At 34.3% G+C, this 57,671-nt stretch carries 46 protein-coding genes and 2 pseudogenes (1 of these 48 running past the window's edge); 28 read left to right on the forward strand and 20 right to left on the reverse strand.

Translation table 11 applies throughout. The features are described from left to right. Nucleotides 1-414 precede the first annotated feature (414 nt). Together A9G32_RS02695 and A9G32_RS02700 are read right to left on the reverse strand one after the other, a co-directional pair. Nucleotides 415-978 carry a hypothetical protein gene (locus A9G32_RS02695; RefSeq protein WP_065640637.1) on the reverse strand — a complete coding sequence of 188 codons (564 nt, stop codon included), beginning with the start codon at nucleotides 976-978 and terminating at the stop codon, nucleotides 415-417. 457 nt (nucleotides 979-1,435) lie between these two features. After that, nucleotides 1,436-1,678 (reverse strand): hypothetical protein, encoded by a 243-nt coding sequence (locus A9G32_RS02700; RefSeq protein WP_065590689.1) that lies wholly within the window; start codon nucleotides 1,676-1,678, stop codon nucleotides 1,436-1,438. Nucleotides 1,679-1,932: 254 nt separating this feature from the next. Between A9G32_RS02700 and A9G32_RS02705 the strand changes: the two genes are divergently transcribed. Next, nucleotides 1,933-2,436 carry a CbrC family protein gene (locus tag A9G32_RS02705; RefSeq protein WP_065590690.1) on the forward strand — a complete coding sequence of 168 codons (504 nt, stop codon included), beginning with the start codon at nucleotides 1,933-1,935 and terminating at the stop codon, nucleotides 2,434-2,436. Nucleotides 2,437-2,544: 108 nt separating this feature from the next. Further along, a complete protein-coding gene (locus A9G32_RS02710; protein WP_065590691.1) occupies nucleotides 2,545-2,829 on the forward strand; it encodes a hypothetical protein in 285 nt (94 codons plus the stop codon). Nucleotides 2,830-2,970: 141 nt separating this feature from the next. Here A9G32_RS02710 and A9G32_RS02715 read toward each other — a convergent pair whose 3' ends face one another. Beyond that, the gene (locus A9G32_RS02715; RefSeq protein ID WP_065590692.1) at nucleotides 2,971-3,897 is read right to left on the reverse strand and encodes an L-lactate dehydrogenase; all 927 of its coding nucleotides are present in this window, start codon (nucleotides 3,895-3,897) and stop codon (nucleotides 2,971-2,973) included. A gap of 205 nt (nucleotides 3,898-4,102) precedes the next feature. Here A9G32_RS02715 and A9G32_RS02720 point away from each other — a divergent pair, with 205 nt between their 5' ends. From A9G32_RS02720 to A9G32_RS02740, 5 genes are all read left to right on the forward strand, one after another. Further along, nucleotides 4,103-6,109 carry an autotransporter outer membrane beta-barrel domain-containing protein gene (locus A9G32_RS02720; RefSeq protein WP_065590693.1) on the forward strand — a complete coding sequence of 669 codons (2,007 nt, stop codon included), beginning with the start codon at nucleotides 4,103-4,105 and terminating at the stop codon, nucleotides 6,107-6,109. Nucleotides 6,110-6,589: 480 nt separating this feature from the next. Continuing rightward, the gene (locus A9G32_RS02725) at nucleotides 6,590-7,435 is read left to right on the forward strand and encodes a metal ABC transporter substrate-binding protein (RefSeq protein WP_065590710.1); all 846 of its coding nucleotides are present in this window, start codon (nucleotides 6,590-6,592) and stop codon (nucleotides 7,433-7,435) included. After that, nucleotides 7,435-8,325 carry a manganese/iron ABC transporter ATP-binding protein gene (locus A9G32_RS02730; RefSeq protein ID WP_065590694.1) on the forward strand — a complete coding sequence of 297 codons (891 nt, stop codon included), beginning with the start codon at nucleotides 7,435-7,437 and terminating at the stop codon, nucleotides 8,323-8,325. The genes A9G32_RS02725 and A9G32_RS02730 overlap by 1 nt, the downstream gene beginning before the upstream one ends. 6 nt (nucleotides 8,326-8,331) lie before the next feature. Then, nucleotides 8,332-9,198: a metal ABC transporter permease gene (locus A9G32_RS02735; protein ID WP_065560161.1), complete on the forward strand. Its 867-nt coding sequence runs from the start codon at nucleotides 8,332-8,334 to the stop codon at nucleotides 9,196-9,198. After that, a complete protein-coding gene (locus A9G32_RS02740) occupies nucleotides 9,195-10,031 on the forward strand; it encodes a metal ABC transporter permease (protein ID WP_065590695.1) in 837 nt (278 codons plus the stop codon). Before A9G32_RS02735 ends, A9G32_RS02740 begins: the two co-directional genes overlap by 4 nt. A gap of 116 nt (nucleotides 10,032-10,147) precedes the next feature. Here the strand turns inward: A9G32_RS02740 and dnaB are convergent, their stop codons facing one another. The 3 genes from dnaB to A9G32_RS02755 are packed head-to-tail and all read right to left on the reverse strand — an operon-like array spanning nucleotide 10,148 to nucleotide 13,423. Beyond that, the gene (gene dnaB, locus A9G32_RS02745) at nucleotides 10,148-11,572 is read right to left on the reverse strand and encodes a replicative DNA helicase (protein WP_034909856.1); all 1,425 of its coding nucleotides are present in this window, start codon (nucleotides 11,570-11,572) and stop codon (nucleotides 10,148-10,150) included. A gap of 53 nt (nucleotides 11,573-11,625) precedes the next feature. Next, the gene (gene truA, locus A9G32_RS02750) at nucleotides 11,626-12,417 is read right to left on the reverse strand and encodes a tRNA pseudouridine(38-40) synthase TruA (protein ID WP_065590696.1); all 792 of its coding nucleotides are present in this window, start codon (nucleotides 12,415-12,417) and stop codon (nucleotides 11,626-11,628) included. After that, nucleotides 12,404-13,423, reverse strand: coding sequence for an aspartate-semialdehyde dehydrogenase (locus tag A9G32_RS02755; RefSeq protein WP_065590697.1), 1,020 nt, complete (start codon nucleotides 13,421-13,423; stop codon nucleotides 12,404-12,406). Before A9G32_RS02755 ends, truA begins: the two co-directional genes overlap by 14 nt. A gap of 177 nt (nucleotides 13,424-13,600) precedes the next feature. On the opposite strand from A9G32_RS02755, the gene A9G32_RS02760 reads away from it, so the two are divergent. Beyond that, a complete protein-coding gene (locus tag A9G32_RS02760) occupies nucleotides 13,601-14,647 on the forward strand; it encodes a LacI family DNA-binding transcriptional regulator (RefSeq protein WP_065590698.1) in 1,047 nt (348 codons plus the stop codon). 541 nt (nucleotides 14,648-15,188) lie between these two features. On the opposite strand, the gene guaB is transcribed toward A9G32_RS02760, so the two are convergent. The 3 genes from guaB to ubiG form a co-directional block, all read right to left on the reverse strand. After that, nucleotides 15,189-16,655: an IMP dehydrogenase gene (gene guaB / locus A9G32_RS02765; protein ID WP_065590699.1), complete on the reverse strand. Its 1,467-nt coding sequence runs from the start codon at nucleotides 16,653-16,655 to the stop codon at nucleotides 15,189-15,191. A gap of 212 nt (nucleotides 16,656-16,867) precedes the next feature. Further along, on the reverse strand, nucleotides 16,868-18,208 hold the full coding sequence (gntT, locus tag A9G32_RS02770; protein ID WP_335339985.1) for a gluconate transporter: 1,341 nt from the start codon (nucleotides 18,206-18,208) through the stop codon (nucleotides 16,868-16,870). A 94-nt stretch (nucleotides 18,209-18,302) separates the two neighbouring features. Next, on the reverse strand, nucleotides 18,303-19,013 hold the full coding sequence (gene ubiG / locus A9G32_RS02775) for a bifunctional 2-polyprenyl-6-hydroxyphenol methylase/3-demethylubiquinol 3-O-methyltransferase UbiG (protein ID WP_065590701.1): 711 nt from the start codon (nucleotides 19,011-19,013) through the stop codon (nucleotides 18,303-18,305). 528 nt (nucleotides 19,014-19,541) lie between these two features. Between ubiG and A9G32_RS02780 the strand changes: the two genes are divergently transcribed. The 8 genes and pseudogenes from A9G32_RS02780 (at nucleotide 19,542) to A9G32_RS02815 (ending at nucleotide 30,631) form a co-directional block, all read left to right on the forward strand. After that, the gene (locus A9G32_RS02780) at nucleotides 19,542-20,903 is read left to right on the forward strand and encodes a sodium-dependent transporter (RefSeq protein ID WP_218055812.1); all 1,362 of its coding nucleotides are present in this window, start codon (nucleotides 19,542-19,544) and stop codon (nucleotides 20,901-20,903) included. A gap of 311 nt (nucleotides 20,904-21,214) precedes the next feature. Then, nucleotides 21,215-23,089, forward strand: a complete 1,875-nt coding sequence (gene htpG / locus A9G32_RS02785; RefSeq protein ID WP_065590702.1) for a molecular chaperone HtpG — start codon at nucleotides 21,215-21,217, stop codon at nucleotides 23,087-23,089. A 173-nt stretch (nucleotides 23,090-23,262) separates the two neighbouring features. Further along, nucleotides 23,263-24,103: pseudogene (gene licT, locus A9G32_RS13525) on the forward strand (BglG family transcription antiterminator LicT). A gap of 188 nt (nucleotides 24,104-24,291) precedes the next feature. Further along, nucleotides 24,292-26,172, forward strand: coding sequence for a beta-glucoside-specific PTS transporter subunit IIABC (locus A9G32_RS02795; RefSeq protein WP_065590703.1), 1,881 nt, complete (start codon nucleotides 24,292-24,294; stop codon nucleotides 26,170-26,172). A gap of 3 nt (nucleotides 26,173-26,175) precedes the next feature. Continuing rightward, nucleotides 26,176-27,570 carry a glycoside hydrolase family 1 protein gene (locus tag A9G32_RS02800; RefSeq protein ID WP_065590704.1) on the forward strand — a complete coding sequence of 465 codons (1,395 nt, stop codon included), beginning with the start codon at nucleotides 26,176-26,178 and terminating at the stop codon, nucleotides 27,568-27,570. Between the two features lie 269 nt (nucleotides 27,571-27,839). Next, nucleotides 27,840-29,171 (forward strand): OprD family outer membrane porin, encoded by a 1,332-nt coding sequence (locus tag A9G32_RS02805; RefSeq protein ID WP_065590705.1) that lies wholly within the window; start codon nucleotides 27,840-27,842, stop codon nucleotides 29,169-29,171. A 13-nt stretch (nucleotides 29,172-29,184) separates the two neighbouring features. After that, nucleotides 29,185-29,949 carry a histidine phosphatase family protein gene (locus tag A9G32_RS02810; RefSeq protein WP_065590712.1) on the forward strand — a complete coding sequence of 255 codons (765 nt, stop codon included), beginning with the start codon at nucleotides 29,185-29,187 and terminating at the stop codon, nucleotides 29,947-29,949. A 142-nt stretch (nucleotides 29,950-30,091) separates the two neighbouring features. Continuing rightward, nucleotides 30,092-30,631 (forward strand): methylated-DNA--[protein]-cysteine S-methyltransferase, encoded by a 540-nt coding sequence (locus tag A9G32_RS02815; RefSeq protein WP_065590706.1) that lies wholly within the window; start codon nucleotides 30,092-30,094, stop codon nucleotides 30,629-30,631. 298 nt (nucleotides 30,632-30,929) lie between these two features. Here A9G32_RS02815 and A9G32_RS02820 read toward each other — a convergent pair whose 3' ends face one another. Then, entirely contained in the window at nucleotides 30,930-32,147 is a 1,218-nt protein-coding gene (locus A9G32_RS02820) for a hypothetical protein (RefSeq protein WP_065590707.1), read from the reverse strand. A 588-nt stretch (nucleotides 32,148-32,735) separates the two neighbouring features. On the opposite strand from A9G32_RS02820, the gene A9G32_RS02825 reads away from it, so the two are divergent. From A9G32_RS02825 to A9G32_RS02835, 3 genes are all read left to right on the forward strand, one after another. Beyond that, nucleotides 32,736-33,398, forward strand: coding sequence for a hypothetical protein (locus tag A9G32_RS02825; RefSeq protein ID WP_065590708.1), 663 nt, complete (start codon nucleotides 32,736-32,738; stop codon nucleotides 33,396-33,398). 212 nt (nucleotides 33,399-33,610) lie between these two features. Next, nucleotides 33,611-33,862 (forward strand): hypothetical protein, encoded by a 252-nt coding sequence (locus A9G32_RS02830; RefSeq protein WP_141672763.1) that lies wholly within the window; start codon nucleotides 33,611-33,613, stop codon nucleotides 33,860-33,862. A 268-nt stretch (nucleotides 33,863-34,130) separates the two neighbouring features. After that, entirely contained in the window at nucleotides 34,131-34,892 is a 762-nt protein-coding gene (locus A9G32_RS02835; protein WP_065639555.1) for an IS5 family transposase, read from the forward strand. A 50-nt stretch (nucleotides 34,893-34,942) separates the two neighbouring features. Here the strand turns inward: A9G32_RS02835 and A9G32_RS02840 are convergent. The 7 genes and pseudogenes from A9G32_RS02840 to bamE form a co-directional block, all read right to left on the reverse strand. Further along, nucleotides 34,943-36,093, reverse strand: a pseudogene (locus A9G32_RS02840) (IS3 family transposase). A gap of 659 nt (nucleotides 36,094-36,752) precedes the next feature. Next, nucleotides 36,753-37,244, reverse strand: a complete 492-nt coding sequence (locus A9G32_RS02850) for a hypothetical protein (RefSeq protein ID WP_141672644.1) — start codon at nucleotides 37,242-37,244, stop codon at nucleotides 36,753-36,755. A gap of 232 nt (nucleotides 37,245-37,476) precedes the next feature. Further along, nucleotides 37,477-38,391, reverse strand: a complete 915-nt coding sequence (locus tag A9G32_RS02855) for a lysine exporter LysO family protein (protein WP_065589158.1) — start codon at nucleotides 38,389-38,391, stop codon at nucleotides 37,477-37,479. Nucleotides 38,392-38,472: 81 nt separating this feature from the next. Beyond that, complete coding sequence (locus tag A9G32_RS02860) at nucleotides 38,473-39,417, reverse strand: VirK/YbjX family protein (protein ID WP_065589159.1); 945 nt, start codon at nucleotides 39,415-39,417, stop codon at nucleotides 38,473-38,475. A 227-nt stretch (nucleotides 39,418-39,644) separates the two neighbouring features. Next, nucleotides 39,645-40,946 (reverse strand): phosphopyruvate hydratase, encoded by a 1,302-nt coding sequence (gene eno / locus A9G32_RS02865; RefSeq protein ID WP_065589160.1) that lies wholly within the window; start codon nucleotides 40,944-40,946, stop codon nucleotides 39,645-39,647. A 53-nt stretch (nucleotides 40,947-40,999) separates the two neighbouring features. Next, on the reverse strand, nucleotides 41,000-42,631 hold the full coding sequence (gene pyrG / locus A9G32_RS02870) for a glutamine hydrolyzing CTP synthase (RefSeq protein ID WP_065589161.1): 1,632 nt from the start codon (nucleotides 42,629-42,631) through the stop codon (nucleotides 41,000-41,002). 459 nt (nucleotides 42,632-43,090) lie between these two features. Further along, a complete protein-coding gene (bamE, locus tag A9G32_RS02875) occupies nucleotides 43,091-43,507 on the reverse strand; it encodes an outer membrane protein assembly factor BamE (RefSeq protein WP_065574933.1) in 417 nt (138 codons plus the stop codon). A 206-nt stretch (nucleotides 43,508-43,713) separates the two neighbouring features. On the opposite strand from bamE, the gene A9G32_RS02880 reads away from it, so the two are divergent. Then, a complete protein-coding gene (locus A9G32_RS02880) occupies nucleotides 43,714-44,325 on the forward strand; it encodes an FKBP-type peptidyl-prolyl cis-trans isomerase (protein ID WP_065589162.1) in 612 nt (203 codons plus the stop codon). 41 nt (nucleotides 44,326-44,366) lie between these two features. Here A9G32_RS02880 and A9G32_RS02885 read toward each other — a convergent pair whose 3' ends face one another. Next, nucleotides 44,367-45,563: an MFS transporter gene (locus A9G32_RS02885; protein WP_065589163.1), complete on the reverse strand. Its 1,197-nt coding sequence runs from the start codon at nucleotides 45,561-45,563 to the stop codon at nucleotides 44,367-44,369. A gap of 135 nt (nucleotides 45,564-45,698) precedes the next feature. On the opposite strand from A9G32_RS02885, the gene dapB reads away from it, so the two are divergent. From dapB to tamB, 5 genes are all read left to right on the forward strand, one after another. Further along, entirely contained in the window at nucleotides 45,699-46,520 is an 822-nt protein-coding gene (gene dapB / locus A9G32_RS02890) for a 4-hydroxy-tetrahydrodipicolinate reductase (RefSeq protein ID WP_065574935.1), read from the forward strand. A gap of 7 nt (nucleotides 46,521-46,527) precedes the next feature. After that, nucleotides 46,528-47,025 carry a tRNA adenosine(34) deaminase TadA gene (gene tadA / locus A9G32_RS02895; protein ID WP_065574936.1) on the forward strand — a complete coding sequence of 166 codons (498 nt, stop codon included), beginning with the start codon at nucleotides 46,528-46,530 and terminating at the stop codon, nucleotides 47,023-47,025. A 132-nt stretch (nucleotides 47,026-47,157) separates the two neighbouring features. Next, nucleotides 47,158-47,697 (forward strand): hypoxanthine phosphoribosyltransferase, encoded by a 540-nt coding sequence (gene hpt / locus A9G32_RS02900; RefSeq protein ID WP_065589164.1) that lies wholly within the window; start codon nucleotides 47,158-47,160, stop codon nucleotides 47,695-47,697. 56 nt (nucleotides 47,698-47,753) lie between these two features. Further along, a complete protein-coding gene (tamA, locus tag A9G32_RS02905; RefSeq protein ID WP_065589165.1) occupies nucleotides 47,754-49,430 on the forward strand; it encodes an autotransporter assembly complex protein TamA in 1,677 nt (558 codons plus the stop codon). A 1-nt stretch (nucleotide 49,431) separates the two neighbouring features. Further along, nucleotides 49,432-53,247: an autotransporter assembly complex protein TamB gene (tamB, locus tag A9G32_RS02910; protein WP_065589166.1), complete on the forward strand. Its 3,816-nt coding sequence runs from the start codon at nucleotides 49,432-49,434 to the stop codon at nucleotides 53,245-53,247. 211 nt (nucleotides 53,248-53,458) lie between these two features. Here tamB and A9G32_RS02915 read toward each other — a convergent pair whose 3' ends face one another. Together A9G32_RS02915 and mnmD are read right to left on the reverse strand one after the other, a co-directional pair. Then, entirely contained in the window at nucleotides 53,459-54,388 is a 930-nt protein-coding gene (locus A9G32_RS02915; RefSeq protein WP_065589167.1) for a hypothetical protein, read from the reverse strand. 172 nt (nucleotides 54,389-54,560) lie between these two features. Next, nucleotides 54,561-55,268: a tRNA (5-methylaminomethyl-2-thiouridine)(34)-methyltransferase MnmD gene (mnmD, locus tag A9G32_RS02920; protein WP_065589168.1), complete on the reverse strand. Its 708-nt coding sequence runs from the start codon at nucleotides 55,266-55,268 to the stop codon at nucleotides 54,561-54,563. An 86-nt stretch (nucleotides 55,269-55,354) separates the two neighbouring features. On the opposite strand from mnmD, the gene A9G32_RS02925 reads away from it, so the two are divergent. The 3 genes from A9G32_RS02925 to rfaD all read left to right on the forward strand — a co-directional run. Next, nucleotides 55,355-56,086, forward strand: coding sequence for a 1-acylglycerol-3-phosphate O-acyltransferase (locus A9G32_RS02925; protein WP_065589169.1), 732 nt, complete (start codon nucleotides 55,355-55,357; stop codon nucleotides 56,084-56,086). Between the two features lie 3 nt (nucleotides 56,087-56,089). After that, nucleotides 56,090-56,869 (forward strand): methyltransferase domain-containing protein, encoded by a 780-nt coding sequence (locus A9G32_RS02930; protein ID WP_065589170.1) that lies wholly within the window; start codon nucleotides 56,090-56,092, stop codon nucleotides 56,867-56,869. 100 nt (nucleotides 56,870-56,969) lie between these two features. Beyond that, nucleotides 56,970-57,671, forward strand: partial view of an ADP-glyceromanno-heptose 6-epimerase gene (gene rfaD, locus A9G32_RS02935; RefSeq protein WP_065589171.1) — the 5' portion only. The gene runs 225 nt beyond the window's last position; the window shows 702 of its 927 coding nt (coding positions 1-702); its start codon is at nucleotides 56,970-56,972; its stop codon lies off the right edge, out of view.

Consider the following 57,671-nt stretch of genomic DNA (forward strand, 5'->3'; position numbering starts at 1 on the left):
GGCGGCGGCGGTTCTGGTAATGGTGGTAATGGGCTAGATGAAAGTATTATTGCATCACTACGATTAACCCCAAATGAATAACTACTATAAAAGGCACTACATAAAATAAAAAAAAGCAAACATATATTGCAAAATAAAATACGTTCAGCAGTTAAATGGTTTGGATACTTCATTTTATTTCCTTTATCAAATAATATTTTATTTTTATAAGTTTCTAGCATTACTAATAAATTCCCACGCCAACAAACATATAATTTGTTAAATAAATTATTTAAACTTATCCGACACCCTAAGCATTGAAGGCTAAAGGTTGAAGAACAACGCAAACAACTGATAGATTGGCATAGTGTTTATTGCTGACAACATCACCAAAATATGTGTTTACTGCTAATTTATTGCGCCAAAATGGGGCACTCACTTGTTCATCAACATCGCCCTCCTATTCCTTTGTGCCACTAACTCCTTCAGATTCAATGAACTAAATAATGTCGCTGTCGTCATGTTAATATCAGCAAAACTTTGGTTTACCTCGGGTAACTTAATCTGGATTGTCGATAATGAAAGGCGGCTTTGTGGTGTGAATTTTCGACTGTTTGATAAATTAATACCTAATAAGTCATCTGTTGCTGTCACTTTAATGACGAGGTCATCAAAGGCTAAATAGGATGCTCTACCTTGAATGCTATCTGCTGTCGTGGTCGATAATGCCTGTGATTTTAATGAACACAGCAATAACAACAATGCCAATGGGATTTTTAGCAATAATTTTGTGAGAAATTTCGGTAATAATTTAGATAATTTAGATAATTTAGATAATTTAGATAATTTAGATAATTTAGATAATTTAGATAATTTAGAAGATATAAATAAGTTTTGCGCAAGAACTCGTCGAATAGGATTATTTGATAAATTTAAGACATAAGTTTGCCAGTGCTTGTGCCTTGTGCCTTGTGCCTTGTGCCTAAAATGGTACTGCATTTTGCTCCACCTGTCAAGTAATATTTTGTTTTATTTCGATTTTTTATAATTATTCGCTTATTTAATAAGCTTACCTTTCTAAAACGGTTAAAGTATAACCGTTTTAGAAATAGTTGGCTAGTTTTTTGACGGATTTTTTGTAAAGAAATGTAAAGATGAAAACGATTCGGTTTTATAGATAGGTGAATTTTATAATAAAAATATGGTGTTACCTTTAGGACTTTTTGACTTTTACGTAATGATTAATATTGCTGATAACATCTAAAACACAAACACGCCCAACAGCCCAGTTTGGCGTGCTAGCTTTACTTCGTTATCGGCATATTTTGACGCTCTAATAAGGCAAACTTATTAATGTTGTGGTGCTATAAGCGTGTTTTTTGCTCTAAAATTGCTCAGGTAGACTATTGATTTTATTGAATTTTTTTATTTTATATTTTTAAATGAAATCAAACATTTATAGATTAGCACTTTTGTTATTATGACTACTTAATTCCACTTTATAAGGTGCATTACATATCGTTAATACATCACTACAGCCTATTGCTTGGTTATTTTTATCTATAATACTCAACATCAAATTCTCAAATGTCGTAACTCCACTTTGTCCGTCTCCATCATCATCTCCCCAATAGTTATAACGTGTGACTAAGGAACTTATACTCACTAAGTTACTTGATATTAATGTAGAAACCATCATGCCTATATCTGCAAAACTTTGCTCACCCACTGGTAACTTAATCGGGTTTGTCGCACTTGAAGTGTTGGTTAATAGTGTGATTTTTGTTACAGCTATTTTTTGTATTTTAACTTAGTATATGTTTTAGACTTAACTTTCAAGAATTACTATTCAACTATCAACTTACTGATGACAGTAATCTGGCATTTAATTATTTTGTATCGAACCCACTTGGGTTATATAATCTTAATTTTATTATAATAAAGGAGTCTGTGATGTGCTTACCTATGTTTAAATATCACCCAAATGCATATCAACTCGATATTTTTGTTAATGAAAAGGGAATTTGTTCCGTTTGTAATCAAAAACGAACAATAAAATATAATTTGGTACCTTATTGTGTTGAAGATCCTGATTATATCTGCCCATGGTGTATTGCCGATGGTTCGGCTGCAGAAAAATATCAAGGTCAATTCAACGATAATTATGGTGTAGAAGATGTGCCATCCGAAATGTTAGACGAAATAGTATTAAAAACCCCGAGTTATTCATCATGGCAACAGGAAGTTTGGTTATCGCATTGTAACGAACCTTGTGCTTTTATTGGTTATGTTGGAGCCAAAGAAATTGAACCCTATTTTGATGAAATCTTAGATGATATCCAAGACTATCCCGAAGAATTGATAAAATCGTCTTTATCGAAAGACGGGACGTTCGTTGGCTATTTGTTTGAGTGTGTGCAATGTGCTAAAAAAAGGTTGCATGTTGATTGTGATTGATTTTAATAACTCTATACAGAGTATAGATTTAATATGCTAAATTAAAATAAGAAATAATAGTGTGCAATATCTCACTGATAAAAGGAAATAACTAGGAAAAATGCAACCATGATAAAAATACCATTGTTATTAACTATATTGTTGTTTAGTTGGTTTAATACTAATTATACGTTCGCCAATACTCAAACTGCATCATCTCAATATAAAAAGCAGTTTGCTAACGTTGCTGATGTTGCCGCTTTTAATGATTATATTGCTTGCTATCCCGTATCGGAACATCTTAATACATATAAAAAAATCGCCAGCCATATCAGAGATACTCATTACCATTTTTTAAGTGATGCTAACTATAATCAACTTGAAAACCAACTTAAAATCATCTTAGAAGATTAGCAGTTATATTTCAAAACTATTTCTTTTTCTTCCATGATCGTTATAAAAACCTTGTTCGTGGCGTATTGTGTATGCAATGACGCCATAAATAGATAACGCTAGGTTAGCGCACTATTCAAGCAATAGCGAAAATAATTTGCGCTACGGTAATTTGATATGATCAATATACCCTTTTACAATATTTACACTTTTTTCAAAGAGTTTTTTTTCATTTTCGTTAAAGTCGAGCTTGATCACTTTTTTAATACCATGTTGGTCTAAAATAGCAGGAACACCAATTGCAACATTTTTATAGCCATATTCGCCGTCTAAAATACAACTAAGCGCTAATGCTCGGTGGCTATTAGTGAATATATGTTGGCAAATTTCGGTGATAGTGCTAGCTATGCCATATTCGGTGCAATGCTTACGGTTAGCAATTTCAAAGCCCATTTTTCGAGCTTGCGTGCCAATTTGTTCAAAATCAATTTTGTTTTTTTCTAAATCATTAAGATTAATTCCATAAACCGATGAATGCGACCAAACAGGGAATTGTGAATCACCATGCTCACCTACAATAAAGGCATCAATGCTTTGTGGACCAATATCCATTTTTTCACCCAATAATCGACGCAAACGTACCGTATCAAGCCATACTCCTGTACCAATCACTCGATGACGAGGCAAGCCAGATAGTTTCCAGACTTGATATGTAATTGCATCGCAAGGATTGGTGGCAATTAAAAATATGCCTTTAAAACCATTGTTCATCATATCAGGCACTATGTTGGCAATGATTTTAGAGGTTCCTGCAAGCTCTTCTGCACGGCTTTTTTGGGCTATGCCTGATGTGACGGTGATAATGGCTATGTCAATGTCTGAACAATCAGTCGATTCACGCAGGCTAACTTTGACCATGTTTTGCCGATAAGCCGCCGCATCTAATAAATCTTGTGCATGTCCATAGGCTAATTCTTTATTAAGATCAACAAGTGCAATTTCTTCGCAAATACCTCGATTTACTAATGTATAAGCCGTTGTTGATCCCACATTACCCACGCCGATAATCATCACTTTTCGCAGTTTCATACTTATCCTCCCCTATTTTATTTGGATTAAAAAGGAACCATTTGCTTTCCCTTATACTCTCGTTAATTAAAGATTCAAGTCAAAATGACTAATTAATGCTATTGCTAAAAGTCTACAAGGTAACAATTCCATCAAGGTTAATTATTGAACAGCAATTGTTTTATTGTTAAACTAACATCAATTATAGATGAAAGGAAATTATTAGATGAAAAATAAAATAATTCTAGGATTAACTCTAGCCACACCATTAGCAGTAAATGCACTTGAATTACAAGGAACTCAAACCTACACTGATGAAATTAATGTCCCTGTTACTCACAATTTAAATAAAGTTAATGGCGAAATCACATCAGGTATCCGTATATTAGATAATAGTAATACTATTTTTGAAAAAAATGTCACGATCAATATCCAAAGAGAAGCTAATCGCATAGAAGATGGCGTAACAATTTCAGGGATAGATTCTTTTCCTTCAACTCGTTCTACATCTTCCACCATTTTTAATGGTGATCTTACAATTCATATGCAAGGACATAATTCTGATGCAATTTCTTTACTTGGAAATTCAACCATCATCGTTAATGGAAAAACAACATTAAGCGTTAGCGATCGTGAATGGTCTGATGCTATTTTTATCTCTGATGGAAATTTAACATTAAATGGCGAATCAGTTATTAATGGTAATATTCTTTCTATTGAAAATGGGGTGCTGAAAATTAATAATAAATCAATAATTAATGGTGATATCGATGCAAGTTTTGGTGGAACAATTATATTAGATTTAGCTTCTGGTTCCAAAATTGTAGGTCGAGTGTCAGGATTTGGCGATCCAGATGATCCTGATGAGGGTAATACTGATACCACTGGAGTTATAAAAATGAATCTTGCCAAAGGCGCTTCTTGGGAAATAACCGATGAAGATTCTTATCTTACCGAACTATCAGGGCAAGGTTCGATAAAATTTGTTAATGATAATTCTAATGGTAATTATGGAGAGTTAACCATTGAGAATTTAAAAGGTGAATCAAGTTTTTATTTACGTACCGACATTGCTGCTGAAAAAAGCGATAAAATTATTATTTCAAAATCAGCTGATGCAAACCGCCCTATATCAGCAGAAGGAACTCATACCCTAAATTTAACAAATAATGGAGCGTCTAATACCACAGGTAAAGAAAAATTGACGTTAGTTAAAATTGATGACAATGCAACAAGTACTGCAGAGTTTAAAATCAATCATGATGTTGAACTTGGTGGTTATCAATATTCTTTAAATAAAGAAGGGAAAGATTATGTGTTAACTGCTCATCCTATTACCTCATCGGCAATGGCTAGCGCTGGATTCCTTAATAGTAATTATTTAATGAGCTATGTTGAAACCCAAACACTGTTAAAACGCCTTGGCGACATGCGAACAAGTGGGCAGTTTGGTAATGTTTGGTTACGCGGTTTTTCGGGTAAGTTAGATTCATTTTCTGGTGGTAAATTAAGTAAATTTGATATGAGCTACCATGGTTTCCAATTTGGTGCAGATAAACAGCTATCTGAAGATTCACCTTTTGTAGTCGGTGCTTTTGTTGGGCAGACTTATGGTGATCCAAATTATCATAAAGGTGATGGCTCTTTAAAATCATTTAATACGGGTCTCTACGCAACGTATTTAACCAATGATGGATTTTATGTTGATGGCGTTGCTAAATATGCTCGCCAAAAAAATCACTTCAAGGTTAAAGATACTGCCAGTAATCACGTTCAAGGAACAGGTCATACCAATGGACTTGGTTTATCTTTAGAATTAGGCCAAAAATACAAATTAAATAATTTTTATATTGAACCACAATCTCAATTATCTTATAGCCATCAAAACGCTACATCAATTAATGCGACTAACGGGCTTAAAGTAAAATTAGGTAATTATAATTCGTTAATTGGTCGAGCATCCGCATTATTTGGATATGAAATCGATTCTGACAACAATAATATTAATATCTATGCTAAAACAGGGATTGTTAGAGAATTTAATGGTGATACTTACTATAAATTAAATGCGAGTAAAGAAAATCATTCATTCAAAGGCAATTGGTGGAATAATGGAGTTGGTATAAGTGCACAACTTAATCAACAGCATAATATTTATTTAGATCTAGAAAGTTCGCCAGGTAACCGATTTGATTTATTACAAGTCAACGGAGGTTATCGTTTTTCTTTCTAGTTAGCTATAAAATTACTACCGTTACACTATCAAAAAACATAAACCGCATATTTAAAATATATGTGGTTTATGAAATTCATTATATCATTTTTCTACTTTAACTATTATTTAAATAGACGGAATTAGCTACTATTTACTTTAGTTTTATATACAATAAATTAACGATATAACTATGTCGTAAATCAATAGAAGTCATAAATTAATTGAAACCGTGAACTTTAAAAAAATTGACTTTTACCTTTTTTAAATGATAATAATTCTCATTAATATTTAAATTTATTGCTATAAATAATTGGCAATGAAGTGTTACTACAAGTAATTAAATTGAAAGATATTTGTTAGATTTGTTAGAAACAATCACTGAATTTTGCTATTTGTTTATGAGTTAAACGCTAGGAGTCGCTAATGAAGTTCAATTTTTTGAAAAATCGTAAAATATTATTAAAGGTTATTTTAACTTCGTTAATTATTTTGACAGGTATGCACAAATCTGTACAAGCTTCAGAAAAGAAATTTAAAGTCGTTACTACCTTTACGGTTATTCAAGATATTGCGCAAAATGTAGCTGGTGATGCTGCTATAGTAGAGTCAATTACCAAGGTCGGTGCGGAAATTCATGAATACGACCCCACCCCGCAAGATATTACCAAAGTGCTTTCAGCAGATTTAGTGTTATGGAATGGCCTTAATTTAGAACTTTGGTTTAAACGCTTTTTTGAAGATGTAAAAGATGTCCCATCCGTTGTTGTGACTGAAGGTATTGAGCCGATGCCAATCCGAGAAGGAAGCTATAAAGGTAACCCTAATCCACATGCTTGGATGTCGCCAACACTAGCCTTAATTTATATTGAAAATATTCGCGCGGCATTTGTCAAATATGATCCTAAAAATACGGCTACTTATAATAAAAATGCTGCTGATTATATTTCTAAAATTAAAGCGCTTGATGCACCATTACGCGAACGATTGGCCAAAATCCCTGAGGCAAAACGTTGGCTTGTGACCAGCGAAGGAGCTTTTAGTTATCTAGCTCGCGACTATAATTTGAAAGAAGCTTACCTATGGCCAATAAATGCTGAACAACAAGGCACACCTCAACAAGTTAGGCAATTAATTGATTTAGTGAGAGCAAATGATATTCCTGTCATTTTTAGTGAGAGTACTATTTCAGATAAACCTGCTAAACAAGTGAGCAAAGAAACCGATATTAAATATGGTGGCGTTTTGTATGTCGATTCGCTTTCAACTAAAAATGGTCCTGTTCCAACTTATATTGATTTGTTAAAAGTGACCGTTGAAACTATTGCTAAAGGATTTGAAAAATAATGACTCAAATTTGCTTGAACGTTGATGATATCACGGTGACTTATAATAATGGCCATACTGCAATTTATGATGCTAGCTTTAGCTTAAACGGTGGTACTATTTGTGCTTTAGTTGGTATTAATGGTAGTGGCAAGTCAACGTTATTTAAAAGCATTATGGGAATGATTCATCCAACCCGTGGGCGTGTAACTTTTAATGATTTCTCAGTAAAGCAAGCTTTAAAGCAAAATATCATTGCCTATGTGCCACAAACCGAAGAAGTCGATTGGGATTTTCCTGTTCTGGTGTCGGATGTAGTAATGATGGGACGATACGGGCATATGTCTTTTTTACGTATTCCAAGCAAAGAAGACAAAAAACAAGTTAATATTGCTCTTGAACGTGTGAACATGCTTGATTTTAAGCATCGTCAAATTGGCGAACTTTCTGGTGGGCAAAAAAAACGAGTATTTTTAGCTCGAGCATTAGCTCAACAAGGTAAAGTGCTGTTGCTAGATGAGCCCTTTACTGGAGTTGATGTTAAAACTGAAAATGCCATTATTGATTTATTGAAAGATCTGCGTGAAGAAGGCCATTTAATTTTAGTTTCAACCCATAACTTAGGTAGTGTTCCTGAATTTTGTGATCAAGTGGTATTAATTAATCAAACTGTACTGGCCTTTGGTCCAACTAAAACAACTTTTACACCGCAAAATTTAATGACCACCTTTGGTGGTGCACTACGTTACCTTAGTTTATCAGGCGAGAAACTGCATAATGACGAAGATCCTCGTAAAGTATCCATATTAACTGACGATGAGCGTGCTGCTATTTTTTATGGCGAAGGTAAGCATGATTCCCCCCATCGAGATTTATTGATTGACCATCACGATAATAAACCCAAGGGATAACAATAAATGGAACTTTTACTTGAACCATTTACCTACGATTTTATGCTTAAAGCGATTTGGGTAAGTAGTATTGTTGGCGCTGCTTGTGCTTTTTTATCGGCTTTTTTAATGTTAAAAGGTTGGTCACTAATGGGCGATGCGCTATCGCACTCTGTTGTACCTGGCGTTGCTGGTGCGTATGCACTTGGACTACCTTATTCAATTGGAGCATTTTTTACTGGGTTACTGGCGGCACTTGCAATTACGTTGGTTCGTGCCTTTACACGCTTAAAAGAAGACGCCACTATCGGCTTTATTTTTTCAACCTTTTTTGCCGTCGGTTTGTTAATTATTTCGCTCAATCCAACATCTGTTAACGCACAAACTATTATATTTGGTAATATTCTTGGAATTGATGATAGCGATATGTGGCAAGTGCAAATCATTATTTTGGTATCATTTATACTACTTTTCTTTTTTTGGAAGGATTTGTTAGTTGTCTTTTTTGATGAAACTCATGCCAGATCGATTGGATTAAAACCATTAAAACTAAAAATCCTATTTTTTACTATTTTAAGCGCATGTACCGTTGCAGCATTACAAACAGTTGGGGCTATTTTAGTAATAGCTATGGTTGTTACCCCTGGGGCAACCGCTTACTTACTGACTAATCGATTTTCTCGGCTATTGATTATCTCGGTTCTTATTGGCACTGTAACTAGTGCTGTTGGTGCTTGGATTAGCTACTTTTTAAATGGCGAAACTGGTGGCGTTATTGTAACGCTACAAACGCTGATTTTTATTGCCGCATTTTTATTTGCTCCAAAGCAAGGACTTATTGCCAATCATCTTCAGATCCGTAAAAGCCGTTTAAATAAAGGGAGAAAGGTATGACAGAGTTTTGGGAATTTATCTACTATCCTCTGAGCCTTCCTCTTATTCAACGTGCAATTTTAGCTGCACTAGCAACTGGTATAGTTTGTGCTTTGCTTTCTTGCTTTTTAGTTTTAAAAGGCTGGTCATTAATGGGGGATGCAATTTCGCATGCGGTTTTACCTGGAATTGTGCTGGCCTATTTAGCAGGTATTCCCATTATAATTGGTGCTTTTGCTTCAGGCCTATTTTGCTCGGTTGCAACAGGTTACATCAAAGAAAACAGCCGATTGAAAGAAGATACCGTAATGGGGATTGTATTTTCGGGTATGTTTGCTTTTGGTTTAGTATTATTTTCAAAAGTAGATACTTCACAGCATTTAAATCATATTCTATTTGGTAGTGTACTTGGCACTAGTTATGACGAGCTTAAAAAGATCATATTTATTGCTACAATTGTATCAATCTTAGTTATTATAAAACGCCGCGATCTTATGCTTTACTGCTTTGATCCGCTGCAAGCCAAAGTTGTTGGACTACCAGTTAAACTATTACATTATGGTTTATTAAGTGTGTTAGCTTTAACCATTGTAGGTTCGTTAAAAATAGCGGGTATGATTTTAGTTATTGCTATGCTAATAGCTCCAGGTATAACTGCCTTTTCGTTAACTAAACGTTTTGAATGGATGTTAGTAATTGCTGTGTTAGTTTCCACATTTTCAACGGTGGCGGGCACCTTGATAAGTTATTATGCAGATGCATCAACTAGTGCTTGTATTGTTATTTTGCAGGCAACCATATTTTTATTTGCTCAGGTTTATCAGTTTATTACTAGCAAAAAATTACGCCACTAAAATTATTCTTGTAACTATTGCAAAGAAGCCGTTTTTAGAAATACTTTTTTACAGCTATAAAAAACAGCGTAATGATATTTTTAAGCCATTTTACGCTGTTATTATTAATTTAATTGTTATTCATCATCCAAATATTTACTATTATCAGCATAATTATCAAAACGTGAAAACTGACCTTGGAATTTTAATCGAACTTTCCCAATTGGTCCGTTTCGCTGTTTTCCTAGAATAATTTCAGCAATGCCTTTATGTTCTGAAGCTTCGTTATAAACCTCATCACGATAGATAAACATAATCACATCAGCATCTTGTTCGATAGAGCCTGATTCACGTAAATCAGAGTTAACTGGTCTTTTATCGGCTCGTTGCTCCAAACTACGATTAAGCTGAGATAGTGCAACAACAGGAACTTGTAATTCTTTAGCCAAGGCTTTTAGTGAACGCGATATTTCGGCAATTTCTAAAGTACGATTTTCAGAAATATTCGGTACACGCATAAGCTGTAAGTAATCAACCATTATCATACTTAAGCCTTTATGTTCCCGATAAATACGTCTTGCTCTTGAGCGTAATTCCATTGGCGTTAAACCTGATGAGTCATCGATATAGATGTTTTTCTTTTCGAGCAATAGTCCCATTGTGCTTGAGATTCTTGCCCAATCATCGTCTTGCAGTTGTCCTGTTCGAATTTTTGTTTGGTCAACACGTGAAAGCGAAGCTAGCATACGCATCATAATTTGTTCTGAAGGCATTTCTAAACTGAATATTAATACTGGCTTTTCTTGTTCTAGCGCGGCATTTTCGCACAAATTCATAGCAAAAGTGGTTTTACCCATTGATGGCCTTGCCGCAATGATAATTAAATCGGAACGCTGCAAACCAGCCGTTTTTTTATCTAAATCGATATAACCTGTTGAAACCCCTGTCACACCATCATGTGGACGTTGAAACAACTCTTCGATTTTAGCTACCGTTGCTTCTAGCACTTCGGTAATACTTTTTGGACCTTCACCTTGTTTAGTTCGGCTTTCAGCGATTTGAAATATTTTGCTTTCCGCCAAATCTAAAATTTCAGTACTATCTCGCCCTTCTGTTGCATAACAGTTATCAGCAATATCATTTGATGCACTAATTAATTCACGTAAAATCGCTTGTTGGCGAATAATATCACTATAAGCAACAACATTTATCGCACTTGGTGTGTTTTTTGAAAGTTCAGCCAAATAAGCAAAACCACCAACATCAGCTAAAACATCTTTACTTTCAAGGCTTTCAGAAAGGGTAATTAAATCAATTGGTGTACCTTTACTGACCAATGTATGCATTTCAGAAAAAATTAGTTGATGATGACGCGAATAAAAATCGCGATCAGTGATCATTTCAGATACAGCATCCCAACGTTGATTATCAAGCATCAAGCTACCAAGTACTGCTTGTTCAGCTTCAATTGAGTGTGGTGGGAGCTTGATATTATGCAAGTTTGATTTTTTCGCTTCTTGATTTCTAGAATCTTTATTTGTGCTTGTTCGATCAGTCTTCATTACATTTATCTTTTTAATTTAATTAACTTTTTATTGTTTGCTTATTATCCAACTTATTTTAAAAATAATGGGCCTAATGCTTGGGTTGGTATTTGATATTCTGATGGATAATCCACCTGAACTAAATATAATCCTTCAGGTTTTGCTGTTGCAGCAGCTTTCGTCCTATCTTTAGCCTGTAAAAGTTCGCTAATCCATTCTGGATGTCGATTACCCGCACCAACTTCAAGTAAACTGCCCACAATGTTACGTACCATATGGTGAACAAACGCGTTAGCTTTAATATCAACAATAATAAATTCACCTTGTCGCCAAACTTCGATATGATGAATATTACGCCAAGGTGTTCTTGATTGGCACTGCGCAGCTCTAAAGGATGAAAAATCATTCTCACCTAATAAATACTGTGCAGCTTGATGCATTAAGGTTTCATCCAAAGGTAAATAATAATGCGATACTCCTTTAGCTAAAATTGCTGTCCGATAACGATGATTATAAATCACATAACGATAACGCCGAGCAGTCGCACTAAACCGCGCATGAAAACTATCATCAACTACTTGTGACCAACGCACCGCAATATTATCAGGTAAATAAGAATTCACTCCCATTGTCCAAGCACTAGCTGATCGCATGGCTTGGGTTTCAAAATGAATAACTTGACCAGTTGCGTGTACACCAGCATCTGTGCGACCAGCACAAAAGACGTTTATTGGTGAATTAGCAATTGTCGATAGTGCGAATTCTAGTCTTTCTTGAATAGAATCAACATACTGCTGCCGTTGCCAGCCAAAGTAATTACTACCATCATATTCGATACCAAGGGCAATTTTATATATAGTCATTAATGAGGATCTCAAGTGTCTCAATTAACATTAATGCACCTAAATAACGAATATTATCAGCAACTGACCAAAATTGAATTTGTTCATAATGGCCGTAACTGTGTCTCAAATTAGCCAATTTAATAGTTAGCTGACCTTCAGACTCTATACTAACTTCGGTCACTGGAGTTGGCTGATTATCGCTTTGCACTTCAACCCCAAACTCGCTAAAACGTGCCATATCTAACTCAATCGGTAAGCTACTTGATACATTAATAGCTTGTGACACCCCATAAAACACAGGCACAATCACTGACTCAATAGAGACAGGAAGTTCATAATTACTTAATATTTTACGAATTTGATTAACTTGTGACTTTTCACCTAATATTAAATCATCATGTTCGTGCGATACGGGTAATAAGTTAAATGCTAATTGCTTGTCAAATAACTGATTATCAACTGGCATGCCATTTAATAAGCGAGCGCTCTGCCCAGCCAGCTCATCTACTCCTGGCTTACCATACAATGAGGCCGGAATAAAACTGGTGACATGTAAATTGGTTAATAACTCAATATCAGTTAAAGACGCAACACAACGCAATAATTGGCACACTGTGGCACTAGCTACAGCTATAATGTTTTCATTACGGTATTCAGTTAATACACTGTTATTAACTTTAGGTACTACTAATGGAATATGATCCTGCTGAGCAAAATAGCCACTTGCATCAATCACTACACAACCTGATTCTGCCGCAATTTGTGCATATTTTTCACTTGTTTCATAACCAGCAACAAAAAAGGCAAAATGGCACTGGCTCCAATCCATTTGTGCACTATCGGTAACAGTTAAATTTTTACCAGCAAAACGAACAACTTCACCAGCACTATTGTCACTACCGACCAAATAGAGATTTTCAATTTTTAGACTATTGTCTTGTAAACTACGTTGTTGTAATAATTCAACTAGCGCAGAACCCACTTGCCCTGTCGCCCCCACAATAGCAATATTCCATGCAGACATATTTATAAACCCAAATAAAAAATTTAACGGTAATTATATCACTATATTGTCAAATATAGCGGAAAAGATATTTTTCAATTTTGGAACACAGATCGACAAAACAAAATCTGAGCCCTTACAAATTAGCTTAATATCCGTAAAGTAATAAGCCACTTTAATCAAAATTTATTCGTTAATATGACAAAAATCACTCTATCGGATATTGCTACAAAAGCTAATATTTCAGTTGCTTCGGTTTCAAGAGTATTAAAAAAACCACATTTAACTTCTCCTCAAGCTCAACTACGCGTTTATCAAGCTATTGAAGAATTAAATATAGATACATCAAAAAATTTCAAACCCTTTCAATCAATACATAACAGTAGAAAGATATTAATTATTGATAATCAACTTTTTTCAAAAAGTTTAATCAATCTTGGTTTAGAACAAGCTTTGAAAAAAGAGCAGTATCAACTGTTTTATTTGCAGTTTCCTTATAATAATAGAAACGATATCCATCATATTATTCGTTATGTAGCCCAAAATGCATTTGACGGGATTATAATTATCAATGATGCTCCATATTTAAAAACACTGGTTTCTTATAAAGATACATTACCCCCCATTGTATTAGTTAATCACTTTTCGCTTGATTTTATTTGCGTTCACTTTGATCATTTATTGATCGGATATCAAATGACGAAATATTTAACTGAAAATTCTCATACCCAAGTTGCTATTTTACTTAATAATGACCAATTGATAAGTTCAGCACTTTTGCTACAAGGTTATAAACAAGCATTGCTACGTGCCAATATTGTTATTGAGCCTCGATATATTATTCAAGGTTGCTTTACTTATCAACATGCCAGATCAGCTATAAAAAAATTAATAAACGGAAGTAAATTGCCATCAGCAGTCATTTGTGCCGATAATTTTAGCTTAACCTATTTAGATGAAATTTATTATAAAGATCTACACAATCAATCTCCTAATAGCATGGTTTTAGGGGCGTTACATCAAGCCAATGAAAGTAAATCCAAACTAACTAAACCGCTCACTATCTCGTATTTTAGCGCTTCTAAAGAACTTAAATATAATGAATTAGATAATTTATGCAGAATTAATAAACCATTATTTAAAATGGGACAACAGTCTGCAACTTTACTATGTGATATTATTAAAGACACAACAAAGTCTATTAAACACAATAAAATAATCAATGTTGAATCGATGTTTTACTAATACGTGTACTATCTTTAAAAGATATTCCCTATTTTGTTTTTGCTCGCTTTCATTGCAAATAATCATCGTACATTCTGATATTGCAGAGAGTAAAAATAATTCAGAAGTCCAGAGCGTTTAATTTTATTGAGATCTGATATCGCCTTAGCGCTTGGCAAATTGAAATAAGGAGGGTTATAAATAAGGCAAAGTGTAGCCGTAATCTTTTTCCCAGATAGTAAGCTTTTAAGTTGAATAGCCACTTATTAAATTTCATCCATTATTATTTACAGGACTTTACCCAATGTGAATAAATTAATATGAAATTTCAATATTCGAGCATTTTTAATATAAAATTCGGTGATTAAATTGCCTTTCACCTTTAATTAGCAAATACACAAAATTTAGAATTAACTCTAAAAACAAGATAATTTTTCCAAATAACCTTTATTTACTCCATTTAAGATATTAGATAGCAATTATTATGTTTGTTTAAATGTTCGCTTTATTGGTAAACGGCATTAAATCAGTACATAAAAAGAGGGAAGCATCCCTCTTTTTTTTACGCTCCAGCTCTGTAATTTGGTGGTTCTTTGGTGATAAGTACATCGTGCACATGGCTTTCTTTCATTCCAGCACCAGTAATGCGATAGAATTTAGATTTAGTTCTTAACTCATCAATTGTTGCGCAACCGGTCAATCCCATACAAGATCTCAATCCCCCCATTTGTTGATGAACTATTTCTTTTAGTAAACCTTTGTAGGCAATACGACCTTCTATACCCTCTGGCACAAGTTTATCAGCAGCATTGTCAGTTTGGAAATAACGGTCAGAAGATCCTTTTGTCATTGCACCAAGCGAACCCATTCCACGATATGATTTATATGCTCTGCCTTGGAATAGTTCAATTTCACCTGGCGCTTCTTCAGTACCTGCAAACATTGAGCCAACCATTACACAAGATGCACCTGCTGCAATAGCTTTAGCAATATCACCTGAATATCGAATTCCACCATCAGCAATAACAGGAATGTTGTGTTTTTGTGCAATTTCGACAGCATCCATTATGGCGCTAATTTGAGGTACGCCAACACCAGTTACAATGCGTGTTGTACAAATTGAGCCGGGGCCAATTCCTACTTTAACGGCGTTAACACCTGCATCAATTAAGGCTTTAGCTCCTTCTGCTGTGGCGATGTTACCGCCAATAATTTGTAAATCTGGATAGGACTTTCTTGCTTGGCGAATACGCTCAAGTACGCCTTCTGAATGGCCGTGCGATGAATCAATCAATAATACATCTACACCTGCTTCTACTAATGCTGCAATCCGCTCTTCATTACCAGCGGCTGCGCCAACAGCTGCTCCAACACGCAAACGACCTTGTTTGTCTTTACAAGCATTAGGTTTTTGTTCAGCTTTGTTATAATCTTTGACGGTAATCATACCTTTTAGGTGGAATCGACCATCAACAACAAGGACTTTTTCAACCCGGTATTCGTGCATTTTTTGCAGCACAATTTCACGTTGTTCACCTTCATTTACAGTCACTAAGCGTTCTTTCGGTGTCATCACCGCAGTAACAGGTAAAGAAAGATCCGTTGCAAATCTTACATCGCGTGCGGTGATAATGCCAACTAGTTCTTGAGTTTCAGTCACAACTGGAAACCCTGCAAAACCATACTCTTTAGCTAGTTCGATAACTTGCTTTATAGTTGCAGTTGGTAGAACTGATACAGGATCTTGTACTATGCCGCTTTCATGTTTCTTAACACGTTTTACATGATTGGCTTGATTTTCAATTGACATATTTTTATGAATAAACCCAATACCACCTTCTTGAGCAAGTGCAATAGCTAAATCAGATTCGGTTACAGTATCCATTGCGGCAGAAATCATTGGAATATTGAGCTTGATGGTTTGGGTTAATTGAGTACTAATATCAGCAGTGTTAGGTAATACAGTTGAGTGGGCTGGAACTAATAACACGTCGTCAAACGTGAGAGCTTCTTTGACTATACGGGACATGACAATATTCACCATTGAGTTAAATTGTTGATAAAATATTGCCGAGACATTCTACTTACTTTTAACTTAAAAGGCTAGGAAAATTTTATTCTATATTGAAATAAAAAAGTAAATAAAAATACAATAGAATTAAATATAAGTGAAGATATATTGAAAACACCTCACCAATTAAATAAAACTGGTGAGGTAAAAAATCGGCTCTTAATGTTTTATTAAATAAACATATTAATAGCTAAGCATCCTACTAATCCACAAACAGAAATTGTAGTTTCTAATAGTGACCAAGATTTCATGGTTTCAGCAATACTTAAATTGAAATATTCTTTAAATAACCAAAATCCAGGATCATTAACGTGCGAAAATACAACACTTCCAGCTCCTGTTGCAATAACCATCAGTTCAGGACTTACTCCTGTTGAAGCAATAAGAGGGAACACAATGCCTCCTGCTGTCAACGCTGCAACAGTCGCAGAACCAAGCGCTAATCGAAGCAATGCCGCAATTAACCAAGCCATAACGATAGGTGAAATATTCGATGAATGCATCATTTGTTCAATGTAAACTTTTACACCACTATCAACAAGCACTTGTTTAAATGCTCCGCCTCCACCTATAATTAATAACATCATGGCAATAATTTTGATTGAATCAACTAGAGTAGTATTAACTTCAGCCATGGAGCGCCCACGTAAAAGGCCAAATGTAAATACCGCAACTAATACAGAAATCAAAGTTGCAATGACTGGATCACCTAGAAATTCTACATAAGGTAATACTGCATGTCCTTTATCTAAAGTCATATCGCAAACCGCACGAATTGACATTAAAATAACTGGAATTAAAGCGGTAAAAACACTGACTGCAAAGCTTGGCATTTGCTCATCAGTAAATTTTTTAGAATTATATAAGCCTTCTTCAATTGGATGATTAATTACGCGAATAAATGGTAATCTTGCTAATACAGGCCCAGCTAAAATTACCGTTGGGATAGCGATGATAGTACCATAGAGTAAGGTTCGTCCCATATCTGCTTTAAAAATTTCAGCAATAGCTGTAGGACCAGGATGAGGAGGTAAAAAGCCATGGGTCACAGATAAAGCCGCAGCCATAGGAATACCAATATATAGTGGCGATATACGTAACGTGGCAGCAATAGTTAATACTAATGGTAATAACAGGACAAAGCCAACTTCATAGAAAAGTGCAAAACCAACAATAAAACCGGTAAGTGTAACCGCCCATTGGATTTTCTTGTCACCAAATGTTTCAATTAGCGTTGTTGCGATACGTTGAGCTCCACCACAATCGGCCAATAATTTTCCCAACATTGCTCCAAAGCCCATAATTAAGGCTAAACTACCAAGCGTACCTCCGACTCCATTTTTTATGGATTTCACCACATCCATAACTGGCATGCCTTCCATTACACCAACACTTAGCGCAACTAGAATTAGAGCAATAAAACCATTGACTCGAAGTGGTAACATTAAAATAAGTAGCAGTGCTACACCAATAGCAATTATTATTAACGGCATAAATAGGTCCTCTAAAATAAAATATCCCTTGTTATCGGTAACATGCTAAATTATAGAGAAATTTTAAAAAAATACAGGGGGAAATATCTAAAATGAGAATTTGATCACATTTTTAAAATGAATCTGATTTTTGTGCCATTAATATATAATTTATATCCACATTTGGACTTAATTTGAATTGATTTTTAAATAAAAGATATTCCATACCGATAATAGCCTCTACATCTAATTTTGCTTGCTCAACAAACGCCATTAACTCTGATGGGCGAATGAAGCGATTAAAGTCGTGCGTACCTTTGGGCACTAAGCGAGCAATATATTCTGCTCCATAAATCAATAACAATTTTGCTTTATGATTACGGTTAATAGTCGATAAAAATAGTTTACCTCCTGGTTTAAGCAATTTTGCACAGGCTTGTATGACAGAAAAAGGATCAGGTACATGTTCTAATAACTCCATACAAGTAATGACATCATACTTGGCAGGATGTTGTTGTGCATGTTTTTCAACCGTTTGCTTTTGATAATCGATCGTAAGGCCATTTTGTTCGGCATGAATTTTGGCAACGGTAAGCGATTCATCAGCAAGATCAATGGCGGTAACATTTGCCTCTAATCTGGCTAGGCTTTCAGATAATATCCCTCCCCCACAGCCAACATCAAGCACAAGTTTGTTGGTTAGTGATCCACATTTTTGTTTTATATAATCCACACGCAGTGGATTGATGATGTGTAACGGTTTGCATTTACCATTTGGGTTCCACCAATCGGCAGCAAGTCGTGAAAATTTGTCAATTTCATTTTGGTCGATGTTTTGTGACATAGTAGCTCTTTGATATCAGTAAAATCTAAAATTAACTATATGCTATGTTCTTGTGATTATCAATAAATCGGCCTAATTAAACTTGTTTATCAAAAAAATAACATATTAAACACTGCGTTTACTTTATAATTTATCCTACAAAAAGATTATTACGTCAATTAATAAGACAGTGAGAAGGTATCGTTCTTAAATGAATTTATTTAGTTCAAAACATACCATAATTTTTAACAAATATAATTGATTTTGCCTTTAATTGGCGATGTTGTAATTTTTTATTGTAGATTTCTTCTTTTTGAGTGTTTTAAAAATGTTTAATATGACATATTGATTAGTATAATCGTTATTAAAAATAAATATGATACATTCCTATCGATACTCGCTAAAAATTTATACGGATATAACCAATAACATGCATAATATCTTGTTTATAGAAGTATTTCATGGCATGATTAAAATTTCATTTATAAAATGACACACTTTTTTCACAACGCTAAATTAAACTAATTAAGATTAAAGGAAACAATATTAATGAGTACGGGTACTATGAAAAAAAGTCACTCACAGTGGAGTTCGCGCATGGGATTTATGCTTGCCGCGGCTGGTTCTGCTGTTGGGTTAGGTAATATTTGGAAATTCCCTTATATGGCTGGTGAAATGGGTGGCTCTGCGTTTGTGCTTACCTATTTACTATTTATGTTTGTTATTGGCTTGCCAATTTTAGTTTTAGAATGGTTAATTGGGCGTCGAGGGCAAAAAAATCCAATTCATACTATGGAAGATGTTGCTGTTTCAGAAGGTCGTTCTAAATCATGGCGCTGGGTTGGTATTATTGGTGTAGTAGGTTCTTTTTTAATTCTATCATTTTATAGTGTTATCGGGGGATGGGCGACCGATTACATTGTTTTAGCTGCTCAAGGTTCTTTCGAAGGTGCTAATGGCGAAGCTACTGGTCAACTTTTTACCCATTTCCTTGGTAATGTTAACAGTCTACTAACTTGGCACACCGTATTTATGTTTGCTACAGCATTTATTGTTGCTCTTGGTGTTGGTGCTGGTTTGGAACGAGGTTGCAAATTGATGATGCCTGGGCTAGGTGTATTATTACTTGTTTTAGTTGGTTATGCTGCTTATGTTAGCGGTCCATCTTTTTATGATGCTTTTAAATTCTTGTTCACCCCTAATTGGTCTGCAATTAACGGTACAGCAGTATTGGCGGCATTGGGACATGCATTCTTTAGTCTATCTTTAGGTATGGGGATTATGATGGCATATGGTTCTTATCTGGGTTCAGATGTGAACTTACTATCAACTGCACGTACTGTAGTTATTTTAGATGTAATTGTAGCGATGCTATCTGGTATGGCGATTTTCCCACTGGTATTTGCTAACGGTTTACAACCTGGTGAAGGACCAGGACTTATTTTTGTCACCTTACCGATTGCTTTTGGTAATATGGCTGGCGGCACTGTTTTAGGTGTTTTATTCTTTATTTTCCTTACTTTTGCTGCATTAACTTCTTCTATTTCATTACTTGAACCAACAGTTGAATTGTTAGAAGAAAAAACACCATTGGGTAGAAAATCAGCAACAATTTTAAGTAGTTTAATTATTTGGGCATTAGGTATCGCATGTATTTTATCATTTAATGAATGGGCAGAAGTGAAACTATTTGGTAAAAATGTATTTGATTTGCTTGATTACTTAACTAGTAAAATAATGTTACCTGTTACAGGTTTAGGCACAGTGATATTTGGTGCTTGGATGATGAACCAAAAACACATCCGAGAAGAATTAAATTTAAATAATTTCTGGTTTAGCATTTGGACTGTTTTATCACGATTCGTTATTCCAGCTGCTGTTATTTTAATTCTTGTTTATGGATTTATGTAATTTTTATTAATTTAAAATAACCTTTAATTAAAAAGCCTTAATCCCTTCAAGGCTTTTTTTTTGCTCTCTTTTTGCATTTTTAACAAAAAATAACCAAACAATGAATAAATGTCTTAACCTCTATTGAAATCTGCTTTTTTACTCCCATATAGCAATACATCAATAAATCAAACCATTATGTTAATTTTATTCGGTTAATCTAACTGGCAATGCACTATTAAATGAGCAAAATGATAAAAGTTAGTTAATAACAAATCATTTTCGTCATTAGAATTAATTGAAATGACTAAATATAATAGAGGAACTAGTCAATGAGTAAGCAAGGCACTGAAACTCGTGGATTTCAATCCGAAGTTAAACAAATTCTACATTTAATGATTCACTCTTTATACTCAAATAAAGAGATTTTTTTAAGGGAACTTATTTCAAACGCATCCGACGCAGCCGACAAACTTCGATTTAAAGCGTTAGAAAATCCAGATCTATATGCTGGCGATGGTGAACTTGGTGTGCGCATTTCAACTAATAAAGAAACAGGCACTTTGACTATTACCGATAATGGTATTGGTATGACTCGTGATGAAGTGATTGAAAACTTAGGTACCATTGCTAAATCAGGTACCAAAGCATTTTTAGAGTCCATTGGTAGCGATCAAGCCAAAGATAGCCAATTAATTGGTCAGTTTGGTGTAGGTTTTTATTCTGCTTTTATCGTTGCCGATAAAGTCACTGTTAGAACGCGCGCAGCCACCGCAAAAGCTGACGAAGCAGTTATGTGGGAGTCAACAGGGGAAGGTGAATATACTATATCTGATGATAATAAAGAAACCCGTGGTACAGAAATTACTTTACACTTAAAAGAAGATGAAAAAGAGTTTTTAGACGATTGGCGTTTACGCTCTATTATCAGCAAATATTCTGATCACATTTCACTTCCTGTTGAAGTACAAACTACTGATGAAGAAAGCAAAGAAGTCAAATGGGAAAAAGTTAACAAAGCACAAGCTCTTTGGACTCGTAGTAAATCAGAAGTGACTGACGAGGAATATAAAGAGTTTTATAAACATCTGTCACACGACTTTGCCGATCCATTAAGCTGGAGTCATAACCGTGTTGAAGGTAAACAAGAATATACTAGCTTACTTTATATTCCAGCAAAAGCGCCTTGGGATATGTGGAATCGTGATAATAAACACGGCTTAAAACTGTATGTACAACGTGTATTTATTATGGATGATGCTGAACAATTTATGCCTAACTATTTACGTTTTGTAAAAGGCTTAATTGATTCAAATGATTTGCCATTAAATGTATCGCGCGAAATTTTGCAAGATAACAAAATCACCCAAAACTTACGTAATGCATGTACTAAGCGTGTGTTACAAATGCTTGAAAAACTTGCTAAAGACGATAAAGAACAGTATCAACAGTTCTGGAGTGAGTTTGGTTTAGTATTAAAAGAAGGTACTGGTGAAGACTTTACAAACCGTGAAGCAATTGCAAAATTACTTCGTTTTGCGTCAACTCACACTGATAGCGATGCGCAAACTGTTTCGTTAGATGATTACATTAGCCGTATGCAAGAAGGTCAAGAAAAGATCTACTATATTACCGCTGATAGCTATGGTGCGGCAAAAAATAGTCCTCATCTTGAGCTATTCCGTAAAAAAGGTATTGAAGTATTATTATTGTCCGATCGTATTGATGAATGGATGATGAGTAACTTAACTGAATTTGATGGCAAACAGTTCCAGTCTATCAGTAAATCAGACGAATCAATCGAAAAATTAGCCGATCAAGATATTGAACAACAAAAGCAAGTTGAAAAAGAACTTGAACCATTTATTGAACGAGTTAAAACCGCATTAGGCGATAAAGTGAAAGAAGTAAAATTAACGCATCGCTTAACTGATACACCTGCGATTGTTACCACTGCTGCCGACGAAATGAGCACACAAATGGCTAAATTGTTTGCAGCAGCAGGTCAAAAAGCACCAGAAATCAAATACACGTTTGAAATCAATCCAGATCATAAGCTGGTTAAACGTATTGCCGATACACAAGATGAAAGCATATTTAACGATTGGGTAGAACTACTACTAGATCAGGCTTTACTTGCTGAAAAAGGTTCACTTAGCGATCCAAGTAAATTTATTCAAACCATGAATAAATTATTAACACAATAATAAAATAATAGACTAAGCAGCCTCGATACATTAACCCTATCGGGGCTTTTTTATAGTAAAAGAAAAGCAATATTTTTTTAAAATATGATATTTATCACATTTCTTTATATTTTTGCTTCCGATTTTTTTATGTCTATTCATAATAAATAGACATATATAATTAATCACACCCAATGAAAGTTTATAAAATATTAAACAACAATGTTATTGTTACACTTGATGCTAAAGGTAATGAATTAATTGTTACTGGTCGTGGAATTGGATTTAAAAAACGTGAAGGTGACTTAATTAATACAAATCTTATTGAAAAGCAGTTTTCACTCGATAATAAAGAAACATACCCTAAATTTGAAGAATTACTTTCAAAAATTCCTTTTGAAGTGTTAGCCACATCTGAAATTATTATTAATCATGCAAAACAATGCATAGATGGCATATTACAAGACAGCATTTATATTTCGCTGACCGACCATATCCATTTTGCTATTGAGCGCCACCAGCAAGGATTTGATATTCCTAATGGATTTCTATGGGAAATCAAAAAGTTTTACCCTAAAGAGTTTCAAATCGGTGTATGCCTTATCAATAATAAAAGAACGATTATCTGTTGAATTACCTGAAGACGAAGCTGGTTTTATTACTTTTCATATTATCAATGCGCAATTAAATGACACAATGCCCAATATTGTTAATATGACTAAAATCATGCGCGAAATTCTTAATATAGTGAAATACCACTTTAACTTTGAATATGACGAAAATTGCCTATCTTATCAACGTTTTGTTACTCATTTAAAATTTTTTGCTCACCGTATTTTAAGCCACAGCAAGCAAACACAACAAGATAACTCTTTGTATGAATTAGTACGACAAAAATACGAACTAGCCTATATTTGTACTAAACAGATAGATTTACATTTAATACAACAATATCAACATCCACTTTCTGATGACGAAAGTCTCTATTTAACTATTCATATTGAACGATTACGAACTGAACTGAAAAATCAATAATGTGATATAACTCACATTTTAATCATTATATTTAAACAAACTATATCCATTATTCTTAAATCATGCTAATTTTATTAAATCATTTTTGGATTGTTATTGCATAGAAAAGCAGTTAGCTATGCGAGCAAAACCTAAATTCCTTAAATTAAAGGGATTTAGGTTTTTTTTTGCATTGAAAAGGATAAGGTATGAAAAATAAACAGTTTGCCGAATCAATTATTCAACATGTTGGAGGTAAGGACAATGTTATCAGCTTAGTGCATTGTGCTACTCGTTTAAGATTTGTATTAAAGGATGATAACAAAGCCGATGCAGAAACATTAAAAAAGTTAGCTGGTGTGATTACAGTTGTACAAAGTGGAGGACAATTTCAGGTTGTTATCGGTAATAATGTTGCTGATGTATATAGTGACATTATGCAACTGACAAACCTTAATGAAAATAATCAACCAACCTTGCAATCAGGCAAAAAATCGGGGATTTTCTCTAAATTGATTGATCTGGTTTCGGGCATTTTTATTCCAGCTCTTGCTGTACTTGTTGCTGGCGGGATTTTAAAAGGTCTAATCTCGTTGTTACAAGTAATCAATGTCATTATCCCTGAAACACCTACTTATAATTTCCTATTTGCCATTGCTGATGCACCTTTTTATTACCTACCTATTATTTTAGGATTTTCTGCTGTTAAAAAATTTGGCGGTAACCCCTATGTAGGCATGGCAATTGGCGGTGCATTAGTTCACCCTAATATTGTCGGTATGATGGGAGGCGCATTAGAATTACAAACCGAATTCTTTTCAATCCCAATTAGTCTAATCCCTTATGCATCATCGGTATTTCCAATTATTTTAGCGAGTTGGGTATATTCTATATTGGAACGAGCTTTTAATAAAATATTGCATGATTCGTTTAAAAAATTTATCTCGCCATTACTCAGCATATTAATTACCGTACCGTTAACTTTTGCGGTTATTGGCCCTGTTGTGTCAATGTTAAGTGACCTTATTGCCTCTGGAATTATCTTCATCTATCAATTAAATCCTGTAATTGCTTCAATGATTTTAGCAGCTGGCTGGCAAATCATGGTGATATTTGGGGTTCATTGGGGATTAGTACCATTTTCGATGAATAACTTGGCTCTTTATCATGAAGACTTTATGTTACCTATTTTATTACCGGCTGTTTTTGCACAAACAGGGGCAGCATTAGCGGTAATGTTACGTTCTAAAGATAAGCAATTTAAAGCATTAGCAAGCTCATCTGTATTATCAGGGATTTTTGGTGTGACAGAACCAGCAATCTATGGCGTGAATTTACCATTAAAAAAACCATTTGTTATTGGTTGCTTGTCTGCCGCAATTGGTGGGGCTATTGTTGGTTATCATCACACTGTCACTTATTCGTTTGGTATGGTTAGTATATTTTCATTTTTACAATTAATTCCAATTGAAGGGGTCGATGCAAGATTTTATGCGGTTGTTATTGCTACAATTATTTCCTTTGCAATTGCAACAATCGTTACTTACTTCTTTGGTATACCTAAAGATAAATCTCAAACGGATGAAATTGATAATTCATATTCTAACAATATGGAAACTGAAAATAAAACCACGATCTACAGTCCAATGTCAGGCAAGGTCAATTTATTAAGTGAGGTAAAAGATCCTACATTTGCTAGTGAATTAATGGGTAAAGGAATAGCAATCATCCCAACTGTTGGTCAAGCTGTTGCACCTGATAATGGTGAAGTTGTGTCATTATTTCGAACTAAACACGCAATTGGCTTTCAAACCGAATCTGGAGCTGAAATATTAATTCATATCGGTATTGATACCGTTAAATTAGATGGTCAACATTTTGAAGCTCACGTAGAAGCTGGTAGCAAAGTAAAAAAAGGTGATTTGCTAGTCAGTTTTGATATAGAGGCAATTAAGCAAGCTGGTTTTGAAGTTACCACACCAATTATCATTACTAATAGTGATAGTTATCAAGATATACAATGTATCTTTGAACAAGATAATATTCAAAGCGGAGAGGCTTTATTAGCGTTATCCCAAAATAAGGAGTAAAACATGTCAACAAAATTTCCTAATGATTTTCTTTGGGGCGGTGCCATTGCCGCTAATCAAGTTGAAGGGGCTTACCGTGAAGGAGGCAAAGGTTTATCTACATCAGATTGTACGCCAAATGGTTTATTTGGTGACATCATCAATCGCAGTGAAACTGATATTGCTAGTATTAAAGACAAAGCTATCGATTTTTATCATCGCTATCCTGAAGATATTGCTCTATTTGCTGAAATGGGTTTCACTTGTCTACGCACATCAATTGCTTGGACACGCATATTTCCTAATGGCGATGAAGAACAACCAAATGAGGCTGGTTTAGCCTTTTATGACAAATTATTTGATGAAATGGCAAAACACAACATAAAACCACTAGTCACTTTATCACATTATGAAATGCCCTATTATCTTGTTACCCAATATGGTGGATGGGAAAATCGTAAAGTCATTGAATTTTTCACTCGTTACGCTAAAACTGTTTTTGAACGCTATAAAAATAAGGTTAAATATTGGCTTACCTTCAATGAAATCAACATGTCATTACATGAACCTTTCACTGGTGTTGGTTTGGACAGAAACAGCACCAAACAGCAAATCTACCAAGCAATTCATCATCAATTAGTTGCCAGTGGTCGAGCGGTTAAACTCTGTCATCAAATCATTCCAGATGCAAAAATTGGTAACATGTTATTAGGTGCTGTGGCTTACCCTCTTACGCCAAAACCTGAAGATGTTTGGGAAACTCATCAAGAAAATCATGGTTGGTTATTTTTTGGGGATGTTCAGGTGCGTGGTTATTATCCAACCTATATGGATCGCTTCTTTAAAGAAAATCATATTAAGCTTGATATTACTGAACAAGATAAACAAGATCTTAAAGAAACAGTCGATTTTATTTCATTTAGTTATTACATGAGTTGCTGTGCAACAGATGATGAGTCACAAAAAACCAAAGGTAATATTTTAGATATGGTACCTAACCCTTATCTTAAAGCATCCGAATGGGGATGGCAGATCGATCCAATTGGGATTCGTTATCTTCTTAATTTACTTTATGAGCGTTATCAAAAACCGTTATTTATTGTCGAAAATGGCTTAGGTGCTAAAGATAAATTAGAAGCAGACAATACAATTAATGATGATTATCGGATTAATTATATGAATGATCATTTAGTACAAATCCGAGAAGCCATTAATGATGGTGTTGAAGTCATGGGATACACCAGTTGGGGACCAATAGATCTTATCAGTGCATCCAAAGCCGAAGTCACTAAACGCTATGGATTTATTTATGTAGATCTAAATCAAGATGGCACTGGCACACTAAATCGTTATAAAAAGAAAAGCTTCTACTGGTATCAATCTGTGATTTCCTCAAAAGGTGAAAATTTGAAAGCATAAGATAATCCGGGAGGATTGACGCTACTCATCCCCCCCTATTATTTTTTTATAAACATGTGACAAGGTAAATAGCTAATTGAATGGAGATATAAATTATTTAAATTAATCATATTACTATAAAAAACATATATACATAAAAATAAAACAAAACTTTAAATTATTGGATTGTTACTGCTTTTTGGCAGGCAAAACCTAAATATTAATTAGAGAATTATTCTTTGATTTGGTATTTAGGTTTTTTAATATAAAAACGATTAGGGAAAAGAACAATGAAAATAAAATATCTCACAATAATGCTATTAGGGATATCAAGTTATTCTATGCTAGCAAATGCAACAGCCCACAACAACTCAATTCTCGATGATACATTTTTTAAAGACACCAAATTTGTATTTTCTACTCGAAACTATTGGAAATATTTAAAAGAAAATGCATCCCAACCTAAAGAGGTACACAGCGCTTGGGGGCAAGCATTTAGCTTTGATTATAAATCAGGTTATTTATTTGACATGATTGGTTTTGATGTCACCTATGATAACATAATAAGATTAGGTGCTAGTGATTACTTTGCGACCCGTAACCTACTTTATAACGATGGTAAAGGCTATAACAAACATAACGCTCACGGATTTAATAAATTTACCCAACGTTATGCCAAAATAAAATTAGGTAATGATGCTATTAACTTTAATGGGAAAGCTGGTTGGCATAGCATGAAGGATTTAGGTATCATAAGTTCAACCCAACATCTTACCCGCAATAGTTATCTTGGTTATAGCGGAATTCTAAAATATGATAACGTTTATTTTTCATTGGCTTATATTGATAGCACCCTACCCCGCGAATCCGCTAAAAAATTACGTTTTTTAACGGCCGATCGTAAAAAAATCATTAATAATATTTCAACAGCTGAAATCGCTTATAAAGATAAAGATCTTACTTTAGATTATTCTTATGGTGTTGCTAAAGATTATTTAAGACGCCATGTCATTGAATTATCGTATAAACCAATACAAAAATTAATCTTAGGCGGACAATTCTACGGAAGTTATTCTCTTGACAATTATGATGCCATGAAACAAAACAAAAAAGAGTTTGAAGATCACGCATGGCACTATGCAACCGATGTCGAATGGAAAGAAGAAGACTGGAGTATTAAAGTCGGTTTAGCCTATACAGACGCTAACAAACATAACGCTATCGGATATTATAATCGACATTTAGGTAAAAATACTCGTGCTCGCTTTAACGGTCTTGCCGCTGCTGGCTCAGATTATTTGCGTGATGGTGAACTGGTACTAACAACAGTAATGAGTTATGATTTTGTTAAAGATAATAGCACTGGTCTATATATGAATTATGGACAATTTAACTACAAACATAATACATTAAAAAATGGCGAAATTAACGTTTTTGATATATGGAAACCAACTAGTGGTGCTTTTAAAAATTTTTCTATTCTATCGAAGGTTGGATATGGTTGGTCTTATAAAACTGTCAGTGCTTCAGACCTTACACCTAAACTTAGACATGGAAAATACCAACGTTCACCTTCACTTTCGGCGGAAACAGTAATTGATTACCGATTTAATTTATTATAAAGAGGACAAAATAATGAAAAAATTTATTATATTAATTAGTGCATTAATTATTTCAATAACAACCTTATCACAAGCTTTTGCTGATGATGTTTATCTCTATGTCACTCGCCATGGTAAAACTATGTTTAATAACGTACACCGTGCACAAGGATGGTCTGATACACCGCTAACAAAACCAGGTGTCGAGGTGGCTGAACAACTAGGACGAGGGTTGAAAGATGTCAAATTTATTTCAGTCTATTCAAGTGATTTAGGTAGAGCACGACAAACTGCTCGCATTGTTTTAGAAGCTAAAGGCGATAAAATTCAAATTAATGAAATGGAAGGCTTACGTGAACAGTGTTTTGGCGATTATGAAGGAGATTTTGATCCGAACATGTGGACACCAGCTGCACAGCATTTAGGTTATGCATCAGATAAAGAGCTAATGGCGGATATGGCTCAAGGCAAGGTTACCCTAAAAACAATGATGGATGCAATCGCCGCAGTTGAGAAATCAGGCGAAGCCGAAGACTACAATAAAGTAAAAAATCGTATGCAAGCATCATTAAAAGCCATAGCTGAATCAGCCAAATCACAAGGTGGTGGCAACGTACTTGTAGTATCTCACGGTTTAGCAATTATGGCTATGGTTCAAGAGTGGCAAGATAAACCAATTACAGCTGGGTTAGGTAACGCAAGTGTTACTAAAATTCGTTACACCGACGATGGTAAATTTATTGTTGAAAGCCTTGGAGATATGAGCTACGTCGAAAAAGGCAAAAATCAAGCAAAATAACTTCAAAATATATGGCTCACCAATGAGCCATATTCCACATTTACTATTAGCTCATAATATTAATCGATAAATTTGTAGTATTTATCGCCATAAACAAGCATAATTTAATAGTGTATTTATTAAATGTTACTAAAAGGCCAATATGTTTTATTTATGCAATTATTCATCTCCAGTGGGACTAATAACCCTAGCCAGTCAACAAAATAAGCTCGTTGGGGCTTGGATTGAAGGTGAAAAATATTTTGGTCACACACTCAATACACGAACAGAAGAAAAATCTAATTTACCCATTTTTAACTCAACAAAAAAATGGCTTGACGATTATTTTTCAGGAAAAAGACCGAATCCATACCAATTAGAACTTGCGCCAAATGGCACGCCTTTTCGAAGCTTAGTATGGGAAATTTTATGCAAAATTCCATATGGTCAGGTCATTACTTACGGCGATATCGCAAAACAGATCGCCATTAAAACAAACAAAGCAAACATGTCTAGCCAAGCCGTAGGCGGGGCTGTTGGTCATAATCCCATATCAATCATTATTCCTTGCCACCGAGTTATCGGCGCAAACGGTAATTTAACAGGTTATGCTGGTGGAATAGATAAAAAAATAAAGTTATTAGAAATAGAAGATGTTTATATCAAAGATTTTTTCATTCCAACTAAAGGAACTGCACTTTAAATTGTAGTTACATTGTTTTTCATTCTAAATTTTTAACTGATGGAATAACGATAAAGCACTACTACACCAGTTAAAAATTGAGTTAATGAATAATATATTCCATCAACTAAAAAATGTTTTAATTTTAGTATTATAAATACGGTTTTATTACACAAATAAAGCAATACTCTCAACTTTATAAAGAAAAAAGTTACACAATAAATTACCCCTTACATGCAACATAGTTATTCCAAGAGTCATTTCCCGTGCCTATATGCCCAGAATCAGAATATACATGATATTGTTTAGAAGAAGATTCTCAATCTCGTGTCCAATAAACACCGCCACGCCACTGAGAATCAGGATAAGATCTTTGATTGATAAATCCCCACTCACTAAATAATGAACCATCAATTGCTCGTGTAAAAATCCCACCCCAGAAAATAGCAGGATCGATCTCTATAGTGGTAGTGGGAGCATTTGTTAACTCATTAACGCTTAGAAGCTTATTAATACCACCACATCGTTGCCATCCACTTGCTCTATCTCCTTTAAAATCGCCTTGAGGTTTTGCCCAAACTGAAATTGGTGTAAAACTATACTCATGCATAACAGATGCATCTCTTTTTAACACAGCCCTTATAGTGACAGTTCCTGATGGTTTACTTATTAATTTAACCATACCATTCTTATCAACAACAACCCCATCACCAGGGTTGTTAATTAATTGATAATCGTAATCCGTTTGTGCACCAGTCATCACTAACTGAAATTTAGCCCCAGGAAAGCCTGTTGTAGGAAATGTTTTTGACGATACGACTGGTTTAATCCTAAAACCATAATTTGGTACATAATCTTGAGTATAACCTCCACCACCTTTTGATCGTGTTCGCCCATCTGGCGAATTCCAATACATTTGATAATTCAAATCTGGATTATCACCAAGCTTACCCCATTGATATTCAGGATAAATAATTATGCTATTTGGTTTGGCATAACATAGTTCTGATTTTGGTGCGATTTGGTAGGTTTTGGCTAAGGTAATCTGTTTACTTTCATTTGGAATACCATACTGCGAATACGCTTTTACTTTTGTTTCAAGTATCAATTTTAATGGCATTGAAAAGCCACTGCCACAACCTATCATTTTTTTCTTATCATTACCTATTATTCTTACACCATTATTGTCATACCACCAATAATTAGTCGATTCAACTTTAAACGGCTCCTGTGGATCGGCACTATCACCATCTATATCGCTGTAATTTTCAACTTTATCTAAGTTTGTTGAAGTATAAATCGCCACTTTAAAATCGTTAAGCGTTAAATTACCATCAAATTCTTTCACTTCACTAGATTTTATAGTGCCACTCGCCTCACTGTAAAAAACACCGTTGACAGTAAAACCATGTTTATTTGCACTCGATAACGCCACCACTTGCGGTGCATTTCCTGTAATAATCTGACTCGAAGTTGCTGTTAGTATTGCATTAGCTGAGCCAACGTGTATCCATTGTGATAATAAGATTAAACCCATTATTTGAGTAAGTTTCAGTTTTAAGTGAGCTGTGAGTGTCGTTATTTTGACAACAAAGTGAGATTTGCAATGGAAGTGTTTAAAACAAAAAGATAACAGTAAAAATAAAACGTTTTGCCGTAATATTAAAGGTAAAATAAAACGATTAACAAAATGCCCGATGCCCGATTAAGTCCATATTTTATCATAACTTTATTATTCCTCGTACTTATTTCCTTAAATTTATTGTTATAAAATAAACAGTTAATGTTGTTTTTAGTAATTTTAGCATAAAGTAGTATATAACTACGCTACCATATTTAGAATAAAAACTTCATTTTTCACCTATTTTTTTGCAAAGTTTTGTTAAGCTAATTTTTATTTTTATCATTTCTTTATCATACAAATACCTAACATATAAAATGTAGTAATCAAACTCCAAGCATAATACAGAATATAAATTCTTCAGTATTATAAAAAATAATCGAATTTACTTAAGCTGAAATTTTCGCTAACATATTAAAGTTAAACTATTAATATCTTTTAATCCATATAAAATATGGTTGTAACATCATATTGAAAAAACTTCAAATAATCTAAATAATAACAATGAAAAATATACTACTTGCTTTACTTTTAATCCTTTCTTTTCCTGTATTTAGTACTATCTATAGAACTACCTATAGTGCTACCTATAGTGCTACCTATGCTTATAAAGGCTATATTGAGAATAAAGAAGTAACGTTATATTTGAGCCCCTATTTGAAAGCTTTTTGGGTTTATAAAGATGATCACAAACAGATACAACATGCTTTATCCTATGAATGTCACTTAATGAACTCATGCGATGAAGTTAGCCAACAAAACAGTTTAAAACTTTATGATGATAAAGATATTTATTTGGATGAAAATGATAATCATCCAAAAATTAAGGATTCAATTAGTTACTTTAACTTTAATCATAATGGGCAAACACAATTTAATCAAAAATTAGTTGGTTATTGGTTTGATGGCAAAAAAAATCAACAATATCCAATAAAATTGCAAAAAGAACTTGAAATAATTGATGAAGCAGATGCTGAATTTAATCGCCTTGAATTATTACAAACGAATTCATCAGATAAATTTTATTTTACTGCGGTATTATCAAAAAAGAAAAAAGAAAAAATTGAACTAGTTGGTGTGAATGTTTATGACAAAAGTAACCACCAATTAATGCAAAAAATACAAATTTACATTATAGCTACAACCAATTTGACAGCATTTATCTAGAGGATATCAATTTTGACGGCAATCTTGATTTAGCCATTAAAAAATATGCCTCAAGTGCCAGAATAGGAGCAAATTATGACTACTATATCAATGACAAAGGTAAATTTGTAGCCACAAACTTGTGGGGTAGCGATATCGATTTTAACCCAAAAGATAAATCCGCCACAGGTAAAAAAAATTGTTATAATTATAATGAAAAACAGCAAAGAATCTTGACAACAATACAAAGTATTTATCATTATCAAAAATACAAATATATCAATATAAAAAATAGCTGTCAGTTTAAAAACATTGATACCCAAGAGCACAGAAAATGTAATGAAGAAGAATATAACGCTTGTTTGTTAAACCGAAATAATATTGATCGAGAAAACCCGCATGTAATTGGTGAAGATAATATATTGTATAAAAATATGGTATGGTACAAAGATAAATTCATTGATGGCGTTGTAGATGATGAATGATTATGATGTGGTTTTAGCTAGCAATAGTCTTATATAATCGTTATTTAGTATAATAACTCAGTCAAGTTATTTACAATATAAAAAACACTTTTTACTAACTATTTCGCCAAATTTTTACTGCATATTAACACTGCTATTTATTCACGCCATGAAGCACAACTATTTTCGATTTAATGTTTAGGGCGTGTTGATCTTTCATGATTATTTTTTAGACGGCATGATGTGAGTTATAATAATTCTGCCAAAAACAACCATAACTCGATTCATCATGCCAAGAACAATGCTAACAGATAAACGGTGGGAAAAGCTACTACAAATAATGAAAAATACCGGCCGAGTTTATAATAAATCCGAGCATCGGATGACGTTTGAAGGGAGCCTTTTCCGAATGAGAACTGGTATTCCTTGGCGAGATTTGCCAGAAGAGTTTGGTGAATGGAGCACTGTCTATAGACGATTTAATTTGTGGTCTAAAAAAGGAATATTAGTTGATATTTTCAAACATTTATCACAACTAGCGGATTTTGAATGGGTGTTCCTAGAAGGCTCGATTATCAGGGCTCATCAACATAGTACAGGCGCTGCAACGGAGCATTGTGAGCAAATAGGTCAGAGCTGTGGTGGTAATTCAACTAAAATTCATCTTGCGGTTGATAGTGGTGGTTTGCCTATTTGTTTTGAGCTTTCTGAAGGACAACGACATGATATCACTTATGCAGAAAACCTAGTTAAAAAACTCGATGAAGTCAATACAGTGATAGCCGATAAAGGTTATGACAGCGAGCCTTTTCGGTGCTTTGTTCGTCAAAAAGGCGGACGAACGGTGATTGCTAAACGTAATTATGGTAAGGATATAGATAAAAGCAGTATGGATAAATGCCTTTATCGCTATCGTCATTTAGTCGAGAATGCCTTTGCTAGAATCAAGCAATATCGTCCAATATCAACTAGATACGATAAGTTAGAAAGGAATTATGCCAGTATGGTATCACTGGCATTTATGTTAATGTGGCTGCCAATGTATTGTTGAGTGATTTATGTACAGCAAAGATCAACAGCCCCTTGATCCTCGCCAAAATATTAGACAGTGCCCGCCTCTATCATTTTTTCGTTTTGGTAATATTGTTGTTCATATTGTTCAGGTGATACCCAGCCATTGGCTGAATGACGGCGTATCCGATTATAATAGATTTCAATATATTCAAATAGTGCTTTATTAGCCTGCTTCCTCGTTTTATAGTAACAATCATGAATAATATGTGTTTTGAGTGTATGAAAAAAACTCTCAACAACCGCATTATCAAAGCAGTTTCCTCTTCGACTCATGCTTTGCCTTAGTTCATATTGTAACAATAATTGCTTAAATCAGCACTGCGATATTGGCTTCCTTGGTCACTATGAATGAGTACATTTTTAGGAAAGTGACGCCGAAATAAGGCTTGTTTTAATGTATTACACACTAAATGACGGTCTATGTAGCGACTGGTTTGCCTAGCAATCACTTTTCGTCCATATAAATCGATAATCACCGACAAATATAACCAACCTTCCCCCCGTTTTAATATAAGTAATATCGGTTACCCATGTTTTATTAGGCTTATCAGGGTTAAATTGCCTATCTAACGTGTTGGGCGCAATATTGTGATGAGCTGTGTCTGTTTTATACTTGAATTTACGTGCTGCTTTACTTCGTAATCCCAATTGTTGCAAAACACGGCTAATTGTCCTTTCTGAAACTTGATAGCCCGCTTCTCTTGCATCATGAAGCAGGCTTGGTGCACCCAAACGGGCTTTATGTTGCCAATACTGTTTTTGGATATACTCGCTGAGTTTGGCAGATTTGTTTGCTCTTTTTAACCAAGCATAATAACCTGATGAACTGACACCAAGTAATGAGCATATCCTAGTAACCGGATAGCTGGTTAAATGATTTTTCATATAAGTGTACTTCACCGACTTGGATTGTTGATGATATGCACATGCGCCTTTTTTAGTATATCATTGGCCATTTTCAGTTCTTTAATCTCTTTTTCTAACGCCATTATCCGCTGTTGCTCAGCTGTTAACTCTCGACGGCTAGTTTTATTCGGGGAAAGTTGCCTAATCCATTTATCTAGGGTTGATTTACCCACACCTAGATGGTTGGCAAGTTCGCTGATAGAAAGGTGTACATTAGATAACGCATAATCCACTGATTGTTGTTTAAATTCGATACTAAATTTTTTAACCATAATATTTGTCTCCTATGATTTTTGTTTATATCATAGAGGCGACTTTTGTCCACTTTTTTGGCGAGGATCACCTAGTAATTTGAGAAAATACTGTAATCAATAGACATAAAAACAAAATTAACACCTTATCAACAACAAGCAATATTGCGCATATATCATAGAAAATAATCATCGCTGATTTGACTAGATATTTTATAGTTAGCCATCAAACCATATATAATACTAAATGATCTCGATCTCTTGAGTCTAAATAGCATGACTACCATTGTATATAAAACATGAAACAAACAGCATAATTTTTTGTGAATTGAGTACTCAATATGAGCATTTACCTAATTTAGATTATATTTTTGTAAAAAATATTCAGGATTCTATACCGTTTGGTAATTAAGACTTCTTCAAACGCGTGCGCACACCATAATATGAATTAAAATTTCACTAAACCTGCAGTCAGATTTAGTTCATCAAATTTATAAATTATCATTCATCCATAATATTTACCCAACTTGGTATAATAGGTGTTCGACAGTAATAATTAGCTGAAGGCTGTATATCTGTATATCTTTATTTCTAATTTTTTGAAATTCTGGCGTTTGAGGATCATCAAATAGCTCAGGATCCCGACGACGATTCATTTTAAAAAACAAGAATTCTTCGTACTAACTGTTGTGTAACCATGGTTTTGGATAACCTAAAGTGGCATAAATGTGGTTACAAATAAAAGTTAACCTCCCACCAAAAACGAAGAAAAAAAAGAACACAAAAGCAACAAAGCCAATACAGCTTGTTTTGGTAATTTCTATCACTTCTAAAGAATCCCACTCATGATTGAATAATACGCTAATGAAAATAAAACCATCGGTACATAATATTATCGATCCAACACCAATCATACAATATTTCAGCAATTGCAACGTCGAAAGACCAACTCCTTTAGGGAAAAATAAAGCATGATATTTAGGAAATCGGACGGCATAAGCTTGATATTTGTTCTTATCAATTTGTTTGACGACCATTTCGACGTAATCACCATTTTTAAAAGCGACATTTTCTAGCCTACCTTTGACTTTGACATTACCGATATAACAAACAAATGGTGTGCCTTTTAATAGCTTGGTTTGTAGTAACCCAAAAGTAAACAAACTAAGCATGAATTCATAAACAAACTTACATATAGCAGTGGTTATTAGAATAAATCCACCAATCATCTCGATAATAAATATCCCCAAAATTGACTCAATAAAACCACAGTCTTCAGTTTTTTATTGTGATCCTTTTCTTGATCTACTTTCAATATTTTTAAACGCCTTACTTTACCTCTTAATAAACTATACTTTCCCATTACCTTTTTACTCCGTTTAAATAGGCTTTGCTTTTTTTAAGCTAAAACCCAAACCCTCCATAGTTAAATAACGTAATAAATATCGGCATTATAAGTGTCAATAAAAAACCTTGCGCAATAGCCGCAGGCACTATGGCTATCCCACCACCTTTTTGCAGCATGGGGAGTGTAAAATCCATTGATGTTGCACCACACAGACCTAATGTGGTTAATTGGTAGCGTTTAATTAGTGTTGGGATTAAGATAATTGCGCATAATTCACGCAGAATATCATTTAAAAACGTAGCACTACCAATAACTGGACCATGGGCTTCTGTCATTAAAATACCCGATAACGAATACCAACCAAAACCCGATGACATAGCAAGACCAACTCGTGCGGGCAAATCTAAAACAAATGACGCAACAATGCCCCCCAAAAATGCACTTATCGTAACTACTAGCGTTGTAATTATGCCTATTTTATTGAGCAGAATGTGCTTAATTGAAATATTATTACTGCGCAATTGAATACCGACTAAAAACAATAAAAAAACCAATACAACTTGCGTGGTACTTTCTGAATATTGCCAAATAAATAATGGAAATAATCCGCAAATAAACCCAACAATTAATGCAATACAAACACGCAATGACTCAAAAATCATTTTAAAACGTGATTCGTAAGTTTGATCTGTTTTATATGCCTTGGTAGAAAGAAAATAATCAAAAATAATTAAAACAACAAAATTACCCCCAAATGTACAAATAAAAAGAACACCGGTATAACATAAAATCATTTGTAAATTTGTAGTTAAGTTATCTAAATGTGCAAGTTCAGATCCCATAATGAATAAAATAAGGTAAACCATCCAACTCAATGTTTGGTTAATCTTGGTCATCAAATTATCATTTTTAATCTTAATTAAATAACCAATAAACAATGGCACTAACGCAATAAGAATACCAAAATACATATTTTATTCCTTAACTATTCCTGATTTTTATTTTTAAATAATTGGATCAAACCTATGTTTTAAACATGTTACTGCTAATCATTAAGTCAATGATGCTAATTTTTGCTCAATATTAAGTTGAAGCTGATCCAATAAAGCATAACGATTTCGATATTCTGAACGTTTTTTACTGGCGATTTCTTCAATGGATTTTCGATTAATTTGGCTTGGTAATATAAATAAATCATTGGAATCTTGTTTGCTATCAAGAGTTAACCAAAAATCGTCATAATCAGATAAAATGCGCTCTTGGCGGCTATTATAGCGCCAATTGTTATATATATGTGTTTTATTGCCCACAGCAACAATTTGAGTTAACTGATAATAACGAGCAACAGTTAATACAGCTTCAACTACAACACGTTTAGGGAATAGCCCATAGCAGGCTTTAGTCGCTTTTTGTACACGAGTACGCGCATCATTATGTCCTGTGCCTTGTAATCCTGCAATAAATAGCGTTGGCTTACCTTGATATTCTACGATTGAAAATGTTAAAGTGGCTAAGTCGATGCCATCACTATCATAAAAATAAAGGCTGATTTCGCCTTCTCTTGCAAATTTATTACGGGCTTGCACTGCTATTTGAATGTTTTGTTCATTTTTAACTGTTACATCCGCCAATACAAAAGGCAATTGCGGATTATAAAAAGCCTTGCTTACGCTGTCAGGTTGTTTAGCTAAAAAATCATAGTGATACGCCAAAGCGTCATAACGGGCTTTTTGACTCAAGCAAGAAGCTAAATAAGGACGCTGTAATTTGCATGGCAAATTTGTTTGGCACGAAAAATAATCGCCTAGTAATGGGTACTGCCTTAGTTTATCAAGCCATTTTAAGGTGATTGGACTTAAAAACAAGGTTCTAAAAAAAAACTTATAACGATAAGTCGGATTAAGCCATAATTCGTTTAATGGTAATTTACCAGTATAAAGCCAGTTAAAAAGTTGCCATTTACTTTTTGGCTGAGACATATTCGTAATATTATTCATAAGTAGAACTTTAAATTGAGTTAGTTATTTTATCTATTATAGGAACACTAAATTAATCAATACATATTTGATTATTAATAAGCCTTAAAAAAATCAAATGTTAAGAGTACAACACAACCTTAATCGGTGCAACTATTCCTACATTAAGTAGGTTTAAATTATTTGAAAATAAAAAACGGTGAACTAGTCACCGTTTTTTAAGCAATAACGTCTTTTATCAAAAAGAATTATTGGCCTTTAACTTCTTTTAAACCGTTGAATGGTGCTTTTGAACCTAAAGCTTCTTCAATACGGATTAATTGGTTGTATTTAGCAACACGGTCCGAACGGCTCATTGAACCAGTTTTAATTTGACCAGCCGCTAAACCTACTGCTAAATCAGCAATTGTTGAATCTTCAGTTTCACCACTGCGGTGAGAAATAACTGCAGTATAACCCGCATCTTTCGCCATTTTAACCGCAGCGATAGACTCAGTTAATGTACCGATTTGGTTTACTTTAACTAAGATAGAGTTAGCGATACCTTTTTCAATACCTTGTTTAAAGATTTTAGTATTAGTTACAAATAGATCATCACCCACTAATTGAATTTTGTGACCTAATGCTTTAGTTTGGTAAGCCCAACCTTCCCAATCGCTTTCATCTAAACCGTCTTCGATTGATACGATTGGATATTCATTAGTTAAACCTTCTAAGTAATGAGTAAATTCTTGAGCAGTGAATTCTTTGTTACCTTCACCTTTCAATACATACTTACCAGTTTCTTTGTTATAGAATTCAGAAGCCGCACAGTCCATCGCTAACGTGATGTCTTTACCTAAAACATAACCTGCTTTTTCTACCGCTTCTTTAATACATGCTAATGCTTCAGCATTTGAACCTAAATTAGGAGCAAAACCACCTTCATCACCAACTGCAGTATTCATACCTTTAGCGTGTAATACTTTTGCTAAGTTGTGGAATACTTCAGAACCCATGCGGATTGCTTCACGAACTGTTTTAGCACCAACTGGTTGGATCATGAATTCTTGTAAATCAATGTTGTTATCAGCGTGCTCACCACCGTTGATGATGTTCATCATTGGTAATGGCATTGAATATTGACCTGGAGTGCCGTTAAGATCAGCTATGTGCTGATAAAGAGGAACACCTTTAGCTGCTGCAGCTGCTTTAGCCGTTGCTAAAGATACAGCAAGAATTGAGTTAGCACCTAAATTAGATTTAAAATCAGTTCCATCTAAGTCAAGCATAGCTTGGTCGACAGCGGCTTGATCTAACGCATCTTTACCCACTACAGCTTTAGCAATTGGGCCGTTAACGTTTTCAACCGCTTTTAATACGCCTTTACCTAAAAAGCGAGATTTGTCACCATCACGAAGTTCTAACGCTTCACGTGAGCCAGTTGACGCACCAGATGGCACGATTGCAAGACCAACAAAACCACCTTCTAAATGAACTTCGGCTTCAACTGTTGGATTACCACGAGAGTCGATCACTTCACGACCATGTACTTTAACGATTTTTGCCATGTTATTTTCCTCTATATGACAGATATATTACAAATGTTAATTTAAAACTATTTTTATTGCTGCTCTTGATAAGCTTTGGCAGCTTTTATAAAACTACTAAATAGTGGATGTCCATCTCGTGGTGTTGATGTGAATTCTGGATGGAACTGACACGCAACAAACCATGGATGATCCGGGATTTCGATAATCTCAACCAACTTTCTATCCGTTGAAAGACCGGTGACCTTTAACCCAGCTTTAACCACTTCAGGTAATAAATTATTATTTACTTCATAACGATGTCGATGACGCTCGGTAATAGATTCATTTTTATACATATCGTATACTAATGAATTTGGCTCTAAATGGCAAATTTGTGAACCTAAACGCATTGTGCCGCCTAAATCACTGTTTTCGTTACGCTGTACTACATTGCCCGATTCATCGCTCCATTCTGTGATTAAAGCAATGATTGGGTTTGCACAATCTTTGACAAATTCGGTTGAGTTAGCATCTTTAATACCCGCAACATTACGCGCATATTCGATCATAGCCACTTGTAAACCAAGGCAAATACCTAAGTACGGGATTTTGTTTTCACGTGCATAGCGAGCGGCCATAATTTTGCCTTCAACACCACGATAACCAAATCCACCAGGAATTAAGATAGCATCTAAACCTTCTAGTAAATCAGTACCACGTGACTCAAGATCTTCTGAATCAATATAACGGATATTCACCGTTAAACGATTTTTTAATCCACCGTGTTTTAATGCTTCATTCACTGATTTATAGGCATCGGGTAAAGCAATATATTTACCCACCATACCAATAGTCACTTCACCAACTGGGTTCGCTTCTTCATAAATGACTTGTTCCCATTGAGAAAGATCGGCCTCTTTACAATCAAGATTGAAACGTTTACAAACAAAAGTATCTAAGTTTTGTGATTTTAATAATGCCGGAATTTTATAAATAGAATCGACATCTTTAAGTGAAATCACTGCACGCTCAGGCACGTTACAAAATAGTGCAATTTTAGCTCGTTCATGAGCAGGAATAATGCGATCGGAACGGCAAATTAACACATCGGGTTGAATACCAATTGACAGCAACTCTTTTACTGAATGTTGCGTAGGTTTGGTTTTGACTTCACCTGCAGAGGCCAAATAAGGTACTAAGGTTAAGTGCATAAATAATGTGTGTTCACGACCAACATCAACCGCTAATTGACGAATCGCTTCTAAAAACGGAAGTGATTCAATATCACCAACAGTACCACCAATTTCAACAATTGCGACATCAAACCCCTTTGCGCCATCAATTACACGTGATTTAATTGCATTAGTGATATGAGGAATAACTTGAACCGTAGCCCCTAAATAATCACCACGTCGCTCTTTTCGTAATACATCAGAATAAATGCGCCCTGTAGTGAAGTTATTTTTTCGCGTCATTTTAGTGCGAATAAAACGTTCATAATGACCTAAATCAAGATCGGTTTCTGCACCATCTTCAGTCACAAACACTTCACCATGTTGAATAGGACTCATTGTGCCCGGATCGACATTAATATAGGGATCAAGTTTGAGCATGGTGACATTTAAATTGCGGGCTTCTAAGATTGCAGCAAGTGATGCTGCGGCAATGCCTTTACCAAGGGAAGAAACGACACCGCCTGTAACAAAAATATAATTCGTGACCATTAATACCAGACCATTATTAATTTATAAGAACAATGTTGTATCGATTTTTAAAGCATAAAAACCAATATAACAAATAAGAATCAGACGGAAATGCAGTATAACAGAATCTGCCTTGTCCCACAATTGAATAATTAATTTTAACTGATAAGTTGCAGGAAAATACCGAGTTATTTACAACTCATGATTAAAATAACCTGATTGTAAATCTACAGTAGCAAATTCTAAATATTTAAGATGAGTATAATGATCCTCGTCAACAAATAAGATAAAACATTATTTAGGTATAGTAATCGTCACAATAAGTTGTCGAGAATTTATATTAGTATGGTCACATTGGCAGTTGTATGATGTAGCTAAAAATGTATAAATAAGCTTATAATTAATACAAAAGATCAATAGCCGTAGCTAAACCAAAATAAAAACCTCATTTTTTAAAGAGGCTTTTATTTTATATTTTAATTAAGATTCAGGAGTATCATCATCAGATTTTGTATCAATTGGATCTGATATACCTTGTTTATTCATTTCTTCTAATGATTTAGAACCTGCTAGCTCTGAAGTTTTGATATCCTTTACAATACCCATTTCATCAAAATAGACAACATAAGTTCTTTGACTAACAGCGCCATGCTGCGGTTGTTGACGGAAAACATAATACCAAACACGATCACCAAAGACAGAAGTTAACATTGGTGACCCCATAATAAATACAACCTGTTCTTTATTTTGACCAACTTGTAATAGGTCTATAGCATCTGGTGTTACATAATTACCTTGGTTAATATCAGGTCGATATACCCAACGATCAACAACCGAACAACCAGTTAATAAAACACTCGCTACAATTGTAAAAGAGGTAAACTTACGAAACAGCATCTAACTTTATCCATAAAAAAATAATGATATATATTATCGCTGATATTTTTCATAAGTGCTAGCCAAATTAATAAATTCTTCTACAGTTAGATAATGATTCTGATATCAGTAGGTCCTAACATAAATTATCACTTGACTTTTATTCTTGTATCAACCAACTTAATACTGTCATAATAGACACTATTTTTAAACATCAAAGGTACAAAATGAAACTAGAAACTATAGATCAAAAAGCAAGTTATGCTATCGGTTTGCAAATAGGACAACAACTAAAAGAATCTGGCTTAAATAATTTAGAACTCAACGCATTAAAACTAGCAATGGAAGATGTATTATCGGGTAATCAACCTGCTCTACCTTTACAAGAATTACATGAAGCATTACGCCATGTGCATGAACAAGCAACCAAAGAGAAGGCCAAACAAGCAGAAAAAATTGCTCAAGCAGGTAAAGATTTTCTAGCAGAAAACATTACAAAAGATGGCATTAAATCGACTGAATCAGGTTTACAATACGAAATCATCAAACAAGGCGATGGCGCATTACCTAAAGCAACCGATCGCGTGCAAGTTCATTATACAGGGAAACTAATTGATGGCACAGTATTTGATAGTTCTGTTGAACGTGGACAACCTGCTGAGTTTCCAGTCAATGGTGTGATTAAAGGCTGGGTTGAAGCGTTACAACTTATGCCTGAAGGTTCAAAATGGCGTTTATATATTCCTCAAGAATTAGCTTATGGTGCTCAAGGTGCTGGCGCATCAATTCCACCATACAGTGCATTAATTTTTGATGTTGAAGTACTAAAAGTTTTATAAGCAAGAGTGGACGCTACTTGCCGTCCATTTGTTTTGAACGATTATCGTTTAGGAAGATGATAAGCACTAAATGCCGCCAGTAACAATAAAATACTCGCCGTACCAAACGCAACTAAATGAGTGTGTAAATGATCATAAGCCCATCCACCTAACCATGAACCAATCATCGCACCAATTTGATGTCCCAAATAGGTTAATCCTGAAAGTAGTCCCACAATTTTTACACCATAAATATCAGCGGTAATGGCTCCAGACATCGACAAAGCACCAGCCCAAACCAAACCACCCACTGCTGCAATAGTAAAAAGCGGCCATTTAGTTGATGCTAAAACAAGAGCAATAAAACCTAAACTTCGTATTAAATAGACCATCATTAAAATGTTTTTTCGTTGCACTATATCAGATAAATAACCCAAAACTAAGGTACTAAAAATAGCGACTAAACCAATCAAACCAATACCATTAGAGCTAGTGATAGGATCAAATCCATGATCGATAAGCATTGGGACTCCATGTGTTCCTAATAAATTCATACTGAAGCCACAGGTAAAAAGCCCAAAACTCAGCTGCCAAAATGGACGTGTTTTTAACACATCTATAAGTTTGATACTAGGCTCTATTTTTTGATTGATAACAGGCTCTATACTATAGACTTCGATTTCAGATTGATTATCTTTCATAATAAACAAAGCAATAGGCAAAGCGATAATCATAAAAATCACAGCAAATGAAATTAGCGTTGTTTGCCATCCATAAATAGGAATGAAGAAAGCAAAAACAGGTAACATCACTGCAATACCTGCCATACTTCCTGTTGATAAAATAAATAAAGCCAATCCTCTACGCTTGATAAACCAACGTGCCACAATGGGCGTAAAACTGACAGAACCAACAAAGGAAGTACCAAAAGATAACGCAACACCAAAAGATAGAAAAAAGTTCCAATAATCAGTTGAGTTAGCTGACCAAACAGTAGAAATAATAATAATGATGGAACCTAATATTAGGACAAAACGAGTACCATATTTACCGACTAAATATCCCGATATTGGCATAGCAATTCCAGAGAAAAGCATACCTATAGCAATGATTCCAGAAAGTACGCTACGACTAAAATTCAGATCATTTGCAATGGGCAGAAAAAAAACCCCCATACTCATTCTTAATCCACTAGAAAGTAAAGTTAGAAAGGAGGCCGCAATAACAATATTCCAACCAAAATACCACGGAGATCGCATAATAAACTCCTGATTATTTTTTATAGAAAACGGTTCAAAAATTCTAGCATTTAAGTTTAGTCGATGTGTATAAGTTATTTATTTTCCGCTATAATATTTATTTATCTATATTCACAAAAAGTTAAGGAAAGTTATATGTCAACAAACATGATTCGTATTGCGATCACTGGTGCTGGTGGCAAAATGGGACGGCAACTTATCCAAGCTGTTTCGCAAATCAAAGGGGTTACCTTAGGAGCAGCATTTGAACGAGCAGGTTCCTCACTAATTGGTAGTGATGCAGGTGAGCTTGCAGGGATCGGTATTTGTGGCATTAAAGTCACCGATAATCTAGAACAAGCTAAAGATCAATTTGACGTATTGATCGATTTTACGCGACCTGAAGGTACACTCGCCCACTTAGCTTTTTGTGTTGAAAATAAAAAAATGATAATCATTGGCACAACTGGTTTTGATGATGCAGGTAAACAAGCTATTGCTGATGCAGCTAAAAGCATTGCCATTGTCTTTGCTGCAAACTTCAGTGTCGGTGTTAACTTAGTGCTAAAATTATTGGAAAAAGCTACCAAAATTATGGGCGGTTATACTGATATCGAAATTATTGAAGCCCATCACCGTCACAAGGTTGATGCTCCTTCTGGTACAGCATTAGCCATGGGTGAAGCCATTGCAGATGCACTTGATTGCAACTTAAAAGATCGTGCAGTTTACTGTCGTGAAGGTCATACAGGGGAAAGACCACAAGGCGCTATTGGCTTTGCAACTATCCGAGCAGGTGACATAGTAGGAGAACATACCGCTATCTTTGCCGATATTGGCGAGCGCGTTGAAATTAGTCATAAAGCATCTAGCCGCATGACATTTGCTAATGGTGCTGTTCGAGCCTCGCTCTGGCTTGCCAAACAGCCAGTTGGTTTATACGACATGCGTGATGTTCTAAATCTCAATAATTTGTAATTTGAAAATGTCAGATGAAATTTGGATACAACATGCACTAGTGCTTGCTAAACGCGCCGAGTTGCTTGGAGAAATCCCAGTCGGCGCGGTGATTGTTGATGAAAATAATCAAATTATTGGTGAAGGTTTTAATCAACCCATTAGTAAGCATAATCCCACTGCGCATGCTGAAATGATGGCTATTGAACAAGCAGGTAAATATTTGAATAACTATCGATTGATTAATACAACTCTGTATACCACTCTTGAGCCTTGCATTATGTGTGCAGGAGCCATTATACATAGTCGTATTAAACGCGTAGTATATGGTGCAAAAGATTACAAAACTGGTGCAGCAGGTTCTTTTATTGATATTCTTGCTCAGCAAGGCATCAACCATTATGCTGAAGTGACAGGTGGAGTACTAGCTAACGAATGTAGTACTATTTTGAGTGATTTTTTTAAAAAACGGCGTTTACAAAAAAAAGTGACTAAAAATTGTTGTCAAAAAGTTTCAGGTAACTAGGTGTTTGAGTATAAAATACAAAAATCTATTCCCATGTTAGTTTAATAAAAAATGGGTTCGCTTATTCTTTTTACCAAGGAAAATTGCTAGAATCTCATTTAATTTTTTAAAAATTTAATTTGAGCATTATTAATGAAAAAACACACATTAGAAATGATGATATCTACTGATGATATCCAAAAACGTGTAATTGAGCTAGGCCAACAAATAAGTCAAGACTATAAAAATAGCCAAAATGAACTTATTTTAGTTGGACTTTTACGTGGCTCTTTTATTTTTATGGCCGATTTGAGTCGAGCAATTACTGTCGGGCACGAGGTTGATTTTATGACAGCATCAAGCTATGGTAATGCTGTTATTAGTAACCGTGACGTTAAAATCTTAAAAGACTTAGATGAAGATATCCGTGATAAAGATGTATTAATTATCGAAGATATTATAGATACAGGTAATACTCTTAGCAAAGTCAGGGCTATTTTAGAATTGCGCCATCCACGCAGTATTGAAATTTGTACGCTATTAGACAAACCCTCTCGCCGTGAAGTAAACGTTCCAGTTAAATATATCGGATTTTCAATTCCTGATGAATTTGTTGTGGGTTATGGTATTGACTATGCTCAGCACTACCGTCACTTACCTTTTATCGGTCATGTAACTTTACTTGAATCTTAATATTATACGAGGTATATGTGTCTCGATTCTCCTGTTCATTAGGTTTACTTTTAGTTATGACAGCTACGACAAGTTATGCTGACATGAAGTTATCCATTAAGGGATTAAAAGGCGATCTTGCAGATAATGTTGAGGCACGAACTTCATTAATTACACCTGACAAAGTTAGTGATACTCCAAATTTTAAGCGTTATTTTGAAAGCGAAACAAAAAAAGCATTACGTGCATTGGGTTACTACTCTCCTAGCTTTGAATATAACGCACAAAACCCAAAAGTTCTTGTTGTTAACGTTTCACCTGGCGAACCCGTATTAGTTGAGCAGCTTAATATTAATATTACTGGTGAGGGGAAACAAGATCCTGATTTTCAATATTTACTTAAAAATAACTTACCAAAAATTGGCGATGTGTTAAATCATGGTATTTATGAATCATTTAAGAAAAGCCTGCAAAATTTATCACTAAAAAAAGGTTACTTTGATGCCAATATGCCTAAACATCAATTAGCTGTATCTATGTCTGATCATCAAGCCTTTTGGAATATTGATTATACAACAGGTAGGCGATATCGATTTGGTAAAGTTACTTTTCATAATGCCAAAATTCGTGATGACTATTTAGCTAATATTGTGCCATTTAAAGACGGTGAGGAATATACAGCTGAACAATTATCATTATTAAATAGACGCCTTACTTCTACAAACTGGTTTAATTCAGTGGTTGTTGTCCCAGATTTTCCTCATCTAACCGAAGATAGAGTTCTTCCCATTGATGTAGAAACCTCACCCCGAAAAAAAAATAATATGGACTTAGGGTTGGGCTTTTCAACAGATAACGGCGTGCATGGTAAGATTGGTTGGAATAAACCTTGGATCAATAGTCGAGGGCAAAGTTTTCAAAGTAACTTATCACTATCTTCGCCAGAACAATTGGTGACCATGAGTTACAAAATCCCTTTAAAAAAATCACCTTTAGAGCAATATTACACTATCCAAGGTGGTTATAAAAAGATAGATAATAATGATACCTACTCACGTTCTTATACGTTCGGGGCTTTACGTAATTGGGATAATTTTTATGGATGGCAAACTGCATTAGGGTTAAATGTGTTAAATGATGACTTTACCCAAGGTGATTCAAGTTTTAAAACATTCTTGTATTACCCATCGCTTAGCATATCAAGAATCCGTTCTGATGGTAATTTATTAGCAATGTGGGGCGATTCACAACGTTATTCTGTTGAATCAGCTGGAGAAGTATTAGGTTCAGATATTAATCTAGTGCGATTTCAAGCACAACAAACTTGGATTCGCTCCTTAAAAAAATCGCATCGATTTATAGCTCGTGGCAATTTTGGCATTATACAAGCGAGCAATTTTGACCGTGTTCCACCATCATTTAGATTTTTTGCTGGTGGTGAACGCAGTATTCGAGGTTACAGTTATCAGTCTATTTCGCCTAAGGATAAAAAAGGTAAATTAAAAGGAGCTTCTAAACTCATCACTGGTTCACTTGAATATCAATATAATTTATCTGGATCATGGTGGGGAGCTGCATTTGTAGATACAGGTGAAGCTATAGATAAAGTTGATAAAACTAAATTTTATACAGGAACTGGTTTTGGCATTCGTTGGGCTTCTCCGGTTGGGCCAATAAAGGTCGATTTAGCAACACCACTTAACAAAGATACAGGTTCAATTCACCTATACATTGGCCTAGGAAGCGAATTATAATATGACTAAATATTCAGCTAGAATTAAAAAAGTAAAAAAATTAAAGCGGATACGTAAATGGAAAAAGCGAAGCATCGCCATTTTATCTGTTATCGCCTTTCTAATTGTTTTTGTTATTTTGTTTATATACACCAGTCTTGGTGTAAAACTAACCACCTATGTTTTAAATAAATTTCTACCTGAGTTAAAAATAACTCAAGTTGAAGGCACCTTTCACGATTTGCATATACAAGGACTTTCGCTTGAATTACCGGGTATTAATGTTCAAGTTAATGATGCTTCATTTTCACTCACAGGACTTTGTTTATTAAAGACTGAAGTCTGCATCAATCAATTCAATGCCAATGGTGTAAATGTTTCAATTAACACTAAAGAAATCGAAAGTTCACCAAGTGAAACTACTATTGATACTACCACCGCAGAGCAACATTTTGTTCTCAAAACTCCATTACCTATAGAGCTTAACAGCACACACCTTACTAATGTAAAAGTCACTGTTGATGATATGCAATTTGGAATGTCTGACTTCACGGGTAAAGCCACATGGGTTAATAATCAGATTCATGTTTATCCTGCTGTTGCTACAGGGTTGAATGCTATTTTTACAGATAATAAAGCAGCAAATGTACCAGTAAAAACGTCCGATACAGATATCGCACTTAATGAAAAAATCGCCCAACTTTTTAATCAACCACTGATTGAATCATTGCCTCAAGTTAATATTCCATTAGATATTAATGTAACTAGTTTAAGAGGGACAAACTGGCTATTACATATGGGGGGGCATGATTACCTATTTGATAACGTTACAATTCAAACCAATATTGTTAATAGCCGTATTATTATAAAACAATTAGATACAGATGCTATAACTCCCTATGCTAGCGGACATGTTTCACTTTCAGGCGAAATCACATTACACGATGACTGGCCTATATTAGCTTTAATAAAAGCAGATACTGAACAAAACCGATTGGAAGCACAGTTTTCTGGTAAATTGCTTGGTGAGTTATTAACCAATATAAACCTTGATGGTTCGAATCAAATGGTGATGAGTGGACACATCAATTTTATTGAAAAATACTTACCTATAATCACTCAAATTGAAGGTAAGCATATTCAATGGCCAATTGAAGGGCAAGCACAATATCAATTAAATGATTTTTCCACATCAATAAATGGTAATGTACAGCAGTTTCAAATGTCGGCCAAAGGTATTATTCAAGGGAAAGAATTAATTAATACTTCGTTTGATATTGCTGGCAAAGGAACTAATCAAGAGGCAAGCATTGATCATGGAATCATTAAATTACCTCAAGGTGAAATTAATATAGATGGAAATATAAGTTGGCCACAAGCATTACAATGGAATGTCAACATAAAACTAAATAATGTTGATATGTACAAAGGACTACCTAACTATCCGATTCGATTAAATGGTCAATTTAAAACTACAGGCGTACTAGACAAAGATAAATGGGCGTTTGATTTTTCCAATCTACAACTAAAAGGTAATATTAACCATGCTAATTTTTTAGCATCTGGTAACGTATATGTTGATTCTGAAAACTTAGCCACTGCAAATAATTTTGCAATCAATTGGGGTAAAAATCAGATCGATTTAAATGGTTCAGCTGAAAAAGGCAACTTACTGGCGAAGCTAAATCTCGGATCATTATCGTTAATAGTTGATGATATGCAAGGTTCAATTGTGGGTAATATAAAACTTAATCGCACACATGATAATGCAATTATAGATACTAGTTTAGCTATTAACTCGCTATCTTTTAACACCATCAAAATAGCCAAAGCTAATCTTATAGGTAAAGTTGAGTATAAAGAACAGATCAGTGGCAACATTAAACTCACAGGACAATCAATAGAACTTTCAAATCAAACCATAAAAAAACTAAATGTTGATCTATCTGGTAGTGAAAGCCAACATATATTAACCGTTAATATTGATGGTGAACCTGCATCACTAAAAACATCGTTAACAGGAAAACTTGATAAAGAACGCACAAAGTGGAACGGAACCATTTCAGGTGCGCTACTCAATTTAAACAAAAATAACAGTTGGCAATTAGCTAAATCTGTTGACTTATCTTATGATGTTAATAATCAAATCCCAGCAATTAATGCTCATTGCTGGATTAATGGAAAGTCAAGCATTTGCCTTGATAAGCAATTTTTGTTAGCTAAAAATACCGATACAAGTATCACCTTAAAAAACATTAATCTATCTAGGCTACCAATACCAAATGACGGTGAAACCAAACTTACTGGTAATGTAAATGGAAAAATAACTATTCAATTTAATAATGACAATACAATACCATTAATAAAAGCAAATTTAACAAGTAATGATGTTTATATTCAACAAATGGTTACCTCCCAATCGTTACTATTGCCTTTTGATGTTTTCAAAATAGATGCTGAATTTAATGAACAACAGGCTAAATTGGATTGGAAATTTGGTCTGAATAAATTAGGAAAAATAAACGGTAATCTTGTTATTACTGATCCAATTGAACAAAAAAAATTAAGTGGTCAATTAAGTATCGATCACTTAGCTTTAGCAATTATTAACCCATTATTAGATAGCAAAGACTATGCTAAAGGGGCTATTAATGGTAACGTTAAATTTTCTGGCTCATTAAATGAGCCATTGCTAACAGGAAATATTAACTTACAAAATAGCGAAATCAAATCTAGCCAATTACCAATTGATATTAAATCAGCTAAATTTGACCTCAATTTCAATGGTAAATCATCCACATTAAAAGGTGTTTTAACAACTCAAGCTGGCAATGTTAATATTAATGGTAATGCCAGCTGGAATACTATAGATAAATGGCAAGCCTCGTTAGCTGTTAATGGCGCTGCCATGGAAGTTACTGTGCCACCAATGATTGTTATGTCAATTGTTCCAGATATTAAAATCAATGTAACACAAGATGAATTAACGTTATTAGGTAAAGTTAGCATTCCAAAAGGAAAAATAACAGTTGAATCACTACCAGCATCAAGTGTTGATGTCTCACCAGATGAAGTAATGCTCGATATAAATCGGAAACCTATTAGGCCTCAGGAATTTGGCATTAAGATCAATAGTCATCTTGAAATTGATATTGGTGATAACGTTATTGTCGATGCTTTTGGACTAAAGGCTTCGCTTAAAGGTAGTTTAATTGCGGCACAAACCAATAAAGGACTTGATTTGCATGGTGAAGTTTTGATTCCAACAGGTCGATTCCATGCTTATGGGCAAGATTTAATTATTCATAAAGGCATCATTACTTTTTCAGGATCGGCTGATCAAGCTACACTCGATATAGAAGCAATTCGTAATCCAGAAGCAATGGAAAATAGTAATATTATGGCTGGAATCCGTGTTACAGGATCTTCTGAATCGCCAAAAATTGAAGTATTTTCAGATCCCGCCATGTCACAGCAAGAAGCACTCTCCTACTTAATCCGAGGACAAGGACTCGATAGTACAGAACAAAGCGATAGCGATATGATGACAGCTTTGCTGGTTGGTATTGGCACAGCGAAAACAGGTAAATATATTGGCGATATTGGTAATGTATTTGGTATTAAAAATCTAACACTTGATACGCAAGGTGCCGGTAATAACTCTAAAGTTGTGGTTAGTGGCTACATATTACCTAATTTACAACTTAAATATGGTGTAGGTATATTTGATTCATTGGCCACTTTTACTTTACGTTATCGCCTAATGCCTAGTCTCTATTTAGATGCAACATCAAGTTTAGCTCAAACATTGGATCTGATTTATCAATTCGATTTTTAACATTACCCCAAAGGACTCTATGCCCATTATCTTATGCAGAATCTCAATAGGGTAAAAGGCTAACACCAGCCTAGCCTAAAACGTGCTAACTGACGCTTTAACTAAGCTGCATATAAGTTTAGCCATTTCAACGGTAAAAAAGTGCTATCAACATTCGTTGTTGTTTGATATTACATAATTTGTTCCTGTCTGACATGGAGCTACTATTAGGTTATTCTTCAATTTTTTTATCAAACCAAGAATATCCCATTCCCCTTTTTGTGTAAGCATCCTTTACCTGACTACAAGGGTATCCTTCTTTTATTGCTTTTTGTAATTTACTTTCTTTGTTCCAGTCTAATTTTTGAGATTTAACTGCTTCTAATTTATCTATGCATGAGTTATATGTAGTAATAAATTCCGCATTATTTTCTGTATAGAATTTAATGTACTTATCATTTTCTCTTTTCCATGCTTTTTCCCAACTAATACTACAAACTGGTAAAAAAACTAGATCATCTGCACAGTATAGTGATTTTTTTGATTCAATGGTTTGAATATCAGCATTAGCTAATTCATCAGTCGCCTTTTCCTCTAACGCTTTTTCGGCAACACTACAATTAGAACCAGTTCTTTTGTCTAATTTACATAAAGACTGCATTTTTGCTTTAATTTCATTAAAAGATAGTTGTTTTAACTCTTTTTTACCTTCATCTACTTTTTCTTTATAAATCGTTTCCCAAGCTTCACATTTCGGGCTTTTATTAAATGAAAAACTACTTTTACATTCATCTACCTTTAAATATTCATTAACTGATTCGCCCCACGACATACCAGAAATTTGTTTTTTAATAGCACTCATTTCAGAATCTACTGCTTGTTTTCTTTCGTCTTCTTTCCGTTTGTTTTCTAATTCATATTTTATCTTTTTGTCTTTTTTAATTGCAGACATTGCAGCACGACATTCAGGATCTTTTTCTACCTTTTCGATACCGCTTTTATCACTTGCCATAAATGCCTTTTTTAGATCCTGATTACATTGCTCTACTTTTTTATTTGCTGAGTCTATATTGTTTAAATAATATTCTTCGTTTTTTTCTTCACAACCAGTTAAAACCATAGCGGTGGTTAATATAAGTAAAACGTTTTTTAAGGCTTTCATCTATTCTCCTATTTAACTTACTTTTATTTTCATAAATATAGTATAAATAATAAATTATTATTGTTTAATATTTTATATGAATTACCTTATCATTTCTAGAAAATTACTTAATAGTGGAAATTACTCATGTTGTTTATCTAATTTGCAAAAAGACTGTAACAAATATACATACTCACTTATAGCCAACTAACATTTCACGTTTTGAACCAAAGCCTTTTCGTTTTTGAACGATAAATCCTGCATTAATTAAATGACGACGAACAAATCCTGCTGCAGTAAAAGTAGCAAAACTACCACCAGATGCTGTCAGGCTAAAACAATTTTTAAATAAACGTTCTGACCACATATCTGGATTCTTAGCTGGTGAAAACCCATCAAAAAGCCAAGCATCAATCAAAACATTTTGCTTTGTTAAAAAATCTGAAAAATTGCTAATATCATCATTACATATCTTTAAACTAACATCGTCAAACTGGAAAGTAGAATCAATTAAAAAAGCCTGAAGTCGTTTTGATAATGAAAGTAATGTTTTATTTTTAAAAAGCACACTATTATGAATCTTTATTAATTCATTTAACGATAACGGGTACTTTTCAACACTAAAAAATGCAAGATGTTTAAGTCTATGATTCGGGTATTGACTTCTAAAATGTAAAAATGTTTCCCATAAAATCAAAAAATTTAGCCCTGAACCAAAGCCTGTTTCGCCAACTATAAATGTATCTTGCTTGTGATTCAAAAAACGCTGACGTAAATCATTACCTTCAACAAATACATATCTGGTTTCCTCAATTGCGCCTTCAGTATTAAAATAAACATCATCGAAATAGGTAGAGACAGGAGTTTGATTTTCGTCCCAAGTTATAGTTGGTTTATACATAATCACCCTTTAGAAGAAGCCGTTAACGAACTGTATATTAGCTTAGATTAAGTATATAATACGTAAATTAACTTATGAGGTAAATTATGCTATTTCTTTTTCGCTTAATTAGTGGTGTTATAATTGGTATTATCGTTTGTGTTTTAGGCGTCATTTTTTGCCTATTTAACCCAAGAAATCCCAAAAATGTAGCAAGATTTGCTCATTTATTTAGCTTTCTATTCAAACCTATATTGGGAGTAAAAGTTGATACTCGTACGCCTCCTAATATCAATATAATAGGTAGCTGTATCTATATTGCGAATCATCAAGATAACTATGATATAGTTGTAGCTGGTGATGTTGTGCAACCTAAAACGGTAACAGTAGGTAAAAAAAGTCTGGCTTGGATTCCTTTTTTTGGGCAACTTTATTATCTTACAGGTAACATTCTTATTGACCGTAATAATAAATCAAAAGCTCACGACACAATCGGACAAGTTGTTAATGAAATTAAAAAGCGTGGCATATCTATTTGGATGTTTCCTGAAGGTACTCGTAGCCGTGGACGAGGATTATTACCGTTTAAAACAGGTGCATTTAAAGCTGCCATTGCTGCTAGAGTACCAATTGTGCCAATCTGTGTATCGCAAACCAATAATATTAAATTAAACCGCCTAAATAATGGACATATCATTGTTGAAATGTTAGAACCTATCGAAACCAAAAATCTAGGCAAAGAGGATGCTAGAGCCTTAATGGAACAGTGCTATAGCCAAATGGCAACTAAAATAGAGCAAATAAATGCTGAAGCAGAACAACTAAACAATCAAAAATAAGTCATGAATAAACAAGATCGTAATTTTGATGATATCAGCAATAAATTTGCACAAAATATTTATGGCACAACCAAAGGTCAAATTCGCGAAGCGGTAGTATGGCAAGAACTAGAAAAAGTTTTAGCTACCTATCCACACAATAAATCATTAAATATTCTAGATGCAGGTGGAGGGCAAGGTCAGATCGCCTGTCGACTAGCCAAACTTGGGCATCAAGTAACGCTTTGCGATATCTCTGAACAAATGCTAGAACTGGCAAAACAAAAAGCTCAATCCGAAAAGATAAATATAGATTGTCTTTGTTGCTCTATTCAGCAGCTTGATAACTTAATAAACAAACAGTTTGATTTAGTCATTTGTCATGCTGTATTAGAGTGGGTTGCTGAACCAATTGAATTAATAAAATCATTAAAACAACACCTTAAATTTGATGGTTTTTTATCGTTAATGTTTTATAACTATCATGCGCTTTTGTTTAAAACGGTCACATTAGGCAATTTTGGTTACACAAAATCAGGGTTAGCTAAGCGTAAGAAAAAGACACTTTCTCCCGATTATCCAAGAGTTCCAACAGACGTATATCACTGGCTTACACAACTTGATTTTGATATTTTGCAAAAAACAGGGATTCGTATTTTTCATGACTATCTAATCAATAAATCCAAAGCAGAAACTCATTTTGAACAACTATTAGAACTGGAACAAAAATACTGCCAAACTGAACCTTATCTTAATTTAGCAAGATATATTTTAGTTACTGCAAAAAATAAAGTGAATTCATAAAAAACTCGTCTTGCCCATGCTTTTTTAAATGAGCACTCGAAAAATTTATCATAAATCGCTATTATAAGCAGATTAGTTTTATTGATTAAGGAAAATGATCATGATTGTTGTAACAGGCGGCGCAGGGTTTATTGGTAGTAATATTGTTAAAGGTTTGAATGACCTGGGGCACAAAGATATTTTGGTGGTTGATGATCTAACTGACGGCACCAAGTTTTCTAATCTAGCTGATCTAGATATTGCCGATTATATGGACAAAGATGAGTTTATCGCAGCTATTATTAGTCATGACGATCTTAATATTGATGTTGTTTTTCATCAAGGTGCCTGTTCGTCAACCACAGAATGGGATGGCAAGTTTATGATGGAAAATAACTATGACTATTCTAAAGACTTGTTGCATTACTGTCTCGATTTCAATATTCCATTTTTATATGCTTCATCAGCCGCTACTTATGGTGGGCGCAGTGATAACTTTATTGAAGATCGCACTTACGAAAAACCATTAAACGTATATGGATATTCTAAATTCTTATTTGACCAATATGTGAGACAATTACTACCTCAAGCTAATTCGCCAATTTGTGGATTCCGTTATTTTAATGTATATGGACCACGTGAATCACATAAAGGTAGCATGGCAAGTGTCGCATTTCACTTAAATGAACAAATTAATAAAGGTGAAAAACCAAAACTCTTTGCAGGTAGTGAAAACTTTAAACGTGACTTTATTTATGTTGGTGATATCGTTGCGGTCAATTTATGGTTCTGGAAAAATAAAATATCAGGAATTTATAACTGT

This window comes from Gilliamella sp. Gris3-2 (genome assembly GCF_001690345.1).
GTDB classification, from domain to species: domain Bacteria; phylum Pseudomonadota; class Gammaproteobacteria; order Enterobacterales; family Orbaceae; genus Gilliamella; species Gilliamella bombi.

Bases quoted from the DNA above. Each gene is read 5' to 3' on its own strand.
- A9G32_RS02695 (WP_065640637.1), bottom strand. From the start codon at position 978: ATGCAGTACCATTTTAGGCACAAGGCACAAGGCACAAGGCACAAGCAC.
- A9G32_RS02700 (WP_065590689.1), bottom strand. From the start codon at position 1,678: ATGATGGTTTCTACATTAATATCAAGTAACTTAGTGAGTATAAGTTCC.
- A9G32_RS02705 (WP_065590690.1), top strand. From the start codon at position 1,933: ATGTGCTTACCTATGTTTAAATATCACCCAAATGCATATCAACTCGAT.
- A9G32_RS02710 (WP_065590691.1), top strand. From the start codon at position 2,545: ATGATAAAAATACCATTGTTATTAACTATATTGTTGTTTAGTTGGTTT.
- A9G32_RS02715 (WP_065590692.1), bottom strand. From the start codon at position 3,897: ATGAAACTGCGAAAAGTGATGATTATCGGCGTGGGTAATGTGGGATCA.
- A9G32_RS02720 (WP_065590693.1), top strand. From the start codon at position 4,103: ATGAAAAATAAAATAATTCTAGGATTAACTCTAGCCACACCATTAGCA.
- A9G32_RS02725 (WP_065590710.1), top strand. From the start codon at position 6,590: ATGCACAAATCTGTACAAGCTTCAGAAAAGAAATTTAAAGTCGTTACT.
- A9G32_RS02730 (WP_065590694.1), top strand. From the start codon at position 7,435: ATGACTCAAATTTGCTTGAACGTTGATGATATCACGGTGACTTATAAT.
- A9G32_RS02735 (WP_065560161.1), top strand. From the start codon at position 8,332: ATGGAACTTTTACTTGAACCATTTACCTACGATTTTATGCTTAAAGCG.
- A9G32_RS02740 (WP_065590695.1), top strand. From the start codon at position 9,195: ATGACAGAGTTTTGGGAATTTATCTACTATCCTCTGAGCCTTCCTCTT.
- dnaB (WP_034909856.1), bottom strand. From the start codon at position 11,572: ATGAAGACTGATCGAACAAGCACAAATAAAGATTCTAGAAATCAAGAA.
- truA (WP_065590696.1), bottom strand. From the start codon at position 12,417: ATGACTATATATAAAATTGCCCTTGGTATCGAATATGATGGTAGTAAT.
- A9G32_RS02755 (WP_065590697.1), bottom strand. From the start codon at position 13,423: ATGTCTGCATGGAATATTGCTATTGTGGGGGCGACAGGGCAAGTGGGT.
- A9G32_RS02760 (WP_065590698.1), top strand. From the start codon at position 13,601: ATGACAAAAATCACTCTATCGGATATTGCTACAAAAGCTAATATTTCA.
- guaB (WP_065590699.1), bottom strand. From the start codon at position 16,655: ATGTCCCGTATAGTCAAAGAAGCTCTCACGTTTGACGACGTGTTATTA.
- ubiG (WP_065590701.1), bottom strand. From the start codon at position 19,013: ATGTCACAAAACATCGACCAAAATGAAATTGACAAATTTTCACGACTT.
- A9G32_RS02780 (WP_218055812.1), top strand. From the start codon at position 19,542: ATGAGTACGGGTACTATGAAAAAAAGTCACTCACAGTGGAGTTCGCGC.
- htpG (WP_065590702.1), top strand. From the start codon at position 21,215: ATGAGTAAGCAAGGCACTGAAACTCGTGGATTTCAATCCGAAGTTAAA.
- A9G32_RS02795 (WP_065590703.1), top strand. From the start codon at position 24,292: ATGAAAAATAAACAGTTTGCCGAATCAATTATTCAACATGTTGGAGGT.
- A9G32_RS02800 (WP_065590704.1), top strand. From the start codon at position 26,176: ATGTCAACAAAATTTCCTAATGATTTTCTTTGGGGCGGTGCCATTGCC.
- A9G32_RS02805 (WP_065590705.1), top strand. From the start codon at position 27,840: ATGAAAATAAAATATCTCACAATAATGCTATTAGGGATATCAAGTTAT.
- A9G32_RS02810 (WP_065590712.1), top strand. From the start codon at position 29,185: ATGAAAAAATTTATTATATTAATTAGTGCATTAATTATTTCAATAACA.
- A9G32_RS02815 (WP_065590706.1), top strand. From the start codon at position 30,092: ATGTTTTATTTATGCAATTATTCATCTCCAGTGGGACTAATAACCCTA.
- A9G32_RS02820 (WP_065590707.1), bottom strand. From the start codon at position 32,147: ATGGGTTTAATCTTATTATCACAATGGATACACGTTGGCTCAGCTAAT.
- A9G32_RS02825 (WP_065590708.1), top strand. From the start codon at position 32,736: ATGAAAAATATACTACTTGCTTTACTTTTAATCCTTTCTTTTCCTGTA.
- A9G32_RS02835 (WP_065639555.1), top strand. From the start codon at position 34,131: ATGCCAAGAACAATGCTAACAGATAAACGGTGGGAAAAGCTACTACAA.
- A9G32_RS02850 (WP_141672644.1), bottom strand. From the start codon at position 37,244: ATGCTTAGTTTGTTTACTTTTGGGTTACTACAAACCAAGCTATTAAAA.
- A9G32_RS02855 (WP_065589158.1), bottom strand. From the start codon at position 38,391: ATGTATTTTGGTATTCTTATTGCGTTAGTGCCATTGTTTATTGGTTAT.
- A9G32_RS02860 (WP_065589159.1), bottom strand. From the start codon at position 39,417: ATGAATAATATTACGAATATGTCTCAGCCAAAAAGTAAATGGCAACTT.
- eno (WP_065589160.1), bottom strand. From the start codon at position 40,946: ATGGCAAAAATCGTTAAAGTACATGGTCGTGAAGTGATCGACTCTCGT.
- pyrG (WP_065589161.1), bottom strand. From the start codon at position 42,631: ATGGTCACGAATTATATTTTTGTTACAGGCGGTGTCGTTTCTTCCCTT.
- bamE (WP_065574933.1), bottom strand. From the start codon at position 43,507: ATGCTGTTTCGTAAGTTTACCTCTTTTACAATTGTAGCGAGTGTTTTA.
- A9G32_RS02880 (WP_065589162.1), top strand. From the start codon at position 43,714: ATGAAACTAGAAACTATAGATCAAAAAGCAAGTTATGCTATCGGTTTG.
- A9G32_RS02885 (WP_065589163.1), bottom strand. From the start codon at position 45,563: ATGCGATCTCCGTGGTATTTTGGTTGGAATATTGTTATTGCGGCCTCC.
- dapB (WP_065574935.1), top strand. From the start codon at position 45,699: ATGTCAACAAACATGATTCGTATTGCGATCACTGGTGCTGGTGGCAAA.
- tadA (WP_065574936.1), top strand. From the start codon at position 46,528: ATGTCAGATGAAATTTGGATACAACATGCACTAGTGCTTGCTAAACGC.
- hpt (WP_065589164.1), top strand. From the start codon at position 47,158: ATGAAAAAACACACATTAGAAATGATGATATCTACTGATGATATCCAA.
- tamA (WP_065589165.1), top strand. From the start codon at position 47,754: ATGACAGCTACGACAAGTTATGCTGACATGAAGTTATCCATTAAGGGA.
- tamB (WP_065589166.1), top strand. From the start codon at position 49,432: ATGACTAAATATTCAGCTAGAATTAAAAAAGTAAAAAAATTAAAGCGG.
- A9G32_RS02915 (WP_065589167.1), bottom strand. From the start codon at position 54,388: ATGAAAGCCTTAAAAAACGTTTTACTTATATTAACCACCGCTATGGTT.
- mnmD (WP_065589168.1), bottom strand. From the start codon at position 55,268: ATGTATAAACCAACTATAACTTGGGACGAAAATCAAACTCCTGTCTCT.
- A9G32_RS02925 (WP_065589169.1), top strand. From the start codon at position 55,355: ATGCTATTTCTTTTTCGCTTAATTAGTGGTGTTATAATTGGTATTATC.
- A9G32_RS02930 (WP_065589170.1), top strand. From the start codon at position 56,090: ATGAATAAACAAGATCGTAATTTTGATGATATCAGCAATAAATTTGCA.